The organism is Streptomyces sp. NBC_00286, assembly GCF_036173125.1.
In the GTDB taxonomy this organism is placed as follows: domain Bacteria; phylum Actinomycetota; class Actinomycetes; order Streptomycetales; family Streptomycetaceae; genus Streptomyces.
This window is the reverse complement of sequence record NZ_CP108054.1, coordinates 1772002-1827105: the sequence shown is the minus strand read 5'-3', so window position 1 is coordinate 1827105 and position 55104 is coordinate 1772002. Positions and strand designations below refer to the sequence as shown.

Below are 55104 nucleotides of genomic sequence, written 5' to 3'. Positions count from 1 at the left end.
CGCCCGCCGCGCGTCCCGCTTCTGCCGGAGCAGGAGGCAGTCGTGCGCGCGGCCACCGAGAAGGCCGTCGCGGCAGGGCTCGCGTAACGGAGGATCGACACATGCGCAGCAAACTCGTCCTGCACGCCGTCGACTCGCACACCGAGGGCATGCCGACCCGGGTGATCACCGGCGGCATCGGCACCATCCCGGGCGCGACCATGAACGAGCGGCGCCTGTACTTCCGTGAACACCGCGACGACATCAAGCAGTTGCTGATGAACGAGCCGCGCGGGCACTCGGCGATGAGCGGCGCGATCCTTCAGCCGCCCACCCGCCCCGACTGCGACTACGGCGTCGTCTACATCGAGGTCTCCGGCTATCTGCCCATGTGCGGACACGGCACGATCGGCGTGGCGACCGTGCTCGTCGAGACCGGCATGGTGGAGGTCGTCGAACCGGTCACCACGATCCGCCTCGACACCCCGGCCGGACTCGTCGTCGCCGAGGTCGCCGTGGAGGACGGGGCCGCGAAGGCCGTCACCCTCCAGAACGTGCCGTCGTACGCCGTCGGCCTCGACCGCAAGGTCACCCTCGCCGACGGGCGGACGGTGACCTACGACCTGGCGTACGGCGGGAACTTCTACGCGATCCTGCCGATCGACCAGCTCGGGCTGCCCTTCGACCGGGCCCGCAAGGACGACATCCTCGCCGCGGGTCTCGCTCTGATGGACGCCATCAACGCGGCGGAGGAGCCCTTCCACCCCGAGGATCCCTCCATCCACGGCTGCCACCACGTCCACTTCGTCGCCCCGGGCTCCGACGCCCGGCACTCGCGGCACGCGATGGCGATCCACCCCGGCTGGTTCGACCGCTCGCCCTGCGGTACGGGGACCAGCGCGCGTATGGCGCAGTTGCACGCGCGTGGTGAACTCCCGCTCCACACCGAGTTCGTGAACGAGTCCTTCATCGGGACACGGTTCACCGGGCGGCTCCTCGGAACCACCGAGGTCGCCGGGATCCCGGCCGTGCTGCCCAGCTTCACCGGGCGTGCCTGGGTGACCGGCACCGCCCAGTACCTGCTCGACCCGTCCGACCCGTTCCCGGCCGGCTTCGTCCTCTGAGCCCAGCCCTGCTATCAAGCCTGCACCTCGCAAGGAGACCCCGATGCCCGCCCAGCGCACCAGCGCCCCCGCCTTGCCGACCCTGGGGGGACAGAAGCGCAACTACCGCGAGCGCGTCGCCGACGCCCTGCGCGCCGCGCTGATCGCCGGGGAACTGCGGCCCGGTGAGGTCTACTCCGCGCCGACCCTCGCCGCCCGCTTCGGCGTCTCGGCGACACCCGTACGGGAGGCCATGCTCGACCTGGTCAGGGAGGGCCTGGTCGACACCGTGCCGAACAAGGGCTTCCGGGTCACCGCCGTCTCCGAGAAACAGCTGGACGAATACACCCACATCCGCTCCCTCATCGAGATCCCCACAACAGCAGGTCTCGCCACCACCGCCGACCCCATCGCCCTGGAGGCCCTGCGCCCCACCGCCCAGGAGATCGTCACAGCCGCCACCGCGGGCGACCTCATCGCATACGTAGAGGCAGACATCCGCTTCCACCTCGGCCTGCTCGCACTAGCCGGCAACGACCACCTGGTCGAGGTGGTGCGCGACCTCCGCAAGCGCTCCCGCCTCTACGGCCTGCAGGCGCTGGTCGAGGCGGGCCGCCTGGAGGACTCTGCGCAGGAGCACCTGGAGATCCTGGACGCGCTCGCGGCCCGCGATGAGGATGCGGTACGCGCGGTCATGACGCGGCATCTCGGGCACGTACGGGGCCTGTGGGCAGCCGGATGACCGCGGGATGAGACCGCACCGGGCAAAGGCCTCCGCGGAGCCTGCCCGAGTCACCGCTCTGGCCTGCGCTTACACTGAGTCACAAGGGACATTCGTGATATATCGGAACCGCCGTGCGCTATCAGCGGATGCTCGTACCGGCCCTCGCCCTGCTCTTCGTATTGGTGCCCGCGATCTCCGCGCGGGCCCGGGGTGAGGCAGTCCCGCGCGGCCCCACGTTCGGTGCACGCGCTCTGCAGGCGCTGATCGACGGGATCCAGTTCGGGGTCATCATCGCGATCACGTCGGTCGGACTCTCGCTGATCTTCGGCACCATCCACTTGATCAACTTCGCGCACGGCGAGTTCGTCACGATGGGAGCCACCTTCGCGTTCTTCCTCAACGTCTCCGCGGCCGGGCCGGGCTGGCACCTGATTCCCGCCGCCCTTGCCGCGGTGGTCTTCGGCGCTCTGCTTGGCGGGGCCGTCGATCGCGGCATCTGGCGCCCGCTGCGGGCCCGGGGCACCGGGCTGATCAACATGTTCATCGTCACCATCGGGCTCTCACTGGTGCTGCGGCATGTCGTGCTCGTGCTGTACGGAACCCGGCCCGCCTCCTACGCGCAGTACGACATCCAGAGCACGATCGACCTGGGGCCGGCCGGCATCACCCCACGGGACCTCACGGTCACCCTGCTCGCCGTGCTGGTGCTGCTCGGCATTGCCGCGCTCCTGCAGAAGACCCGGATCGGTACCGCTGTCCGAGCCGTCTCCGCCAACAGGGACCTCGCGGAGGCGTCGGGCATCGACGTGCAGCGGGTGGTGCTGTTCGTGTGGATGCTCGCCGGCGGACTGGCCGCACTCGGCGGGGTCTTCTTCGGCCTGGTCGAGATCGTCACCTGGGACATGGGCTTCAAGCTTCTGCTGCTCATGTTCGCCGGGGTCATCCTGGGAGGGCTCGGCTCCGCCTACGGCGCGATGGTCGGCAGCCTCGTCATCGGCGTCGTCGCCCAGATGTCCACCCTGTGGTTCCCGGTCGACCTGCAGTACGCCTGGGCGCTGCTCGTCCTCATCCTCGTCCTCCTCGTCCGGCCGCAGGGCATCCTCGGCCGGGCCGAACGTGTCGGGTGAGGGGGCGCGCCATGGACTTCTCGGCCATCGTCTCCGACGCCCTGCGCTCGGGAATCGGCCCCATCGCGGCCATCTACGCGCTCGCCGCGATGGGACTGAACCTTCACTTCGGTTACACGGGGCTCCTCAACTTCGGCCAGGTCGGATTCATGCTGGTCGGCGGCTACGGGCTCGCCATCACGGTGGCGACGTACAACGGCCCCATGTGGCTCGGTGTCCTGGGCGGCATCGCCTGCGCGATCGTGCTGGCCCTGCTGCTCGGCCTGCCCACCCTGCGGCTGCGCGCCGACTACCTCGCGATCACCACGATCGCGGCGGGTGAGACGCTACGGCTGTTCTACCGGTCCAGCTGGGCCGAGCCCGTCACCGGTGGGGTGTTCGGGCTGCAGAGGTTCGCGAACGACTTCTACGCGCTCAACCCGATAGAGCCCGGCACCTACGGCCCGTGGCTGGTCAGGTTCAGCTCCCGCGACCTCTGGGTGATGATCGTCGCATGGGCGCTGGTGCTCGTGGTCGGACTGTTGCTCGCCCTGCTGATCCACAGCCCGTGGGGCCGTGTCATCCGGTCGATCCGTGAGGACGAGGTCGCCGCGCGCAGCCTCGGCAAGAACGTCTACGCGTACAAGATGCAGAGCCTCGTGCTGGGCGGCGTCATCGGGGCGGTCGCGGGCATGATGCAGGCGATCCAGGTGCAGTCCGTGAATCCGGACAACTACGATCCGGGCGTCACGTTCTTCCTGTACACGCTGCTCGTCCTCGGAGGTGCCGGGCGGATCCTCGGGCCGGTCGTCGGCTCGATCCTGTTCTGGTTCGTCCTCAGCTTCCTCGACAGCGCGCTCCGCCAGGCCATCAGCGCCGAGTACATCTCGCCGGACCTCATCAGCACGTCGGAGGTCGGCGCGGTGCGCTTCGCGCTGGTCGGCATCGCCCTGATCCTGCTGGTCGCGTTCCGGCCGCAGGGCATTCTCGGCAGCCGGAAGGAGATGCTGCTCAGTGGCCGCTGACACAGGCGTGTCCAACGCCGACCGGCTCTCCGCGACCGTTCCCGAGCCGGGGGTACGCAAGCCCGACCCTCTGCTGGTCATGGACCAGGTGACCCGTACCTTCGGCGGCCTCGTCGCCGTGCGGGTGGAGCACCTGGAGGTGCAGCGGGGGGCCATCACAGCGCTCATAGGGCCCAACGGCGCCGGCAAGACCACGTTGTTCAACGTGGTGAGCGGGTTCGACCGGGCCGACGGCGGCCGGTGGTCGTTCGACGGACAGCGGCTCACCGGCGCCCCGGCGCACCGGGTGGCGCGGCGAGGACTGGTCCGTACGTTCCAGCTCACCAGGACGCTCGCCCGGCTCACCGTGCTGGAGAACATGCTGCTCGCGGCGCCCGGGCAACGCGGCGAGCGGGCGCTGCCCGCGCTGCTGCGACCGCTGTGGCACGGGCAGGAGCGGGAGCTCGAGCGCCGGGCCGACGAACTGCTGGACCGGTTCCGGCTCGGGCCCCTGCGCGACGACCATGCCGGCACGCTCTCCGGCGGTCAGCGCAAGCTGCTGGAACTGGCCCGCGCGCTGATGACCCGGCCGGTCATGCTCCTGCTCGACGAGCCGATGGCCGGGGTGAATCCCGCGCTGACCCAGTCGCTGCTCGGACACATCACCCAGCTGCGCGACGAGGGGCTGACGGTGTGCTTCGTCGAGCACGACATGGACGTGGTGATGGGCATCAGCGACTGGGTGGCCGTCATGGCCGACGGCCACCTCGTGGCCGAAGGCCCACCGCACACGATCAGCCGGAACGCCGCCGTCGTGGACGCCTACCTGGGCAAACGGCACGACGAACCGCAGGCGACCGGGCAGAAGGGGAACGGGGAGGAAATGGGGAACGGGAAGGGTAAGGAGGAGTAGCGATGTCCGCCGAAGAGCAGGCAGCGGTGCTGGCGGCCGACGACATCGTCGCCGGCTATGTCCCCGGTGTCGACGTGCTGCGCGGATGCAGCCTCGAGGTGCGGCCGGGCGAGGTGGTCGGAGTGATCGGCCCGAACGGCGCCGGCAAGTCGACGCTCATCAAGGCCGTCTTCGGGCTGCTGCGGGCGCGAGGCGGGAGTGTGCGACTGCGCGGCGAGGACGTCACCAACCGGCCCGCGCACGAACTGGTCCGGCGGGGCGTGGGCTACGTACCGCAGCTGCAGAACGTGTTCCCCACGCTGACCGTCGAGGAGAATCTGCGGATGGGCGTCTATCTGCGGCCCAGGAACTACGCGCGCCGGACCGCGGCAGTGGAGGAGCTCTTCCCCGTGCTGGCCGACCGCCGGAAGCAGAAGGCCGACGCGATGTCCGGCGGCGAACGCCAGATGCTGGCGATGGCGCGCGCGCTGATGATGGAGCCCCAGTTGCTCCTGCTCGACGAGCCGTCGGCCGGCCTGTCACCGCTCCATCAGGACCACGTCTTCGACCGGTGCAGAATGATCAACAACGCGGGCGTCGCCGTCCTCATGGTCGAGCAGAACGCCCGCAGGTGCCTGCAGTTCTGCGACCGCGGCTACGTCCTGGACCAGGGCCGCAACGCGTACACCGGTGCCGGCGCAGCCCTGCTGCACGACGAGAAGGTGATCGAGCTCTACCTCGGCACGCTCGCCCGCGCCCGTTGACTCCTGTCCCTGTGGCTCCTGCTGTCGTTCCTCCCGGTCACTCCTGTGCCTCGCTGGTCTCGGTGCGCAGGGTCTGCAACCGTCCTTCGTCGTCGTAGCCGTACACCTCGATCGTCGCCTGGCCGGGCTCGCCCTTGTCGGTGAAGTTGAGCGGACCGCTCACACCCTCGTAGTCGATGTCCCTGTCGTCGGCGATCAGCTCCTTGCAGGCGGCGAACGAGTTGCACTTCTCGCCGCCCCTGGTGATCCCGTTCATCTCCTTCACGTATTCGCCCGGGTCGTCGGACCCCGCCTTCTCGGCAGCGAGCGCGATCGTGTTCACGCAGTCGAACACCTGCGGTGCGAACTGCAACTCCTTCAGCTCCGGAGCGAACTCCTGCAGATCCTTCACGTACTGCTCGTTCGACTCCGATGCCGGCGCGGTCCCCTTCATCCCGGCGAGCCGCTCCGGCTGGCCCGGGGCGACCAGCGAGGGCAGCTCCTCGCTGCGCAGTCCGTCGGCGCCGTAGACACCGATCTGGTCGGGCCCGAGTCCGGACTCGATCATGCCCTGCAGGATCTGGGTGCCTTCCTCGAACGCGATCACCACGGCGGCGTCCGGCCTGGAGTTCTCTATCTGCTGGACGACCTGGTCGAAGTTGGTCGCCTTCGGGTCGTACGTCTCGGCGAGCGTCACCGTCACACCGCGGTCCTCGAGTGTCTCCCGTGTGGCCTCCATGAGGCCGCGCCCGTAGTCGTCCGCCCGTGCGACCACGGCCACCCGGTCGTGGCCGTCCTCGCGGACGACGTCCGCCAGGATGGGTCCCTGCAGGGCGTCGCTCGGGGCGGTACGGAAGTAGAACCCGTCGTCCTCGTAGTCGGTGAAGGTGGGGGCGGTGTTCGACCCCGAACACTGCACGACGCCCGCTCCGGTCACCCGGTCGATGAACGCCAGCGACATGCCGGAAGCCGCGGCGCCGACGATCGCGTCCACGCCCGCCGCGAGGACCCGGTCGGCCGACTGCGCGGCAACGGCCTCCTGGCCCGCCTCGTCACTGGAAACCACAGCCGGCACGGGCTTGTCCAGCACCCCGCCGGCGTCGTTGATCTTCTGTATCGCGAACTTCAACGACTCGATCTGGGGTGGGCCGAGGTAGGCCAGCTGTCCCGTCTCCGGCAGGACGTAGCCGAACTGGAGCTCACCATCGCCCGGGTCGGCCTGGGCGGTACCCGTCGTGCCGCAGACGGCTATCACCAGAGCAGCTGCGCTTGTGAAGATCGCGGACCGCCGTATCGACGCTTTCATCTCCGCCTCCGCTCGTTACAGGCGGCGGTGGTCGACAGGCCGGCCATCGCCCGCCATCTGTACATGAGGGTAGAACTCATTGCAGAGGTCTGAGAAGTGTGAATTGTCAGGGTTTGCGAGTGGGGTGGGAACTGGAGCTGAGCTCCTCCTCATTCCTGGCCGGTTCCGGGTCCGGCGCGTAACGTGACGCACCATGAAGATCCTCATCAGCGCCGACATGGAGGGTGCCACCGGCGTGACCTGGCCGGCCGATGTGCTGCCAGGGAGGCCCGAGTGGGAGCGTTGCCGGGGGATGTTCACTTCGGATGTGAACGCCGCTGTGCTCGGGTTCTTCGACGGGGGTGCCGACGACGTTCTCATCAATGAGGCGCACTGGACCATGCGCAATCTGCTGCTCGAGCGGCTGGACGAGCGGGCGCAGATGCTGACCGGGCGGCACAAGGCGCTGTCGATGGTGGAGGGCGTGCAGCACGAGGACGTCGACGGCGTCGCGTTCGTCGGGTATCACGCGGGGGCGGGCATGGAGGGGGTGCTCGCCCACACCTATCTCGCGAACTCGATCACCGGCGTGTGGATCAATGACGTACGCGCCAGTGAGGGTCTGCTCAACGCGCACGTCGTCGCGGAGTACGGCGTGCCCGTCGTCCTCGTCACCGGCGATGACGTGGCCTGCGAGGACGCGCTCGGGTATGCGCCCGAGGCGTTGAAGGTCGCCGTGAAGGACCATGTCTCGCGGTATGCCGCGGTGTGCCGGACGCCCGCGCGGACCGCGGCCGATATCCGGGCGGCGGCCAAGGAGGCGGTTGGGCTCGCCGTGCGGTACGAGCCCGTGCGGGGCGATCCGTTCACGGTGGCGGTGGAATTCGACGCCGAGCATCTGGCCTCGGCGGCCACCGTCGTGCCGGGTGTTGCTCAGATCGGGGAGCGGAAAGTCGCGTACACCAGCGAGACGATGTACCGGTGCATCCGTACCTTCAAGGCGGTCACCACGATCGTCTCGGCCGCCGTGGAGGAGCAGTATGGCTGACCAGCAGGCACTGGACGAGGTCGTGGAGTTCACCTCCGACCTCATCCGTATCGACACGACCAATCGCGGGGGCGGCGACTGCCAGGAGCGGCCCGCCGCCGAGTACGCCGCCGCGCGGCTCGCCGAGGCGGGCCTGGAGCCGACGCTGCTGGAGCGCACGAAGGGGCGTACGAACGTCGTCGCACGCCTCGAGGGCAGCGACCCGTCCGCCGAAGCGCTGCTCGTCCACGGTCATCTGGACGTGGTTCCCGCGCAGGCCGAGGACTGGAACGTGCACCCGTTCTCCGGGGAGGTCCGGGACGGGGTCGTCTGGGGGCGGGGCGCGGTCGACATGAAGAACATGGACGCGATGATCCTCGCCGTTGTACGGCAGTGGGCGCGTGACGGCGTACGCCCCCGCCGGGACCTCGTCATCGCCTTCACCGCCGACGAGGAGGCGAGCGCCGAGGACGGCTCGGGCTTTCTCGCGGACCAGCACCGGGAGCTTTTCGACGGGTGCACCGAGGGCATCAGCGAGTCGGGGGCGTTCACCTTCCATGACGGTGCCGGGCGGGAGCTGTATCCCCTCGCGGCCGGGGAGCGCGGTACCGGCTGGCTGAAGCTCACCGCACGCGGCAGGGCCGGGCACGGCTCCAAGGTCAACCGGGAGAACGCGGTCACCCGTCTCGCCGCCGCCATCACACGGATCGGCGCGCACGAGTGGCCGCTGCGGCTGACGCCGACCGTCCGCGCGGCCCTCGTCGAACTCGCCGCGCTGTACGGCATCGAGCCCGACCTGGAGGACGTGGACGGGCTGCTGGACAAGCTCGGCCCGGCGGCGAAGCTCGTCGAGGCCACCGTCCGCAACAGCGCCAACCCGACCATGCTGAACGCCGGTTACAAGGTCAACGTGATCCCGGGGGAGGCCGTCGCGTACGTCGACGGACGCTATCTCCCCGGCCACGAGGACGAGTTCCGCGCAACGCTCGACGAACTCACCGGGCCGGACGTGGAATGGGAGTTCCACCACCACGAAGTGGCCCTCCAGGCGCCGCTGGACTCACCGACGTACGCCAGGATGCGCGCCGCCGTCGAGGAGTTCGCGCCCGAGGGGCATGTCGTGCCGTACTGCATGTCGGGCGGCACGGACGCCAAGCAGTTCTCGCGTCTCGGCATCACCGGATACGGGTTCACGCCGCTGAAGCTCCCCGAGGGTTACGACTACCAGGCCATGTTCCACGGCGTCGACGAACGCGTACCGATCGAGGCGTTGCACTTCGGCGTCCGGGTACTCGACCGCTTCCTACGCGTGGCGTAAGCGCTCCGCTGGGAATGCGGTTCGACGCTGCGGGTACGTCGTGGCTGGTCGCTCCCCCACTCTCGAATTCTCCCCCAGTGCCTTAAGGGCCTGGGGGGACCCCAGAGCGGGGGGACCCCCATCGCGGCGGAGCCGCAAATTGACACGGCCCCGCGCTCCTAAGAGACCTGCGGCCTCTTAGGAGCGCGGACTTCACCAAGGCTGGTTAGACAGGGAAGATGGGGGACATTGTGCAGACCCTGGCCTACGGTTCCTGGCCCTCGCCCATCGACGCGTCGCTTGCCGCCGCGCACGACGGGCATCCCGAGTACGTCGGCTTCGTCGGTGACGAGGCCTGGTGGACCGAGCCACGGCCCAACGAGGGCGGTCGCCGCACGCTGGTGCGCCGGCGTGCCGACGGCAGCGAGGAGTCGGTGCTGCCCGCGCCGTGGAACGTGCGCAGCCGCGTCATCGAGTACGGCGGACAGCCCTGGACCGGCACGATGCTCGACACCGGCCCGCTGATCGTCTTCGTCAACTTCGTCGACCAGCGGCTGTACGTGTACGAGCCCGCCGCCCCCGACGGTGAACCGCGCCCCCTCACGCCCGTGTCGCTCGTGGGCGGCGGACTGCGCTGGGTGGACCCGCAGTTGCACCTTGAGCGGGGCGAAGTCTGGTGCGTACTGGAGGAGTTCACCGGGGACGGGCCCACCGACGTACGCCGCGTCGTGGCCGCCGTGCCGCTGGACGGCTCGGCGGAGCAGGACCTGGACGCCGTACGCGAACTCACCGACGACCGGCACCAGTTCGTCACCGGCCCCCGGGTCTCGCCCGACGGACGGCGGGCCGCCTGGCTCGCCTGGGACCACCCGCGGATGCCGTGGGACGGTACGGAACTGATGCTCGCCGACGTGGCCGCCGACGGGACCCTCCACGATGCCCGGCGGGCCGCGGGCGGTCCCGACGAGTCGATCGCCCAGGTCGACTGGGCCGCCGACGGCGCCCTTCTCTACTCCAGCGACCGCACCGGCTGGTGGAACCTCTATCGCGACGGCGAGCCCCTGTGCCCGCGCGAGGAGGAGTTCGGCGGACCGCTGTGGAAGATCGGCCGGCGCTGGTTCGCCCCCCTGGCGGACGGACTGATCGCCGTCGTGCACGGGCGCGGCGCCACCGCGCTCGGCATCCTCGACCCGGAGACCGGCGAGGTCGTCGACACGGCCGGACCGTGGACCGAGTTCGCGTCCAACCTCGCCGCGAACGGCAGCCGCGTCCTCGGCATCGCCGCCAGCCCGCGCAGCGCGTACGAGGTCGTCGAACTCGACGCCGGCACCCGCCGGGCCCGCGTCATCGGAGACGCCCACGACGATCCCGTGGACCCCACGTACTACCCCGAGCCACAGATCCGCACCTTCAACGGCCCCGCCGGACGCGAGATCCACGCCCACATCTACCCGCCGCACCACCCCGCCTGCGTCGCCCCCGGCGACGAACTCCCGCCCTACGTCGTCTGGGCCCACGGCGGCCCCACCGACCGCGCCCCGCTCGTACTCGACCTGCAGATCGCCTACTTCACCTCCCGCGGCATCGGCGTCGCCGAGGTCAACTACGGCGGATCCACCGGCCACGGCCGCGCATACCGGAACCGCCTGCGCGAGCAGTGGGGCGTCGTCGACGTCGAGGACTGCGCGGCCGTCGCGCTCGCGCTCGCCGACGAGGGCACCGCCGACCGCGACCGGCTCGCCATCCGGGGCGGCAGCGCGGGCGGCTGGACCGCCGCCGCGTCCCTGACGACCACCGACGTCTACGCCTGCGGAACCATCCTCTACCCGATCCTCGACCTCGCCGGCTGGAGCGCCGAAGGGACGCACGACTTCGAGTCCCAGTACCTGGAAACCCTCGTCGGCCCCTTCGCCGAGGTACCCGGCCGGTACGCCGAACGCTCACCCACCGAGCACGCCGACCGCATCACCGCACCCTTCCTGCTCCTCCAGGGCCTCGACGACGTCATCTGCCCTCCCGCCCAGTGCGAACGGTTCCTGGCCCGAATGGAGGCGGAGGGGCGGCGGGTGCCGCACGCGTACATCGCCTTCGAGGGCGAGGGACACGGCTTCAGGCGCGCGGACACGATGGTGCGGGTCCTGGAGTCCGAACTCTCCCTGTACGCCCAGGTCTTCGGCCTCAATCCAGCGGGCATCCCCACACTGGAGCTGACCAAGTGAAGACCCTCGTACGCCCCCGGAGACTGGCCCCCGGCGCCCGTGTCGCCGTCGTCGCGCCCAGCGGTCCGGTCCCCGAGGAACGGCTCGAGGCAGGGCTCGACATCCTGCGCGGCTGGGACCTCGACCCGGTCGTGGGGTCTCATGTCCTCGACCGGCAGACGGAGTTCGGGTACCTGGCGGGCACGGACGCCGACCGGGCCGCCGATCTGCAGAGCGCCTGGTGCGATCCGTCCGTCGACGCCGTACTGTGCGCCCGCGGCGGATACGGAGTTCAGCGCATGATCGGCCTGCTCGACTGGGACGCGATGCGCGCGGCCGGACCCAAGGTGTTCGTGGGCTTCAGCGACATCACCGCCCTGCACGAGGCGTTCGCGAGGCGGATGGGGCTCGTGACGCTGCACGGGCCGATGGTCGCGGGCGTCGACTTCCTGAAGAACGCGCGGGCACAGGAGCATCTGCGGGCGACGCTCTTCGAGCCGGAGTCGGTGCGGACCATCGCCTCGGGCGGCAGGGCGCTGGTGCCGGGCCGCGCACGAGGCGTCCTCCTGGGCGGCTGCCTCTGCCTGCTCGCGGCCGAACTGGGGACCCCTTGGGCCCGCCCCTCGGCACGCGGCGGCCTGCTCTGCCTGGAGGACGTCGGCGAGGAGACGTACCGCCTCGACCGCTACCTCACCCAACTCCTGCGCGCAGGCTGGTTCGAGGGGGCCACCGGGATCCTACTCGGCTCCTGGGAGGAGTGCGCCCCGTACGCCGAGGTACGAGCCCTGCTGATGGACCGCCTCGGCGGCCTGGGCATCCCGATCACCGAGGAATTCGGCTTCGGCCACGGCGAGGGCGCGCTGACGATCCCGTTCGGGGTACGGGCGGAGCTGGACGCGGAGGAGGCAACCCTGACACTGGAAGTACCTGCGTTGCTGTAGCGCTGGACGTTAGGTGCACTTCTATAGCGCGCGCTCAGCCCAAGTAGGGGCGCGGGGAACTGCGCGACAAGCCACATACAACCCGCAGCCGCCAAAACACAGAACCAACAGAGCTCTCCGAACCGAACAACCAGCGGAGGGTTACCGTGGATACGTGCCAGAACCGAACCGCTACCTCGCCGAAGGCACCCACGTAGGCATACGCCATTACCGCTACGACGACGCCGTCGAGTTCACATCCCGCGCGCGCGAAAGCAAAGCCCTGCACCACCCGTGGCTCTTCCCACCCACCGGCACGGCCGCCTACACCGCGTACGCGAAACGTCTCCTCGAGGACCCCACGAAGACCGGTTTCCTGGTCTGCGAGACGGACGGTGGTGGCATCTCCGGGTTCATCAACATCAACAACATCGTCGAGGGCGCCTTCCTCAACGGCGCCCTGGGCTACGGCGCCTTCGCCCACGCCGCAGGCCGCGGCTTGATGACCGAGGGCCTCGACCTGGTCGTACGGTACGCGTTCGGCAGACTCGGCCTGCACAGGCTGGAGATCAACGTCCAGCCGGACAACGCCGCTTCGATCGCCCTCGCCCGCCGCTGTGGCTTCCGCCTCGAGGGCTTCTCGCCGGACTTCCTCTTCATAGACGGCGACTGGCGGGATCACGAACGCTGGGCCCTCACCGCGGATATGGTGCCAAGGTGAGCCCGATACACAGCCTCGTCGTCCTGGACGCCCCTTCCAACCTGGGCCTGCGCCCACCGGCCCCGGGAACGGTACCCGGCTGCTACAAGCTCGCCGGCGCCCTGCGCGAGCAGCGGATCGTGCAGCGGCTGGGCGCGCTGGAGGGCGGGGTCGTCGTACCGCCGCGTTACGACCGGGGCGACTGGCGGGAGGGCGACGGCGTCTTCAACGCCGCCGCGATCGCCACGTACACCCGCAAGCTCGCCGACCGCATCGAGCACCACGTACGCGCCGGGGACCTGCCGGTCGTCCTCGGCGGTGACTGCTCCATCCAACTCGGGGCCTCGCTCGCACTGCGCCGCATCGGACGGTTCGGGCTGGCGGCCGTGGACGGCTCCGCCGACTTCCGGCATCCGGGGAACTCCGAACGGATCGGCGCGGCCGGGGGAGAGGAACTCGCGCTCGCCACCGGGCGCGGGCAGGAGGACCTGACCAATCTGGAGGGCCTCAAGCCCTACCTCAAGGACGAGGACGTACGGCTCTTCGGCATTCGGGACTACGACGAGGAGCGTGCCGAACTCGCCGCGCTGAAGATCCCCACGGTGACCGTCGGTGATCTGCGCGAGTGGGGCGCCGATGCCCTGGCGCGGGCGACGGTCCAGTCGTTCGAAGCGCCGCATGTGGGCGGGTTCTGGGTGCACCTCGACGCCGACGTACTCGATCCGTCCGTCATGCCCGCCGTCGACAGTCCCGACCCCGACGGACTGCTGCCCGATGAACTCATCGCGCTGCTGCGCCCGTTGGTGAACTCCCCGCACTGCGTCGGCTTCAACGTCACCATCTACGACCCCGACCTGGACCCCGAGGGCACGGCGGGCGCGCTGCTCGCCGACATCGTGACCGCCGCCTTCACGGACGCCCCGCTCTGACGCCTGACTCCTGTGTGAACCGGGCGGCCCTTGGGAACCCGGTGATCCCGCACGTCGGGAAGGAGGCGGATCCCATGAACACCAGGCCGCACGATCCCGGGGCCGACCCCGAGGACGAGGGCATGCCGGATATGCAGGACGGTACGCCCGAGCAGCAGGAGTCCAGTGATCCGCAGCAGCTGCCCGTGGCCGGTGACGAGCCGACGATCGCCGAGGAGCGGGACACCACCGTGAACGAGGTGATCGAACGCGAAACGCTCGACGAGCGGCTCGCGGACGAGGAACCCGAGGTCGATGCCGAGGGCGAAGCGGGGTTGCCCGAGGAGCCGGCCGGGCTGCTCTACGACGAGCCGGACCCCGATCTGCCGCGCAACCAGGACGTCTACGCCCAAGAGGGCGCGACCCGAGGGCTCTCGGCCGAGGAGGACGCGATGCGGATCAGGGACGAGGAGGACTTTGGGGAGGACGAGCTGACCTGAGAGCCGACCGCTACGCGGGTGCGTTCCGGTCCGCGTACTCGTACACCGTGCCGTCCGGGTGCAGCGCGATCAGGTTGCGGCCCGCCGGAGTGGCCACCGGCCCCGCGAGGACCTGTGCGCCCGAGTCGGTGAGGACCTGACGGGCTTCGTCGACGTCCTTCACGGCAATGGTCGCCGCGACTTTCCTCAGGACCTCCAGTTCGGCCTCCGGTCCGCTCATCAGCAGGAAGCAGCCGACCGCGGCGACCGAGACACCGCCGCGCTCGAAGCGCATCGCTCTGCCGCCCGCGAGCTTCTCGTAGAAGGGGACCGTAGCGTCCAGGTCTTCGACGCAGATGCGCAGCGTGGCTCCCAGAATCTCCATGCCGACGAGCCTAGTTGGGGCAGGCCGGGAACGAGATCGTTTCGGCCGGATCGCGGGTCGCGCGCCGGAGACCGAGCGGCGTTACGGGCGCGGGGGCGCGGGTACCCGGCCGCCATGAACCGCATCGATCACCTGGAACACCTGGACAAGCACCTGGTCGACGAACTGGCGCAGGTGGCCCGGGACGCCGTACGCGACGAACTGCGTGAGCAGACCCGCAAACAGCGCCGCGCCGCCGCCCTGTACGCCGCGTCCGGCGCCGTCGCCCTCTACGCGGGCGCCGCGCTGGCCCTGACCCTCGGGCTGCTGCTCGCGCTCGGCCTGCCCGACTGGGCGGCCGCACTGATCACCGCCGCCGTGCTCGGAGCGGTGGCGTACGTGCTGCGGGGCGCGGCCCGGCCCTCGGCCGGCCAGCCCTCGGCCGCCCAGCCCTCGGGCACTCAGCCCATCCCGGAGCAGGCCGCCGCGGGCCACGGTGAGCGTGGGTTCGTCGGCCCTGCGACGCCCGCCGCGCCCGGCTCGTCCGCGTACCCGCCGGTGCCGCCCGTAGCGCCCGGCGGCGTGGGCGGAGCGACCGGCGCACCCGGTGCGGGGGCGCCGCCGCCCACGCCCACGCAGGGCGGGCCCGCGGATCCCGAAGCACCGCACCACCGGGGCCGGTGAGCCGTGGCGCGCCGCAGAGCAGTCGTGGTGACCGGAGCCAGCGGCGGCGTCGGCCGGGCCACGGCCCGGGCCTTCGCCGCCCGTGGCGACCGGGTGGCCCTGCTCGCCCGGGGCCGCGACGGTCTTGCCGCCGCGGCGGACGAGGTGACACAGGCCGGTGGTGAGGCGCTCGTCGTCTCCGTCGACATGGCCGACGCCAAGGCCGTGGAGGACGCCGCCCAGCGGGTCGTCGACGCCTTCGGGAAGATCGACATCTGGGTCAACAACGCCTTCGCCGGGGTCTACGCGCCGTTCACCGAGATCACGCCCGACGAGTTCCGCCGGGTCACCGAAGTGACGTACCTGGGCTATGTGTTCGGCACCCGCGCCGCGCTGCGGCACATGCTGCCGCGCGACCGGGGCACGATCGTGCAGGTCGGTTCGGCGCTCGCGTACCGGGGGATTCCGCTGCAGTCCGCGTACTGCGGGGCCAAGCACGCCATCCAGGGCTTCAACGAGTCCGTGCGCTGCGAGCTGCTGCACGAGGGCTCGCGGGTGCGTACGACCATGGTGCAGCTGCCCGCGGTCAACACCCCCCAGTTCGACTGGGTGTTGAGCCGTATGCCGAGCCGGGTCCGCCCGGTCGCGCCCATCTACCAGCCGGAGGTCGCCGCCCGCGCCATCGTGCACGCGGCCGGGCATCCGCGGCGACGCGAGTACTGGGTCGGCGGCTCGACGGTCGCCACGCTGGTGGCCAACGCCGTGGCCCCCGGTCTCCTCGACCGCTATCTGGCCCGTACGGGCTTCGACGCCCAGCAGGAAGCCGGACGAGAACGAGAAGAGGCGGCCCGTTACGCCCGTTACGACGGCCACGGCAACCTGTGGACTCCGGCCGATGGGCCGCATGGTCACGACTACGGGGCGCATGGGCGCTTCGACGGCGAGTCGTTGCCGGGGAGTTCGCAGGAGTGGGTTTCGCGGAATCGGGGGCGGATGGGGGCCGGGTTGGCCGTGGGCGGGGCACTGGCGGTCGCCGTACGGCTCAGGCGCAAACCGCTTGCCGCTGGGCTTAGCAGGGCGGTGCGAAGGCGGTAAAGGCCGTCTGTACCTGGCAGGCCGTCTTTGGCTGGTCGCGCAGTTCCCCGCGCCCCTAAGGGGCGCATCCCCCCTTGCGCGTAACTGGGCGCCGTAGCCACACCACGAGTACGCGATCAAGCAACCCGGTACTCCTCCACATCCTCCGTCCGCAGCGTCAGCCCGTGGCCGGGGCCCCCGTCCGGGCGGACCTCGCCGCCCGTGGGATCCAGGACGCCGTCGAAGAACATCGACTCGATGCGTACGTGGTCGTGGAACCACTCGATGTGGCGGAGGTTGGGGATGGCGGCGGCGACCGCGGCGTGGGCGTGCGGGGCGCAGTGCGCGGAGACCTCCAGGCCGTGGGACTGGGCGAGGGCGGCGGCGCGTAGGAACTCCGTGAGGCCGCCGCTGGGGGTACCCCCACGCCGTTTTAGGCAGTGGGGGAGGGTGGCGTCGACCTGGAGGCAGTCGACCGCGCCGGCCGCGATCATGCGCGCGAAGTAGGGGAGGTCGTAGCCGTACTCGCCCGCCGCGACGTCGCACAGCAGCGCGTCCCGGACGAGTCGCAGCCCCGTCAGGTCGTCCGAGGACACCGGTTCCTCGAACCAGCCCACGCCGTGCTCGGCGAGCGCGCCCCCGATGCGTACGGCCTGCTTGCGCGTATAGGCGCCGTTCGCGTCGACGTACAACTCGGTCTCCGGACCGACGACTTGATGCGCGGCGCGCACCCGGTGCAGATCCCGGGCGACCTCCCGCCCCCAGCTCTCACCGATCTTGATCTTGACGCGCGGGATGTGCTGACCATGCACCCAGTGGTTCAACTGCGCCGCCAGCCGCGTGTCGTGGTACGTCGTGAAGCCACCGCTGCCGTAAACGGGCACGGTCTCGTGGGCGGCGCCGAGGAGCCGGGTGAGCGGGAGCTCGAGAAGGCGGGCCTTGAGATCCCACAGGGCGATATCGACCGCGGAGATCGCACAGGCCGTGACACCGGGCCGGCCGGCGTTACGCACGGCGCGGCACAGAGCGTCGTGGACGGTGGGGATGTCGAACGCGTCAGATCCGGTAACGACCGGCGCAAGCTGCTCGCGCAACAGCTCCCCGACGGCGGCCGGGCCATAGGTCCACCCGATGCCGGTCGCGTCACCCGCGGCCACCTCGACGACCACCATGGTCGTGCTGTCCCAGGCGAACGTCCCATCCGCCTCCGGCACGTCGGTGGGAACGGTGTACGTGGACACGACGGGAGCCCGAAGCTCCAAGTGGACGTTCACCGCAAACCGCGCCCCTTCAGGGGCGCGGGGCTGTGTCGATATGCGGCTCCGCCGCGGGGCGCGACCAGCCACAACGCACCCGCAGCGGCCAACCGACAGAACCCCCCGAGCTCTATGCCTGACTCGATCCGGACGGCCGGGAGAGGAGACGCCGTCCGGACCGAGAGCTCGCGGGGTCGCCGCAGCGACATCAGCGAACCCCCTGCTGCAGCTGCGGCAGCACCTTCGTGCGGTAGAAGTCGAAGAACGCCCGCTGATCGGGCCCGATCTGGTTGACGTAGACGCGGTCAAAGCCCGCGTCCGCGAACGCGGCCAACGCCCCGACGTGCTCGTCCACGTCATCCCCGCACACCACGTTCCGGCTCACCATGTCCTCGGTGATCAGCGGCTCGAGCTGCTCGAAGTGGCGGGGCGAGGGCAGCACCTGCCCCATCTCGCCCGGCAGCAACTGGTTGGCCCAGAGCCGACGCACGGTGCGGACGCACTCGTCGCGGTCATGGCCGTAACAGACCTTCGTGCCACCGCTCACCGGCTTGCCGCCACCGCCGCCCTTGCGGAACTGCTCCACCATCGACTCGTCCGGCATCATCGTGATGTAGCCGTCGCCGACGCGCGCCGCGAGGGCGGTCGCCTGGGGGCCGAAGCCGGAGATGTCGATCGGGGGCGGCTCTTCGGGGACGGTGTAGAGGCGGGCGTTCTGGACCGTGTAGTGCGGTCCGGAGTGGTTGATCTCCTTGCCGGTGAAGAGCTGGCGCATCACCTGGATCGATTCCTCCAGCATCTCCAGGCGGACATGCGCGGGCGGCCAGGCGTCACCGAAGATGTGCTCGTTCAGGGCCTCTCCGCTGCCGACGCCGAGCCGGAAGCGGCCGTTCGTCATCACCGCGCTGGTCGCGGCGGCCTGTGCCACCACGGCCGGGTGCATCCGTACGGTCGGGCAGGTGACCGCCGTACCGATCGGCAGGGACACGGCCTCGGAGAGGGCGCCGATCACGGACCACACGAAGGGGCTCTGGCCCTGTTCGTCGTTCCAGGGGTGGAAGTGGTCCGAGATCCACAGCGACTGGAAGCCAGCCTGCTCGGCCATCCGCGCCTGCTCGACCAGATCGGCGGGACCGAATTCCTCGGTCGCCAGGAAACAGCCGTACTCGACCATGGGGCACCTCCGCGGCGGGGCGGGTCGGGGTCCTCGTCCGGGTATCCCCGGGGTGCGGTGCGAAACGCCGCTGCTCCAGGGCAGACGACGTTTGGGTGCCCGGGCCGGGGGGACGCGGAAAGCCCGTACGAGCGACCTCTATGAGCCACCCCTACGAGCCACCCCTATGAGCCACCCCTTACGAGCCACCCCTATGAGCGACCGCCGGAGGCGAACATGAGTCGACCCCGCGTCGTGATCGTCGGTGCCGGCTTCGCCGGGTACCAGACGGCACGCACCCTGTCCCGGATCACCCGGGGCCGGGCCGAGATCACTCTCCTCAACCCGACGGACTACTTTCTGTATCTGCCCCTGCTGCCCCAAGTCGCCGCCGGGGTGCTCGAACCGCGCCGGGTCACCGTCTCGCTCGCCGGCACCCTGCCGCGCGTACGGCTGGTGCTCGGTGAGGCCGACGGGATCGACCTCGAAGAGCACACCGTGCACTACACGGATCCCGAGGGAGACGGCGGCACACTCGCGTACGACCGTCTTGTGCTGGCCGTCGGCAGCGTCAACAAGCTGCTGCCCGTGCCGGGCGTCGCCGAGCACGCGCACGGGTTCCGGGGGCTGCCGGAGGCGTTGTATCTGCGCGATCACGTGACGCGGCAGGTGGAGCTCGCGGCGGCCTCCGACGATCCCAAGAGCTGTGCGTCGCGGTGCACCTTCGTGGTGGTCGGCGCCGGCTACACGGGGACCGAAGTCGCCGCGCAAGGGCAGCTGTTCACCGACGCGCTGGTACGCAAGCAGCCGCTCAGGCAGGGCATACGGCCGCGCTGGCTGCTGCTCGACATCGCTCCGCGTGTGCTGCCGGAGCTCGACGAACGCCTCTCGCGTACGGCGGACCGCGTACTGCGGGGGCGTGGCGTCGAGGTCCGTACGGGGACCTCGGTGGAGGAGGCGACGCCGACCGGGGTGCGGCTCAGCGACGGGGAGTACATCGACACGCGCACCCTTGTGTGGTGTGTTGGGGTACGGCCCGATCCGCTGGTCGAGGGGCTCGGGCGACCGCTGGAGCGCGGGCGGCTGCTGGTCGACCCGTATCTCCAAGTGCCGGGCCACCCCGAGGTGTTCGCGTGCGGGGACGCTGCCGCTGTGCCGGATCTGGAGAGGCCGGGCCAGTACACGCCGATGACCGCCCAGCACGCCTGGCGGCACGGCAAGGTCGCAGGCCGTAACGTCGCCGCCTCCCTCGGTATCGTCGGCGAGCGCCGCGTCTACCGCCACCGCGATCTGGGCTTCACCGTCGACCTCGGCGGCGCGAAGGCCGCCGCGAATCCGCTGGGCGTGCCGCTGTCCGGCCCGCTCGCCGGGGCCGTCACCCGCGGCTACCACCTGGCCGCCATGCCCGGCAACCGCATCCGGGTCGCCGCCGACTGGCTCCTGGACGCCGTACTCCCGCGCCAGGCCGTCCAGTTGGGCCTGGTCCGCTCCTGGTCGGTCCCCCTGGAATCGGCCTCGCCAGAACTGGCCCGGGTGGCGGGCGGCCCACCACCCCAGAGCCGCCCGGCTACGGTCACGCGCGGGGCGCCCGCCGCAACGCAGGACGCCGACACCCACGCGGTACCGGACCCCGGCAGGCCGGGGGCGGCGCCGGGTCCGAGGAAGTCGGCGGTGCTGGATCCGGGGAGGCCGGGGGCGCCGGGTGACGATCAGCCTGGTCATGCCGACGGGGCGGGCTCGAGTGCCGGCGGGTCGGGTGCGGACGGTTCCGGTCCTGCCGGCTCCGGCCGCGGCGGGCACACGACGCCCGGCGCCGAGGAGCCTGCCTCCGGCAGGTCTGCGGCGTCTGGTCCGGGTGGGTCAACCGCGTACAAGCCCATGGCGTCCGGTCACGGCGGACCCGAGTCCGGACGACCGGAAACGTCGGGTCCCGGCGGGGCCGCCCCCGCCGCGCCGGAGGCATCCGGCACCGATGAGTCTGCCTCCGGCAGGTCTGCGGGGTCGGGTCCGGCTGAGTCCACCGCGTACACACCTATGGCGTCCGGTTCCGACGGGCCCGCCCCGGCCGAGCCGGCAGCGTCCGGCTCCGACGAAACCAGCTCCCGTCGGCCGGAGGCGTCAGGTCCCGACAAGGCCGCACCACCGGAGGCCCCCGGCTCCCACAAGCCCCGCCCCGCCCGGCCGGCAGACCCCCGCCCCGACAACCCCCGAAGGGAGCGTCATGAAGAGCCGTCAACTGACTGAGCTTGCACAGCAGTTGCGGGTGGACAGTGTGCGGGCTGCGGCTGCTGCCGGGTCCGGGCATCCGACGTCCTCGATGTCCGCCGCCGATCTGATGGCCGTGCTGCTTGCCCGGCATCTGCGTTACGACTTCGAGCGGCCTGCTCATCCCGCGAACGACCGGTTCGTCCTGTCCAAGGGGCATGCCTCGCCGCTGCTGTACGCCGCGTACAAGGCTGTCGGAGCCATCAACGAGACCGAGTTGATGACCTTCCGGCGGCTCGGGAGCCGGCTCGAGGGGCATCCGACGCCGCGGCGGCTGCCGTGGGTGGAGACGGCCACCGGGTCGCTCGGGCAGGGACTGCCCGTCGGCGTCGGGATCGCGCTGGCCGGGAAGCGGCTCGACCGGGTCGGCTACCGGGTTTGGGTGCTGTGCGGCGACAGCGAGCTGGCCGAGGGCTCCATCTGGGAGGCCGCCGAGCACGCCGCGTACGAGCATCTCGACAACCTCACCGCCATCGTCGACGTCAACCGGCTCGGCCAGCGCGGCCCGACCCGGCACGGCCACGACCTGGACGCGTACGCCCGCCGCTTCCATGCCTTCGGCTGGCACACGATCGAGGTCGACGGCCACGACGTGGACGCCGTCGACCGCGCGTACGGCGAGGCCCTCTCCACCGTCGGCCAGCCGACCGTGATCCTCGCCCGCACCCTCAAGGGCAAGGGCGTCGCGGCCGCCCAGGACCGCGAAGGACTGCACGGCAAGCCGCTCAAGGACGCCGACGAGGCGATCGCAGAACTCGGCGGCGTGCACGACGTCCGCGTAGAGGTCCAGCCCCCGCCCGCCGCCCGGATGCTGCACGCCGTACGGACCGGACACCTGGACCTGCCGCGTTACGAACTCGGCGAGCAGGTCGCCACCCGCGACGCCTTCGGCCAGGCGCTCGCCGCGCTCGGCACGGCCCGCGGCGACATCGTCGCCCTCGACGGCGAGGTGAGCGACTCGACGCGCTCCGAGTTCTTCGCGAAGGAACACCCGGACCGGTTCTTCGAGTGCTACATCGCCGAGCAGCAGCTCGTCGCCGCCGCCGTGGGACTCGCCGCACGCGGCTGGGTGCCGTACGCCTCGACCTTCGCGGCGTTTCTCACCCGCGCCCACGATTTCCTGCGCATGGCGTCGATCAGCGGCAGCGGTATCAATCTCGTCGGCTCGCACGCCGGTGTCGCCATCGGCCAGGACGGGCCCTCGCAGATGGGCCTGGAGGACCTGGCGATGTTCCGCGCGCTGCACGACTCGACCGTCCTCTACCCGTGCGACGCCAACCAGACGGCCCATCTCGTCGCCTCGATGGCGGGCTGCGAGGGCATCCGCTATCTGCGGACCTCACGCGGCGCCTCGCCCGTCCTCTACGGACCCAACGAGGAGTTCCCGATCGGCGGCAGCAAGGTGCTGCGCGTCTCCGCCCAGGACCGGCTGACCCTCGTCGCCGCCGGAGTGACGGTGCACGAGGCCCTGACCGCCGCGGACCGGCTCGCGGCGGACGGCATCCCCGTCCAGGTCATCGACCTCTACTCCGTCAAGCCCGTCGACCGCCGCACCCTGCGCGAGGCCGCCGAGCACACCGGCTGCCTGATCACCGTCGAGGACCACCGCGAGGAGGGCGGCCTCGGCGACGCGGTCCTCGACGCCTTCCTGGACGGCCGCCCGATGCCCCGCCTGGTCCGCCTCGCCGTGCGCACCATGCCCGGCTCGGCCTCGCCCGCCGAGCAGCTGCACGCCGCGGGCATCGACGCCGAGTCGATCGCGGCCGCGGCAAAGCTGCTGGTCGAGCACGCGGTCGTGCGATGAGGACCGGATGAGGACCGGATGAGGACCGGATGAGAGCCACCGATACACGCGTACGGACCGCTCTACGCGTACGGAGGAGATGACCATGGGCGGCACACGATGGGGGTCCCCCCGCTCGAGCGAAGCCGAGAGTGGGGGAGTACGGGCCGGTCGACGCACCGTGGAGGTGCACCGGCCCGACAAGGTGCTGTTCCCCGGCGAGGGGCGGGCCAAGGAGTACACGAAGGACGACCTCGTCTCGTACTACCGGGAGGTCGCGCCCTTCATGCTGCCGCATCTGCGCGGCCGGCCCCTGATGCTGGAGCGGCACCCGGACGGTCTCGACGGCCCGAGGTTCATGCAGAAGAACCTCCAGGCCCACGATCCGGACTGGATCAACCGCATTGAGGTGCCCAAGGAGGGCGGCACCGTCTGCCACCCCGTGTGCGACGACACCGCAACCCTCCTCTACCTCGCCGACCAGGCCAGCCTGACCCTGCACCGCTGGCTGGCCCGCGTCGACGCGATCGACCGGCCCGACCTGCTGGTCTTCGACCTCGACCCGGCCGGCGACTCCGCCGACGCCTTCGACTCCGTACGCCGGGCGGCCCGGCAGCTCGGCGAGCTCCTCGACCGGATCGAGCTGCCGTCCGCGCTGATGACCACCGGCTCACGCGGCCTGCACGTCGTCGTGCCGATCAACGGACAGCACGACTTCGACGAGGCACGCGAGTTCGCCAGGACCGTCGCCGACACGCTCGCCGACGCGCATCCCGACGAGCTCACCACGGCTGCCCGTAAGAAGGACCGCGGGAACCGGCTGTACGTCGACGTACAGCGCAATGCGTACGCCCAGACCGCGGTCGCCCCCTTCACCGTGCGCGCCCGGCCCGGCGCCCCGGTGGCCACCCCCATCAGCTGGGACCAGCTGGACGAACCGGACCTGGGCCCCCGCCGCTGGACCATCGACAACGCCGTCGACCAGGCCCGTACCGACCCCTGGTCCGCCCTGCCGCGCCGCGGACGGGCGCTGGGGCCCGCACGGCGCAAGCTCGACGCCCTGCAGTAGGCGCCCCGCAGTAGACGCCCTGCACCAGAGCCCTGCTCCAGAGGTTTGGCCAAGAGCCCAGGGGCACTCGGAGGGCGAGGTGGCCATGTCGAACACATCGAACACATCGAAGACATCCAGAAAACCAAGTGCCCGGGACTCCGCGGAATCACGTTCCACGGAATCCGGGAAAGACCGGCAGAACGGTCCGGCGGACGAGGCGCCGAGCCCGATGGAGGTGCTGCGCCACGCGCGCACCCAGCTCGCGGAGCTCACCGGCATGGCGGCCGAGTCCGTGTCGTCCTTCGAACGTACGGAGGACGGCTGGGCGCTGGAGATCGAGGTCCTGGAACTCGCCAGGGTCCCCGACACGATGAGCCTGCTCGCGAGCTACGAGGTGACCCTCGACCCGCATGGCGAGCTCACCGGCTACCGGCGCGTTCGCCGTTACGAACGCGGGCGGGCCGAGCCACATAGGCCCGGCGGCCGGTAGGCCGCCCACCCGCGCGAACGGACACACTCGCAACCCACAAGGAGGATCGGTCGGTATGACCGTCGTCCCAGCCCAGCAGACCGGCGGCGGAGGCGGCTCCAGTGGCCTCTACGACGTGCTCGAGCTCGTCCTGGACCGAGGGCTCGTCATCGACGCCTTCGTCCGGGTGTCCCTCGTCGGTATCGAGATTCTGAAGATTGACGTCCGTGTCGTCGTCGCCAGTGTCGACACGTATCTGCGCTTCGCGGAGGCGTGCAACCGGCTCGACCTGGAGGCAGGACCGCGCAAGAGCCCCGGTCTGCCCGACGTGGTCGGTGAGATCACCGAGTCCGGCTCGCGCGGCAAGTCCAAGGGGGCGCTGTCCGGCGCCGCCGAGACCATCTCCGACGCCTTCAAGCAGGCCCGTGAGGAGGGACAAGGCGAACGCAAGGGCGAGAAGGCTGAACGCCAGGCCGAGTCCAGGCCGCGGGCCCGCAAGGCCACGGCCACGCGCAGGAAGGAGGAGCAGGAGTGAGCACGTACGTCTACGGCATCACCGCCGGCTCGCACCCTTCGCTTCCCGAGGGCATGGACGGCGTCGGTGACCCGCCGTGCCCCGTGCGCGTCATCCAGGAGAGCGGCCTCGCCGCCGTCGTCAGCGACGCCCCCGAAGGACTGCGGCCCAAGCGCAAGGACCTCCTCGCCCACCAGAACGTGCTGGCGGAGGTCGGCGCGGCCGGCCCGGTGCTGCCCATGCGGTTCGGCAGCATCGCGACGGACGACGCGACCGTCGCCGGCGTGCTGGCCGAACGCGCGAACCACTACAAGGAACGCCTGGACGCGCTGGCCGGCAAGGTCGAGTACAACGTCAAGGCCAGCCACGAGGAAGAGGCGGTATTGCACCGCGTGATGGCCGAGAACCCGGAGCTCCGCGCGCTCACCGAGGCCAACCGGCAGGCAGGCGGTGGCAGTTACCAGCAGAAGCTGAAGCTCGGCGAGATGGTGGTGGCCGCGGTGAAGTCCCGCGAGGCGGAGGACGCCGCCGAGCTCCAGCACGTACTGGAGCCGGTCGCCGACGCCGTGAGCGCGGGCCCCGAGTCGAGTGGATGGCTGGCCAACCTGTCGTTCCTGGTGGTCCGGGAGTCGGCGGAGATGTTCCTCACCGCCGTCGAGCAGGTCCGCAAGAGCCATCCGCACCTCGATGTGCGGGTCAACGGTCCGCTGCCGCCGTACAGCTTCGTCGACCCGGGCCCCTCCGAGCCGGCGGACAACACGATCGGTTCGGACGCCGGAACGGACGCCGAGGTGGATCGCATCCAGGACCGGATGCAGGAGCCGGTCCAGGAATGAACCGGGGAGTGAACCATGGGACTGATCGGTGAGGTGCTGCTGCTGCCGTTCGCTCCGGTGCGCGGCAGCGCCTGGGTCATCAGACAGGTACTGAGCGAGGCGGAACGGATCTACTACGACCCGGCCACCGTCCGGGCCGAACTCGCGCAGCTCGAGGAACGGCTCGAGTCGGGCGAGATCGATGAGGCGGAGTTCGACCGACTGGAGGACGAGCTTCTCGACAGGCTGGAGATCGGTACGCGCGGCAGCGTGGGAACGGACGAGTGGACGACATCATGAACCGAGTGGGACTGGGCCTCGCGGTAGGGGCCGGATACGTCCTCGGACGTACGAAGAAGATGAAGATGGCGTTCGCCGTCGGCACCCTGGTGGCGGGCAAGCGGATGCAGCTGAGCCCGCGGGCGCTCATGAACCTGGCGAACCAGCAGCTGCAGAACAACCCGCAGTTCAAGGAGATCGGCGACCAGTTGCGCGAGGACCTGCGCGGAGTCGGCCAGGCTGCCTCCGGTGCGCTGGTCGAGCGCCAGGTCGAGGCGCTGGCGGACCGGCTGCACGGGCGGACCGAGCAGGTACGCGGGCAGCTGGCGGGGGTGGCCCCCGACCTGCCCGGGCTCCGGGACGACGAGGAGCCCGAGAACGAACGCGAGGAGCGCGACGAGTACGAGGACGAGGAATCCGAAGAGCCGGACGAGGCTGCTGAGGCTGAGGCGGAAGGTGAGCCGGAGGACGAGGCCGAAGGCCGCGACGAGTCCGAAGAATCGGAGGAGCCACAGAAGGGCGCGGCCAAGAAGACCGCGAAGAAGGCGGCCAAGAAGGCACCGAGTAAGAGGTCCGCCTCGAAGGGGCCGGCGAAGAAGGCCGCCGCCAAGAAGACTGCGGGGAAGAAGACGGCGGCGACGTCCGCCAAGAAGGCTCCCGCGAAGAAGACGGCCGCACGCGGCCGGTCCGCCGAGGGGAGGCGGGGACGATGACGGAGACCCTCGGAACGGCGACGAGCCGGGCCAAGAACGGCGTCGGCAGGGCGAAGGATCAGACGGAGCAGACGGCGCAGCAGGCGGGTGGCGGCTCCGGCGTGCTCGGAGGCGTCACCGGCGTCGCGCAGAGCGAGGCCGCCGACCGGCTCAAGGCGGAACTCCAGGAGTACCTCGCGGCCCAGGCCCTGCGCCTGCTGACCGGCTTCGGCCGCAAGCTCGGCGAGACGACCGGCAAGCTCAACGACATCGCCGAGGGCAACAGCCCCGGCTTCGCCAAACTCGCTCTCGACGGCGGCCGCAAGATCGCCGAGGGCAAGGGGCCGTTGCGCAGCGCCATCGAAGTCGGAACCTCCCGCGCCAAGGAGAACGTGCTCGGCGCGCTCAAAAACCTGGGCGGTGGCAAGGGCAAGGGCAAGGGTAAGAGCAAGGGCCGAGCGGGGCAGAAGCCCACCGTCATCATGGAGTACGTCGACGTCGGGGTGCCGCTGCGCACCGCGTACGACCAGTGGACCCAGTACCAGGAGTTCAGCAACTTCACGAAGGGCGTGCAGAGCGCGAGCCGCGACGACGACACGACCTCCAGCTGGAATGCCAAGATCTTCTGGTCCAGCCGCAGTTGGAAGGCCCACACCACCGAACAGCGGCCCGACGACCGGATCTCCTGGACATCGGAGGGCGCGAAGGGCACCACGAAGGGCGTCGTCTCCTTCCACTCGCTCGGTGAGAACCTCACCCGGGTCCTGCTGGTCATGGAGTACTACCCCTCGGGCCTGTTCGAGCGCACGGGCAACATCTGGCGCGCCCAGGGCCGCAGGGCACGCCTCGACCTCAAGCACTTTGCCCGCTACATCACTCTGCGCGGCGAGGTCACCGACGCCTGGCGCGGCGAGATCAGCGACGGCGAGGTGGTCCGCAGCCATGAGGACGCGCTCGCTGAGGAGGGTGAGGAAGCCGAGGAGGAAGAGGGCGCGTACGAGGAGGAGGGGCCGTACGCCGAAGAGGAAGAGGAAGAAGAGGAGGAGCCTGAGGGCGAGTACGAGGAGGACGCGGAGGCAGAGGAAGAAGAGGAGCCCGAGGGCGAGTACGAGGAAGAGGAAGAGCCCGCCGCGGCCGGGAGCCGTCGATGACCACTCCCGGCCGGCTCCCCGAACCGTACGGGCGCGACACCAGCGCCAATCTCGCCGACATCCTGGAGCGTGTGCTCGACAAGGGCATCGTGATCGCGGGCGATATCCGGATCAATCTGCTCGACATCGAACTGCTCACGATCAAGCTGCGGCTGATTGTCGCCTCGGTGGACAAGGCGAAGGAGATGGGGATCGACTGGTGGGAGGACGACCCGGCGCTGTCCACCCGCGCGCGCCGCGACGAACTGGCCCGTGAGAACGCGGAGTTGCGGGCCCACGTCGCCGAACTGGAGCGCGGGGCGGGGGTGGAGCGCGGGGAAGTCGCGCGCGGGCATGTCCGTACGGAAGAGGAGACCCCATGAGCGGTCTGCGTTATGTCTATGCCATCTGCCGCCCCTTCGGCTCCACCCTTCCCTCCCAGCTCGCGGGCGTCGCGGGCGTGCCCCCCAAGCAGTTGACGCATCACGGGCTGGTCGCCATCGTCAGTGCCGTACCGGAGGAAGACTTCTCCGAGGAGCCGCTGAAGGCCCACCTGGAGGACCTGGACTGGCTCAGCGCGACCGCACGGGCCCACCAGAGCGTGATCGACGCGCTCACGGTGGTCACGTCGCCGCTGCCGCTGCGGCTCGCCACCGTCTTCCGGGACGACAGCGGCGTACGCACGATGATGGAGGCGGAGGAGGAGACCTTCCGCCGTACGCTCGACCGGATCGAGGGGCGGGTGGAATGGGGCGTGAAGGTGTACGCGGAATTCGCGGAGGCCTCACAGCCCTCTCAGTCCACCGAGGTTTCTGAGGAGCCTGCAGCGAAGATTCCGAAAACCGGCTCGGGGCGCGACTATCTCCGGCAGCGGCGACAGCAGCGAAGAGCGCACGAGGAGAAATGGGAGCAAGCCGAGGAATTCGCCCGCCAACTGCACGAAACTCTTTCTCACTTCGCGGAGGACGCCCGTGTCCACGCGCCGCAGAACCCGGCGCTGTCCCGCGCCTCCGGCCGTAATGTGCTCAACGCCGCCTATCTCGTACCTCGTGCGCAGTCGGAGGAATTCGTGGAACTGGTGGACCGTACGAAAGGCGAGGAACAGCCGGGCCTCAGGGTGGAACTCACCGGCCCCTGGGCCGCGTACTCCTTCAGCGGACCGGCGGGACAGGAGGGCGCATGACCGTCGTCGAACGCCGGGAGATCGCCCTCGTCGACCTGCTCGACCGGCTGCTCGCGGGCGGCGTCGTCATCACCGGTGACCTGACTCTGCGGATCGCGGACGTCGATCTCGTACGCATCGACCTGAACGCGCTCATCAGCTCGGTGAACGAACAGGTCCCCTCGCCCTGGCAGGAGCCGCTGTGACCGACCGTGTGACCGACCGGAGGAACAACCGTCTCGACCTCGATCCGGACACCGTGGAACGAGACCTGGTCAAGCTTGTGCTGACCGTCGTCGAACTGCTGCGGCAGCTGATGGAGCGGCAGGCGATCCGGCGGTTCGACACCGGGGAGCTGACGGAGGATCAGGAGGAGCGGATCGGGCTGACGCTGATGCTCCTCGAGGACCGGATGGCCGAACTCCGCGATCGCTACGGACTGCGGCCCGAGGACCTCAATCTGGACCTCGGGCCGCTTGGACCACTGCTCCCGAAGGAGTAGCTACGGAATAGCTGCTGAACAGCTACCAGCGATACCAACGGGACCTGGTACCGGTCGGGGTGGTGCTGCGCATCGCGAATCCCAGCAGCCACACGACAAGAACCGCCACAGCGATCCACCAGAGCAGTTCCACTGCGAATCCGGCACCGAAGAGAATCAGCGCCAGAAGCAGTACCAGCAGGATGGGAACCATGTCTGCTACCTCCTCCTGCTGTCCGGGTTTCCCGGATCGGAGGAATCAGACCGGCTCGGACCGGATTTTCATGCCGACCCTTCAGGCGGGCTCTCCAGACCGGCTCTACAGACCCATTCTTCAGGCCGGCTTTCGGCAGAGAATCTCTCCGTGCAGGCACGAGAACCACGCGTCCTCCTGCCGCCCCCATTCCCGCCAAGCCTCGGACACCGCTCGCAGTTGATCCTCCGTCGCATGGCGGCCCTGGGTGGCTCGCTCCGCGTACGCCGAGGCGAGCGTGCGGTCCGCCCACAGGCCGCTCCACCAGGCGCGCTCCTCGGCGGTGGCGAAACACCAGGTGCTGGAGGAGGCGGTGATGTCGGTGCAACCGGCTTGCAGCGACCAGGACTTGAGGCGCCGCCCGGCATCCGGCTCACCGCCGTTGGCGCGGGCCACCCGCAGATACAGGTCCAGCCAGTCGTCCATGCCGGGCGTCCGCGGATGCCAGACCATCCCCGAGTAGTCCCCGTCCCGCGCGGCGACGAACCCGCCGGGCTTGGTGACCCGGTACATCTCGCGCAACGCCCGCACCGGGTCCCCCACGTGTTGCAGCACCTGATGCGCGTGGACGACATCGAAGGTGTCGTCCGGGTAGTCCAGCGCGTGGACGTCCGCGACCGCGAACTCGACGTTCTCCAGGCCCCGTTCGGCGGCTGTGACCCGGGCCTGGTCCAGGATGCCCGGAGCGTGGTCGACGCCGGTGACCCGGCCGTCGGGGACCAGCCCTGCCAGGTCGGCGGTGATGGTGCCGGGGCCGCAGCCGATGTCCAGGATCGTCATATGGGGCTTCAGTGAACTGATGAGGTACGCGGCCGAGTTGGCGGCCGTGCGCCAGGTGTGCGAGCGCAGCACGGACTCGTGGTGTCCGTGGGTGTAGACGGCGGTCTCCTTCGACATGGCGTCCCCTTCTCTGGCGGTACCTGTGAGATCACCGTACGCCGCCATGTCGAATAATGAGATACGCGTCTTGCGATACGGACAACGTCTTTCCGGCCGGGATGTCGCCGACCGCATGCTCAGCGATGCGCGAGCGGCCGGTACACCGTCAGCGCCTCCGGCAGCTTCTCCAGCGTCAATTCGCCCTCCACCGAGGTCACTTCGCCGTCGTACGCCAGAAGCGTGCCGGGTGCCACGCCGTCCACCCGGAGCCCTCCGACCCGTACCGCCGCATGGACGGGGGAGCGGGTCAGCGGTCCCGCGGCGGCCGCGGCGAGCAGCCGGACGGCGGGTTTGCGGCCCCCGTGCACGACCCGTACGTCGAGGCGGCCGTCCGCGAGGTCGTAGCGGCGGCCGGGGATCGGGCCCATGCGGTGGTACATGCCGTTGCCGGCGAACAGCAGCCACAACGGCCTCTCCGTGCCGCCGATCTCGGTCCGTAGCGGATGCCGGTCGGCGCGCAGCACGCGCAGCGCCGCGAGCACCCCGGCGGGCCAGCCGCCGATCCGCCGCGACCAGCGGTCCCGTTCCCGCACCAGCTCGGGATAGACGCCCAGGCTGCAGGTGTTGAGGAAGCAGCCGTCGACGTCGCCGGCCTTGAAGTAGCCCACGTCCACGCGTACCGCGTCGCCGTGCCGGACGGCCTGGCTCAGATCGCGTACGTCCTCCACGCCCAGGTCGTGCGCGAAGTGATTGAGCGTTCCGCCGGGCAGCACCGCGAGCGGCAGGCTGTGGCGTACGGCCACCTCCGCTGCCGCGTTTACGGAGCCGTCGCCGCCGCACACGCCCAGCACCACGGCCCGCTTCGCCGCCCTCTCCAGCTCGGCCCGCAACTCGGCCGCTTCACACTCGATGACCTCGGCACCGGGCAGTACGTCACGCAGCAGACGTACGCGGTCCGGGGCGCCCGCCTCCTTGTTGGCGACGAGCACCAGCCCCTCGCCCTCGGGGAGCGCGGGCGCGTCCACCCGCGGGCGGCCGGGCGGCGGCAGTTGATCACGGGTCGGCACCAGGCCGCGTACGGCGTAGGCGGCGCCGGCGCCGAGAGCCGCGCCCGCGAGGACGTCGCTCGGGAAGTGGACGCCCGTGTAGACCCGGGAGAGGGCCACCGCGGCGGCAGCCGGGGCGACGGCCGTGCCCAGCGTCCGGGACTCCAGGGCGACGCCCGTCGCGAAGGCCGCCGCCGACGCCGAGTGCCCCGAGGGGAAGGACGTGGTGATCGGCTGCCGTTCCAGTTGACGTATCAGCGGAACCGCGTGCAGCAGCGGGCGCGGCCGGCGCACCGTGCGCTTGCCGAGCGTGTTGATGGTCGCCGAGGCCACGGCCAGCGAGGCGACACCACGGGCGGCGGCGCGACGGGCCTTCGGTGAGCGCGTCGCGGCGAGGGCGGTCGCCGTGGCGAACCACAGCACCCCGTGGTTGGCGCTACGGCTCAGCCTCGGCAGAACGCGGTCGGCGCCCGGCCAGTGCCGGGCCGCCACGGCGTCGAAGAGCCGGCAGTCCAGGGCCAGCAGCCGGTCGCGAAGGCCGTGGCCGGGTTCCGGAACGGTGAGGTCTACATCTGGGCTCATGTGCTGCGGGTACCCCGCAGGCGCCGGACCGCGCATAACCGTTTGCCGCCCGCTCCCGCCGCCCGGAGAATGCGCAACCATGGGACATCTAGAAGTGGCGCACCTGGAGTACTACCTGCCCGACGGGAGGGCGCTCCTCGGCGATGTGTCCTTCCGGGTGGGCGAAGGGGCCGCGGTCGCGCTGGTGGGGCCCAACGGAGCAGGAAAGACAACCCTGTTGCGGCTGATCTCGGGGGAACTGAAGCCGCACGGCGGCACCGTCACCGTCAGCGGCGGGCTCGGGGTGATGCGCCAGTTCGTGGGCTCCGTACGCGACGAGACCACCGTGCGCGACCTGCTCGTCTCCGTCGCGCCGCCCCGGATCCGCGAGGCGGCCAAGGCCGTCGACGTCGCCGAGCACGCCATCATGACCGTCGACGACGAGGCCGCCCAGCTCCAGTACGCGCAGGCGCTCGCCGACTGGGCGGAGGTCCAGGGGTACGAGGCCGAGACGCTGTGGGACATCTGCACGATGGCCGCGCTCGGAGTGCCGTACGAGAAGGCGCAGTTCCGCGAGGTGCGCACGCTGTCCGGCGGCGAGCAGAAGCGGCTCGTACTGGAGGCGCTGCTGCGCGGCGGTGACGAGGTGCTGCTGCTCGACGAGCCGGACAACTACCTTGACGTGCCCGGGAAGCGCTGGCTGGAAGAGCGGCTGAAGGAGACGCGCAAGACCGTCCTGTTCGTCTCCCACGACCGGGAACTCCTCGCCCGCGTCGCGGAGAAGATCGTGAGCGTGGAGCCGGGACCGGCGGGCGCGGACGCGTGGGTACACGGTGGCGGTTTCGCGACGTACCACGAGGCGCGGCGTGAACGCTTCGCGCGCTTCGAGGAGTTGCGCAGGCGCTGGGACGAGAAGCACGCGCAGCTGAAGAAGCTGGTGCTGAACCTGCGGCAGGCGGCCACGATCAGCCATGAGCTGGCCTCGCGCTACCAAGCCGCCCAGACCAGGCTGCGCAAGTTCGAGGAGGCGGGCCCACCGCCGGAGCCGCCCCGCGAGCAGGACATCACCATGCGCCTGCACGGGGGCCGTACCGGCGTAAGGGCCGTCACCTGCAAGGGACTTGAGCTTTCTGGCCTGATGAAACCCTTCGACCTGGAGGTCTTCTACGGCGAGCGGGTCGCCGTGCTCGGCTCCAACGGCTCCGGCAAATCGCACTTCCTGCGGCTGCTCGCGGGCGGCGAGGTCGCGCACACGGGGGAGTGGAAGCTGGGCGCGCGCGTCGTCCCCGGACACTTCGCGCAGACGCATGCCCACCCCGAACTGGAGGGCCGTACGCTCCTCGACATCCTGTGGACCGAGCACGCGCAGGACCGCGGCGCCGCGATGTCCCGGCTGCGGCGTTACGAGCTGACCGGCCAGGCCGAGCAGCGCTTCGACCGGCTCTCCGGCGGTCAGCAGGCACGCTTCCAGATCCTCCTGCTGGAACTGGAGGGGTCCACGGCCCTGCTCCTCGACGAGCCCACCGACAACCTCGACCTCGAATCGGCCGAGGCCCTGCAGGAGGGTTTGGAGGCATACCAGGGCACGGTTCTCGCCGTGACCCACGACCGCTGGTTCGCCCGCTCCTTCGACCGCTACCTGGTGTTCGGCAGCGACGGCAAGGTGCGCGAGACGACGGAGCCGGTGTGGGACGAGCGGCGGGTGGAGCGGGCACGGTAGCCGACAGGGGCGTACCCGCTGGGCCATCTCTACGGGACGTACAGGCCGTATCCGCCGAGGCTACGACCTGGTCACCTGTTCACCTGCTCTGCGGGGGTTCAGTCCAGCGCAGCAGTGCTCCGATGCCGCCCGCCGGAGGCGTCTGAGGGCTGGGCTCGGGAACGGCGGGCGTCAGCGACAGCGCCGCGCCGCCCGACGCGATCACGGACCGCAGCAGCGCGTCGTCCGCCCGTGCCGCCCATGGGCGCGGCTCGCCCAGCGTCTTCGAGTCCGTGCGCCGCACCGCCAACTGGTCGGGGGCCTCGCCGACCCACACCTCGCGGTGCGTGTCGGGCCCCTCCGGGATGATCAGCAACTCGTCGATCCGATGCTCCCGTGCCGCCTCGATCACCGCCGGTACGCCCTCGACGGCGCCGACGTTCCCGTCCGCGTCAGGCGCCCGGGCCGCCAGGAACCGCTCCAGGTCCTCCGCCGCCCTGCGCCGCACATGCTCCGCGCGGATCCGCTCCACGTCCTCGTCGAGCAGTCGGCTGCCGGCTCCGTGCGGCGCCTCCATCGTGCGGTCGTGCAGCCGCTGCGGCAGCCGCTCGTGCACGGCCCGCCGCTCGCGGTCGTCGCCGACGAGGATCAGCAGGTCGGCCCGGGTCTCCTCCTGGCACACGGCGAGCGCGTCGGCGATCTCCGCGGCGTTGTGCTCCCAGGTGTTCTCCACCCTGAGCTGGAAGTGCCGCTCCGACCAGTCGACGGTGCTCGTACGGTGCAGGGGCCACTGCCTCCCGGTCACCGAGCCCGCGTCCCGGCTGCCCAGCGCGGAGCGCAGCTCGAAGTCGGCGCCCCGCCGGTCGACGTACGCCACCACACAGACCGGGTCCTCACCGAGCAGATCGAGCAGCGGCGCGGTGTGCGGGAGCGCCGACCAGGTGACGGACAGTCCGCCCGGCGGGGGCGTGGCCAGCGCGGGGTCGAGGACGACCTCGCCGCCGCTGGCGAAGAGGGCCCGGCCGTGCGGTTCCGTGGAATGCCGCAGCTCCTCGAGCGCGGACCGCACGGCCTGGCAGGTGGGCTCGTCGGCGCCTTGGTCCGCGAGCTGCCGGGCTGCCTCCTGTGCTGTCAGCGACCGTTCGTGCGGGGTGTTCTCCGTGTGCTGGGAAGTGCCGACATACACGGAAGCCCAGGGTCCCGGATGTTCGTACAGTGGACGCAGAAAGGCGAGATCCATGGCTTCCTCCCGGATGCCGTTCGGGATATTGCTTGCCGGGCGGGTACCCGGACGCTCCGAAGGAACACGACGATCGGGGTACCACCATGACCGGAGTCGACCCGGGTCTTTTGGACGACCAGCAGCTGATGAAAGAGCTGGAGACGATCCACCGCACACGCCACGACACGCTGCTGCACGGCTCGAACGACGCACTGCGCATCCACAACGAGCGGATGGCACAGCTGGAGGGCGAGTATCTGCGCCGCAACCCGCGCCGCCCCGTGGCCCCGGGCCGGACACGGGAAGGCGCGCGGGAACGGCAGCCGGGCGGGGCGTGACCTAGCGCCCCGCGCTCGGCTTCCCAAGTCCTCGCCCTACCCGGCCGGCAGTCAGTGGACCGGCCGGCAGTCAGTGGACCGTAGGTCAGTAGGTAGCTCAGCGGCGCTTGGCGAACTCCTCCAGGAACGCCTCGCAGAACACCTTCAGGTCGTCCGGCTTGCGGCTGGTGACCAGCGTCGACGGCGCAGCCTCACAGACCTGGAGCTGCTCGTCGACCCAGGTGCCGCCCGCGTTGCGGATGTCCGTACGGAGACTCGGCCACGAGGTCAGGGTGCGACCGCGGACCACGTCCGCCTCGACGAGCGTCCACGGCGCGTGGCAGATCGCGGCGACCGGACGGCCCTGCTCGAAGAAGTCCCGTACGAACGACACGGCCCGCTCGTCCATGCGCAGCGCGTCCGGGTTGGCCACGCCGCCCGGCAGCACCAGGCCGTCGAAGGAACCCGCGGACGTCTCGGACACGACCTCCTGCACGGGGAACACATCGGCCTTGTCGAGATGGTGGAACGCCTGGATCTGACCGGGCTTCGTGGATACGAGCACGGGTTCGTGACCCGAGTCGATCACGGCCTGCCAGGGATCGGTGAGTTCGATCTGCTCGACGCCCTCCGGCGCCATCAGAAACGCGATACGCATCAGTTCTCCACGTCCTCTCCGGACAGGTCCCAAATCGGCTATCGACCCGTCCGCTCGGCACGTCCTTGCTTTCCGGCTCGCCGCTTCCCGCCACGAGCCGCCGTTCCTCCCGCCGCTGGTTCAGCGGATCATGGTGCCCGGTGAGTCGTCCGGAGCCGCGCGGCTGATCTCCGCGAGGGCCGAGCCGGGGTCCTCGGCGACGGCGACGTCGCCCAGGCTGACCACGCCGACCGGGTGGCCGTCCTCGACGACCGGCAGCCGGCGGATGGCGTGCTCGCGCATCAGCTCGACCGCGGCCGAGACCGCGTCGTCCGGGCCGATCACCACAGGGTTCGGCGTGCACACGGCCTGGGCGCTCACCGTCAGCGGATCGACGCCCTCCGCGACCGCGCGCAGCGCGATGTCACGGTCCGTCAGGACGCCGAGGAGACTGCGGTCCCCGGCCACCAGGACATCGCCGATGTCCTGGGCGCGCATCAGTTGCGCCGCTTCGACGAGCGAGGCGTCCGGACGGACCGTGACAACGCCTGGCGTCATGACTTCCCTGACGAACTGGGCCATGGCTGTGGGCCTTCCTGCATTCCCCGGCACCGGGGTGGGGTACTGCTCTGCTACTGGTTCAACGGCGTGATGTCGCCCGCAGTACCCCTGCGCGGGCTGCCTATGCCTCGGCGTCTGCCTCCGTCGCAGATTCGGCGCGATTTCCTCAGGGGGCGCTCACCTCTCACCGGTTCTCACCGGTTCTCACCGGTTCTCACCGGTTCTCACCGGTTCTCACCGGTTTCGCCGCTCGCGGCCCGTACGACCGCTTCGGCCAGCTCCTGAGCGGTGTGGTAGACCGCCTTCCTCGGCAGCCGCTCCAGCGGTTCGATGAGCCCGTCGGGCGCGTGCCTGCTGCGCAGCAGGCGGATCAGTTCACGAGGTGCCGCGGGGAAGGCCGTACGGCCCAGATGCCGCGCCAGTTCGTAACGCACGGCCTCCTCGGAACCCGGGCCGGCGTCCGGCCTGACCGGTCCGCCCGCGAGCCACGGGTCGTCGTCGGCGGTCGGCTCCGGGTCGTGCCACTCCTCGGTCCTGGTCGGGTGGCCCGACCGGAGCAGGCCCTGCAGTTCATGCTTCATCTCGTCGTCCTTGTGGACGTTGAGCCGGTCGCTGCCTCGCTGCATGTCTCCCTCCAGACACTCGGGGGTGGAACCTCGTGTACCCGCACCCCCGATATCGACACGAAGGGTTTGTCCGTTCGTGGCCTGGAGACCCGATTTGCGCCCCCCAATCGCACATCTCCTGGGGAAGGACAAGGCCATGGCGATATTCGCTGTGATGCTGCCGGTCCTGATGCTCGGCGTCATCCTGGCGCTCGGCCGCTACGAGGAGTGGCTCCTCCCGCCGGCCCGGCACCCCGACGAGTCCGAAACGCCCGCACTGCCTCACTGATCGGCGACCGAGCCGACGGCCTCGGCCCCCGTCCGGGCCGGCGGCAGAGCCGATGTCGTGCGCCCGCGGGTACGACGTGCTCCCTGGAGGACCCGGACCGCGTCACGCCGACCCCCGACAAGCGCCCCCATCGCTTCTGGACGGATGGTTGATGTGACATACCGAAAGATGATGCGTCAACTTCCCATGCTCGCCCTCCACGCGGCCGCCGACGGCTTCGACGTCTACGCCGTCACCGACGCCTCCGGAGGCACCTCGCGCGGTGCGGTGACCGCCTGGGAGTTCCGGCTCCTCAACATCCCCGTCGCCAACGAGACCACCGGAGCATAAGAGCCGATGAGCCTGCGGGGCGGCACCGGCTCCAGGATGCCGCCCCGCCCCCCTACGCGGTCACGAGCGGTCGCGCCCCGGCAGGAACTCCTGGACCTTGGCCTTGAACCCCTGCCGGACCATGGATCCGCGGTCGAAGTCGCCCTTCAGGATGGCGGCGGCGGTGGCCTCCATCTGCTCCCAGGTGGCGTGCGGCGGGACCGGCGGTACGGCGGGGTCGGTCAGGAACTCGATCACCGCGGGACCGTCCGCCTCCAGGCCCGCACGCCAGCCCGCCTCGACGTCCTCCGGCTTCTCCACGCGGATACCGGTGAGCCCCAGGGAACGGGCGAAGGCGGCGTACTGCACGTCCGGGATCTCCTGCGAGGGCAGGAACGACGGGGCGCCCTCCATCGCGCGCATCTCCCAGGTCACCTGGTTGAGGTCGTGGTTGTTCCAGACGCCCACGACGAGCCGCGGGTCCTCCCAGCGATCGCGGTACTTGGCGGCCGTGATCAGCTCCGCGAGCCCGTTCATCTGCATCGCCCCGTCCCCGACGAGCGCGATCGCGGGCCGGTCCGGATGCGCGAACTTAGCACCGATCGCGTACGGCACCCCGCAGCCCATCGTGGCGAGGGTCCCCGACAGCGAGGAGCGCATCCCGGCCCGGTGCGTCAGATGACGTGCGTACCAGTTCGCGGGCGAGCCCGAGTCGGACGTGACGATCGCGTTGCCGGGCAGCAGCGGATCGAGTGCCCGGGCCACGTACTCCGGGTTGATCGGATCGGCGGACAGCTGGGCCCGGCGCTCCATCACCTCGCGCCAGCGCGTCACGTTCGCGCACACCGTGTCGTACCACTCGCGCCCGCGTTCCTCCCCGCGCAGCAGCGGGATCAGCCGCTCCAGGGTCGCCTTCGCGTCTCCGACGAGATTCACCTCGTACGGATAGCGCATCCCGACCATGTGCGGATCGATGTCGATCTGCACGCCCCGAGCCTGGCCGAACTCCGGCATGAACTGCGTGTACGGGAAGGAGGAGCCGATGGTCAGCAGGGTGTCGCAGTCGCGCATCAGCTCGTACGAGGGCCGGGTGCCCAGGAGGCCGATCGCGCCCGTGACGTAAGGGAGTTCGTCGCTCAGCGCGTCCTTGCCGAGCAGCGCCTTGGCGACGCCCGCGCCGAGCAACTCGGCGATCCGTTCCACCTCGGCCTGGGCCCCGGCGGCGCCCTGGCCGATCAGAATGGCCACCTTGTCGCCGGAGTTGAGCACCTCGGCCGCCCGCTCCACCGACTCCTGTGACGGAATCGCGGTCCACGCGCTGCGGCCCAGGCTGGAGGGGACCATCTTGAACTCGTGGGTGGGGGCGGAGTAGTCGAGGTCCTGGACGTCGCCGGGGATGATCACGGCGGTGGGGGCGCGGCGCGCGTAGGCGGTGCGGATCGCCCGGTCCAGGACGTTCGGCAGCTGCTCGGGAACCATCACGGTCTCGACGAAGTCGGAGGCCACGTCCTTGAACAGGGTGTGCAGATCGACTTCCTGCTGGTACGAGCCGCCCATCGCGCTGCGGTGCGTCTGGCCGACGATCGCGAGCACCGGCACATGGTCGAGCTTGGCGTCGTACAGGCCGTTCAGCAGATGGATCGCGCCGGGCCCCGAGGTCGCCGTGCACACCCCGAGCCGGCCCCCGAACTTCGCGTAGCCGACCGCCTCGAAGGCGGACATCTCCTCGTGCCGCGACTGAATGAACTTGGGCTGGTCCTCCGCCCGGCCCCAGGCGGCGAGGAGACCGTTGATGCCATCCCCTGGATAGCCGAACACGTGTTCCACACCCCATTCGCGCAGGCGCTGCAGGACATGGTCGGCGACCTTGGTGCTCATACGGGACCTCCCGGGGGTGACGGCTGTACCGCCCGAGTCACCCGCGCGCGCCCGGAAAAACCTTCGAGTGTTTGACGCACGGACAGACGGGCAGGCGAATGTCAGTGCTTCGGACAGGAGGCACGTCCGTGGGAGGCGGCGAAAACTCGCCACGGGTGTGCCTGTCGGCTCTAGGCGCGCTCCCACGGTGACTGTCCAAACCAAGGCACCACTCAAGGGAGTTGCGACGCACTATGCAGACTCACGCGAGCGCCAAGAACCACCCGCACGACGACGCCCCCGACACCGCGGAGGCGTTCCGCACCCTCGCCAAGCTCCCTCCGGGGCAGCAGCGCGACACACTCCGTGCGGAGATCGTCGAGGCTTGGCTGCCCATGGCCGAGCGGCTGGCGGGACGGTTCCGCAGCCGTGGCGAGAGCTTCGAGGACCTGCGCCAGGTCGCGGCGCTCGGCCTCGTCAAGGCCGTCGACCGGTACGACCCCGAGCGCGGCAACGCCTTCGAGAGCTACGCCGTGCCGACCGTCACCGGTGAGATCAAGCGGCACTTCCGCGACCATATGTGGACGCTGCACGTGCCGCGTCGGGTCCAGGATCTGCGCAACCGGGTCCGGTTCGCCACCCAGGACCTGTCCCAGACGATCTCCGGCCGGCAGCCCACGGTCGCGGAGATCGCCGAGCACGCGCAGATGAGCGAGGAGGACGTACGCGTCGGGCTGGAGGCGCTGGAGAGTTTCACCGCGCTGTCGCTCGACGCCGAGCTGCCGGGGAGCGAGGACGGGTACTCCCTGAGCGATGCGCTCGGCACGTCCGACCCGTCGCTGGATGTCGTCGTCGACCGCGAGGCGGTCAAGCCGCGGTTGCAGGCGTTGCCTGAACGGGAGCGGGCGATTCTGTACATGCGGTTCTTCGGCGATATGACGCAGAGCCGGATTGCGGAGCAGCTCGGGATCTCGCAGATGCATGTGTCTCGGCTGATCAGTCGGTGCTGTGGGCGGTTGCGGGACCAGGTCATGCAGGACGCGGCGTAGCTCCGCTGGTTGTGCGGTTGGTTCGTTGTCGGCTGACGGTCCGTTGTGGCTGGTCGCTCCCCCACTCTCGAATTCGCTCGAGCGGGGGACCCCCATCGCGGCGGAGCCGCAAATTGACACAGCCCCGCGCCCCTGAAAGGAAGGCCTGCGGCCTCCTTTCAGGGGCGCGGGACCGCAACGGGCTTTGCCAGGCTCGCCCTGCCGGGTCCTAGCGGCGGTCCAAGTTCCTTAGCGCCAGGGCTATGTGACGGGACATCATATCCAGGATCTGGGCCTCGGCCATGGAGAAGGCGAGTCTTGCGCCGCAGCGGAACAGGGTGAGGACGCCCTGTACGGTGCCGTTCACGGTCAGGGGGACGCACAGGAGCGATGTGACGTTCGCGCTGATCAGGACGGGGGCGCCCGAGGCGTCCTTGCCGAAGGCGTCGGGGTCCTCTGGGCGTACCTGAAGGGCCGTGGAACCGCCGCGTGCCGCCTCGACGACGAGCGGGCAGCCGGCGGGGTCCTGCGCCTGGAGGTCCTCGATCTGCGTGCCGGGCCGGTCCGTCGGTCCGAGGACGGTCATACGGCACAGCCGCGCGGCCCCCTCGTCGGTGATCACCCAGTCCGCGAACCGTCCGTGCAGCACTCGGGCCGCCCGCTCAAGCACGGCGGCCCGGGTCGTCGCGGGCTCGGTCAGTAAGGCCGTGGACATGGCGTCCACCAGGTCCAGCTGCGCCTGATGCCGGGTCGTCTCGGCGAGGTCGGGCAGCGGGCTCTGGGCGCCGTCGCCCGACGGCATCCGTGCGTCCGCGGGCTGCAGCACCACGAGTACGGAGGTACGCGGCTCACCGCTCGTCCGCACCGCGGTGAGCGTCGCGCGCACGGAAATGGAGGGGCGTTGCTGAAGGTGGACGGTGAGACTGCGGTCGCCCTCGCCGCGGGCCACCGCCGCGACCTGGGAACGGAACGCGGCCCGGTCGGCGTGCGCGAGGAAACCGGTCAGCGCCCGGCCCGTCGCGTAGCCCGGCCGTATCCCGGTGAACTGGGCCGCCGCGTGGTTGAGTCTGCGGACCACCGTCTCGCGGTCCATGAGTGCGACGGGCAGGGGAAGGCGCTGGAAGATCGCCCGCAACAGCTGCTGCTCCTGGCGGTCGGTGGAGGGTCCATTGGATGTGCCGCCCGAGGTGAGGCGCTCGTACCACGGCCACAACTGGTCGGCCACATGATCTAGTTCAAAGAGTGCCGCGTCGAGCACCGTCTGAAGGTCACCGCTCGGTACGGACCGCGCCGCCTTCAACTCCGCGACACGGCGCACGAAATCCTCGAGCTCTTCCCCGAATTGATCCGTCTGCGCCATGCACCGAACCTAACCTGTCTCCCGCCGTTGCGGGGAGGCCGGAGTGGAACCGTTCATTTTCGTTTTCCCCGAGGGTGGCTGGGCAGGCGCAGAGTAAGGAGGTACACACATGCCGGACGCCGAGCACATCGGCCACCTGGGCACGGAGTCACCGGAGTCCGCGCTTCCCGCTCGTCGGCTGTCGGAACTCGCGGAGAAGTCCGCGCGCTGCACCACCGACTGCTGTGGCGCGAGCACCACGGTTTCCAACGGCGAGGCGGAGCAGCCTGCCGCCGTGACCCATCCGGATCTGGCGGGTCTCGTCTCGGTCCAGCTGCACTCCGGCGAGGGGCCGATCCCCGTCGCCGTGGACGGCGGCGAAACCGTTGAGACGGGCGATCTGCTGCGCGTGGAGCGCTGGCCGCAGTACCGGGCCGTGGCGCTCGACGTGGGTGTACGGTCCTGCATCACGATGCCCTTCCGGCGCCCCGGACTGACGGTGACCCTCAGCCTGTACAGCTTCCGCCCCGACGCCCTCGAGGGCGCCTCGCACGGTCCCGCCCGCGCCCTCGGTGACCTCGCCGCGAGCAGTCTCGTACGCGACCGCTCCTACCGCGCCGCGCTCACCGAACTCGACCAACTGGGCACCGCGTTGCGCACCCGGCCGGTCGTCGACCAGGCCTGCGGCATCATCATGCACGTCCTGGCCTGCGACGCGGACGCGGCCTTCGCGGTCCTGCGCCGCGTGTCCCAGGGCACGAACCGCAAGCTGTCCGACGTCGCGTCGTCGATTGTTGAGACACGGGGGCGGGGGTTGGAGCAGGAACTGGTTTCGCTGTCGTAGGCGGGTTGCCTCCGGCGGTTGGGCGGGTTGGGTTCGTTGTCGGCTGACGGTTCGTTGTGGCTGGTCGCTCCCCCACTCTCGAATTCGCTCGAGCGGGGGGACCCCCATCGCGGCGGAGCCGCAAATTGACCCAGCCCCGCGGGGTGCCTCCGGCGGTGGCGCGGTTGGGTTCGTTGGCGGGTGCGGCGCCGTCGCGGCTGGTCGCGCCAGCCCCGCGGGGTGCCTCCGGCGGTTGGGCGGCTGCGGGTGCGTGGTGGTTGCTCGCGCAGTTCCCCGCGGGGTGCCTCCGGCGGTTGGGCGGGTGCGGGTGCGTTGTGGTTGCTCGCGCAGTTCCCCGCGCCCCTGGGGTGCGTGGTGGGTGCGGGGCCGCGGGCCGGTGCGTCAGCCCGTCGCCAACAGGGCATACGACCCCGTGCTGACACAGGGTGCTGGTGTGCCCAGACCGAAGCTAAGCGACGGGCATACGACGCACCGGCCCACGTCCCCTCCCGCCGGAGGGAGGGTGCCGGTTTCGTCGGGGTGCGGGCTTTTCGGTTCGCTTGCTCTTCGGGGGTGCGGGCAGCCGCAGGTTTTTTAGGGGCGCGGGGAACTGCGCGACCAGCCACGACGCACCCGCAGCCGCGACACGACTGTCACCCCCCACCCCGGCAGGCACCCCACCCACCCGCCGTAGGCGCCCCACCCAGCCGGAGGCAGCGGGGCCTGGGGCGCAGCCCCCCACGCGGCGGAGCCGCACATTGATACAGCCGGGAAGGGGCCGGGCTGGGGAAAGGGAAACCCGCACTTGCCCACGGCCAGGAACCGTCACCCGCTCGGCCCCCAACGTGGCACGAATGGTGCCCGGCCGCGCGCGCCCCGGCGAGGGGCGGGCTCTGATGGGCTACGGGGCACGAAGGCTGTGCCCCTCCTCCGCGGCCCCCGGGGGCGCGGAAGGCCCCGCCTCAGGCCGAAGGAGCCCAGCCCATGCGCCCCACAGCCCGCGCCCTCTCCACCGCAGTCACCGCCACCGCCGTAATGGCCGTAGGCCTGGGCACCGCCGCATCGGCCGCAGCCTCGATCGAGGAACGGGCCAGGGTCCCGGCCCAGGAACGGGCCACAGTCCCGGCCGACGAGTCGGCAGACGTCCCCGCCGACGAGTCGGCCAGAGGCCCCGCCTGGGTCCCGGAAGAGGAGCCGACGGACGCGCCTCCGATCCCGGACGAAGAGCCGTCCGACGAGTTGGCGGAGAAGTCCACCGACCCGTGGGCCGAGGAATCGGCCGGGACGTCGGCGGAGGACTCGGCCGGTGCGTCGCCCGGGACGCCGGCCGACGACTGGTCCGGGACGTCGCCCGGGACGAAAACCGACGACTGGTCCGGGACGTCCACCGAGAAGGCGCCCGGCGCCTCACCGAGCGCCTCGGCAACGGCCCCGGTCGCCGAGGTAACCCCCCGTACAGTCGCCCCCGGCGACACCGTCACCATCTCCGTCTCCTGCGGAGCACTCGGCGGACCCGCACCCAAGAGCATCGACGCCCACTCCCAGGCCTTCGAGCACGGCACCGCCAAGCTCCACCTGGTCGAGGGCAAGGACAAGGCGGCAGCCCCCGCCTACACCGGCACCGCCCGTATCGCGTCCGCCGCGAACTTCGAGAAGGGCGGAGGCGGCAAAGAAGGCCGGACCGACGAGTGGAGCGTCGACGGCGCCTGCCCGGCGCCCCCCGGCGGCAAGGAGGCCGAGTGGAGCGCGACGTTCACGGTGACACGAGACGGCTCCCACCACCCGCACGGCGTCCGCGCGGGCAAGGGCGGCGCATTCACCGACTCCCCGGCCGCCCTCGCCGCCGGCGGGCTCCTCATCGCGGGCGCACTCGGCGCCGCCGTACACAGGCTGCTGCGCAGGGAGCCATCCGCCAACCGCTGAGTTGACGACGCGTGACGGTGGGTACTCACTGCTCAGAGCCACAACTGAGCACCGTAGGAACCACGAACCCCTGCGCGGAGGCGACCATGCGGCGGACGGATCCGGAAGGGCACGGCCCCGTCCGTTACGGCCCACCGCTACCCGGCCAGGGGCTGCCGGTCCCGCCCGGCCTCGCCGCCGCCGCGGCCGGTGCGCACACCGAACCCACCGGCGGCGGCCCCCGGCTCCTGGACGCGGCCTGCGCGTACTGGGCCCGGCGTGGACTGCCCGCCGAGCGTCACCGGACGGCCGCGGCCCCCGGCGCCCCGGCCCTGCTCCTCGCCCTGACCGCCGCACTCGGCGGCGATGTCCTGGTGCCGCGCCCCTGCGCCGCCTGGTGGCGGCCCACGGCCCGGCTGCTCGGCACCTCCGTGTTCCATGTGGCGACATCCGCCGAGTGCGGAGGCGTCCCCGACCCGTACGCCCTCCTGGAAACCGTCCGCCGAGTGCGCGCCGAGGGCGGCGACCCGCGGCTGCTGGTGCTCTCCGTCGCCGACGACCCCACCGCCACCGTCGCCCCACCCGAAGTGGTCCACGAGACCATCGAGGCCGCCGCGGGCGAGGGACTGCACCTGATCAGCGACGAGACCTGGCGCGACACCCTGCACGAGCCGCACGACACGGTTCTGCTGAGCCCCGCCGAGATGCTCCCCGACCGGGTCACCGTGATGACCGACTTGGCGGGCCCGTTCCTGCCGCCCGGCTGGCCTGCCGCCCTGGCCCGTTTCCCCGACACCGACACCGGCGCCCACCTGCGCGACCGCGTCCTCGACGTGCTGACCGCGCTCGGCGCCCGCCTGGCGACGCCGGTCGCCGAAGCAGCCACGTACGCGCTCCGCGAACCCGAGGAGATCAGCCTGCGGCTCACCGCGGCCGTACGGCTGCACGCGCGCGTGGCCGCCGCCGCGCACCATGCCGTGGTGACGGGGGGTGCCCTCGCCCGGCCCCCGCAGGCGGGGCGCCATCTGTACGCGGATCTGGGCCCGCTGCGGCCCGCCCTCACCGAGTACGGCGTGGGAGACGCACAGGAACTGGAGGACTTCCTCACCGCCCGCCTCGGCATGCCCGCCCCCGGCGGCCACCGCTTCGGCGACGACCTCGGCGCCCTGCGCGTCCGCCTGGCCACCGGCCCGCTCCTCGGATCAACTGATGAGGAGCGCACGGCGTCCCTCATGTCACCGGAACCTCTGGAATTGCCGCATGTGGAAAGTGCGTTGACTCTGCTGGGATCGGTATTCGACGATCTCCGCGACGACGCCCGGCGATGGGAGTCCCCTCGATGACGCAACAGTCCGAGACGCAGCAGTCAGAGACGCAGCAGTACGAGTCGACCTCGACGACCATCACGTCCGTATCCCCGTCATCCCCGTCATCCCCGTCTACGGACGCCGATGAGCCGGTGTCCTCCTCCATGCCCGTCGGCAGTACGGGAACGCCGCTCGCCGCGCCCCGCCCGCTCGGCGAGCGGCGCGTCTGGCCGCGGTCCTTCCTCGACCGGCTGACCGATCCGCTGCCGGGCCTCAGGGGCTTCGCCCGTTTCGCCCGCGAGGGCGCGCTGCGGCCGGGACCCGAAGGTCTCGTCGACATACCCCGGCTGCCGTACGAGCCTGTCCCGCTGCCGCGCGTGGACGCGGACACCGTCGCCGTCTCCTGGGCCGGGCACGCGAGCTGGGTGATCCAGATCGGCGGGCTCACCGTTCTCACCGACCCGGTCTGGTCGCGCAAGATCCTCGGAACTCCCGCCCGGGTCACGCCCGTTGGCGTGCCCTGGAGCGAATTGCCGCGTATCGACGCGGTCGTCATCAGCCACAACCACTACGACCACCTTGACGCCCCGACCCTGCGCAGGCTCCCGCGGGACACCCCCGTGTTCGTTCCCGCCGCGCTCGGCGGCTGGTTCCGGCGCCGCCGCTTCACCTGTGTCACCGAGCTCGACTGGTGGGAGGCGGCCGAACTGCATCCGAGGGGCGGCGCCGCAGGCGCCTCGGTTGAGGGCGGTGGTGGGAGACGGGCGGGCGGGGTCCGCTTCGACTTCGTCCCCGCCCACCACTGGTCCAAGCGCAGCCTCCACGACACCTGCCGCACCCTGTGGGGAGGCTGGCTCCTCACCGCACCGGACGGTCGACGTGTCTACTTCGCGGGCGACACCGGCTACGGCCACTGGTTCGAGCGGATCGGCGACCGCTACCCCGGTATCGACCTGGCCCTCCTCCCGATCGGCGCGTACGAGCCTCGCTGGTGGCTCAGCGATGTTCACTGCGACCCGGAGGAGGCGGTCCGCGCGGCTCAGGACGTCGGGGCCAGGCGGATGGCGCCGATGCACTGGGCGACGTTCGTACTGTCGGCGGAGCCGGTGCTCGAGCCGCTGACGCGGGTCCGGGCGGCTTGGGAGGGGGCGGGTCTGGCGCGCGAGGACCTGTGGGATCTGCCGGTGGGGGGCTCCCGGATTCTGGCCTGAACGCACCGCTCAGGCCACGGACTTACGCCGCGGACTTGCGCACCCTGCGCCACACGCTCGGCGCCCCACTGATCACCAGCGTCAGCACCACCGCCGCAACGACACCCTCCCAGGGCTCCTTGAACAGCGAACCCCCCAGGATGCCGATGAGTTGATATGTCACCGCCCACGCGAGGCAGGCCGGCATATCCCCCCGTATGAACTGCCGCATCGGCATCCGGGCCATCAGGCATGCCAGCATCACCGGAATCCGCCCCGCCGGGACCAGCCGCGACACCACCAGCACGGTCACGCCGTGCGTGTCGAGCCGCTCCTGCGCTTGCTTGAGGCGGTCTTCCGGGGCGCGTTCACGCAGCGCCTGCAACCAGCGTGAGCCGTTCTTCGACCCCATCCCGCGCTTCCCGAGCCAGTACAGCGCCACGTCACCGAGGAAGGCCGCGAACGACGCCACCACGAACACGATCAGCAGCGAGAACGGCGCCGTCTGATGGAAGGCCACCACCGCGGCCGAACTCACCAGAGCGCCCGTGGGCACCACGGGCACCAGCGCCCCGATCAGCACCAGCAGGAACAACGACGGGTAGCCGACCGCCTGTTGGGTCGTCTCCGGCGGCACCGTGGCCGCCGTGGACAGGATCACCGCGCGACCTCCGGCCGTACGCTCTCGCCGTGCTTCAGGAGATGCACCGCCACCTCGGGCGCCCTCTCGCGCGCCAGGCGCATGAACTCCGGGCCCGGCGCATGGAATTCATGGGGGCGCACGGCGTCCATGCCGATCGGCCAGTACGTGCCGTAGTGCACCGGCACCGCGCTGCCCGGCAGCAGCCGGGCCAGCGCCTCGGCGGCCCGTCCGGCGTCCAGATGCCCCTCCCCGAGATACGGCCCCCAGCCGCCGACCGGCAGCAGTGCCACGTCAACGGGCCCGACCTCCTTGGCCATCTCCTCGAACAGGCCGGTGTCCCCGGCGAAGTACGTCCGCCCCTCGCCCTCGACGACATAGCCGAGGGCGGGCGCACGGTGCGGCCCGAGTGGCAGCCGCCGTCCGTCGTGGCGTGCGGGGACAGCCCGTACGACCAGGTCACCGACCCGTGTCTCGTCGCCGGGGGCGACCTCCGTGAGCCGTAGATGGCCGAGCCTGCGCAGCCCGGGCACGGCGCGTGTGGCGCCCCTCGGCAGCAGCACCCGGGTGCCCGCGGCGAGCCGCGCCAGTGAGGGAACGTGCAGATGATCGGCGTGCAGATGCGAGACCAGGGCCGCGTCCGCGAGCGCCGCCTCGGGTGGGGGCGTACCCCCACGGCGCCGGCGCAGATGAGCCAGCCGACGTGCGAACAACGGGTCGGTCAGCAGGCGCACGCCCGAGTCCTGGACCGTGCAGGTCGCGTGACCCCACCAGGTGATCTCCACCGGCACCCCCTTTGCTCCCTTCGCGCGACTCCCCAGAGCCTACGGGCAGAGGTAGGGTCAGCGGCGAAACCGGAGGTGAGGGGGACACCATGGGAGACACGCGCAGCGCCTCCGGCCTGCTTCGCGTCACGGCCATCGCCAGTCTGACGCCGCTCGAGGAACTGGACGCCGATCCCTTCCTGGTGGACTCACGCAGCCAGCACGCCATGTGCGCGCGCTGGGCCGCCGAGCGCGGATACGTCATCACCCGGGAACTCCTCGTACGCGGACTGCGCCCCGACCACTGCGCGCTCTGGGAGGACGTCGAGGCGGGACGCGTCGATCTGTTCGTCGCGCCCAGCCGCCGGGTGCTGGAGCGGGCGCTCGCCTCGGTCGACGAGTTCACCGCGGAGTGCGCCCGGAGAGGCGTACGCATCGAGACGGTCGGGCACGCGGAACCGGCGTACGACGCGCAGATGAAGGCGTCGGTCCATCGTCGGCTGTCGATGCCGACGGCGGGGTACGACGGGCGCTGATCCGCGGGCGTTCACCCTCTGTCTGCGAACGTCCGTGTGCCCTCACCCGTTGTGACAATCTGGGGAGCGAACTTCGGCAAGGGGAGGTGGGCGTGGGCGACAGGCGATGGCGGCGGCTGGGCAGCGCCGTCCTGCGGAGTATCGCGGTGTGGGCCGTCTCCACCGTCACCATGCTGGTGCTCGCCGGGATCCTGCCGGACTTCCGCATTCAGTCGGCCGACGGAGAGAGCGCCACCCGGATCACCGTCGCCGCCGCGGTCGGCGCCGGAGGCTTCGGTCTGCTCTCGGCCCTGGTGTGGCCTATCCTCGTCCGGGCCTTCCTCCTGGTGCCCGCCCTCGTCCTCGGACTGCTGGTCTTCTTCCTCAACGGTTCGCTGCTCCTCGTCGTCCTGCGCTTCAATCCGTCAGGACGGGGTGAGGTCGCCCCGGAGACCGCCGTCGTGGTCGCCGCGGTGATGTCCGCGGTTGCCTCGGCCACCGGTGCGGCTCTCGCGGTCCGGGACGACGACGCGTACCGGAGGAGGCTGTACCGCCTGGCGGACCGGCGTCGCACGGGGGAGTTGGGAGAGGGCGGGTCGTCGACTCCCGGCACGGTTTTTCTTCAGCTCGACGGCGTAGGACATGACGTACTGCTGGACGCGGTCGGGCGGGGTCTGATGCCCACGGTCGCCGCCTGGCTCGGCAGCGGCGAAACCGAGGGCGAGCGCGGGCGTGACAGCGGGCGCGGGCGTGACGGCGAGCGCGAGGCCGAGCGGGCCGGGCGCCCCACTCACCGCCTCACCCTCTGGCGCACCGACTGGTCCAGCCAGACCGGTGCCAGCCAGCTCGGCATCCTGCACGGTTCCAACCACGACATCCCCGCCTTCCGCTGGTACGAGAAGGAGAGCCGGGAGGTGATGGTCTGCAACCGGCCCACCAGTGCCGCCGAACTCCAGCGCCGGGCCATCGAGCGCACCGGCGACGGCGGCTTGCTCACCCTGGACGGCGCCAGCCGCGGCAACCTCTTCAGCGGCGGCGCCGACCAGCTCGCCCTGGTGCTGTCCGTGGCGGCGCGGCGGGGGAAGGAGAACCGTTCGCGGGCGGGCTACTTCGCGTATTTCTCCGACCCCGCCAACGCCGTCCGTACCGCCATGTCGTTCGTCGCCGACGTCGGCCGCGAGATCGGCGAGTCCACCCGCGCCCGCCTCAGGAAGCAGCGTCCCCGCGTCAAACGCGGCGGCCTGTACCCCTTCATCCGCGCCTTCGCGACCGTCGTCGAGCGGGACGTCGTCGTCGCCGCCGTGATCGGCGACATGCTCGCCGGACGCGCCGCCGTCTACGCGGACCTGGTCGCGTACGACGAAGTGGCCCACCACTCGGGCCCGTACAGCCGCGACGCCGAGAAGGTCCTGGGCCGCCTGGACCGCTCCCTTGCCCTGATCGCGAAGGTCGCCGAGCACGCCCCGCGCGCGTACCGCATCGTCGTCCTGTCCGACCACGGCCAGAGCCCCGGCGAGACCTTCCGCGCCCGCTACGGACTCGCCCTCGGCGAACTCGTCAGGGCCGGCTGCGGACTGCCCGTGCCCCGCAAGGCGCGGCGCACGCACAGCGGCGCCGAGGCCCGGGCCACCGTACGGGCCGCGCTGCACCGGCCCGTCGAGGAGGGCGGCGAACAGCACCGCCCGTCCCGTCGCCGCTCGGAGCCCATCGTGCTGGCGTCCGGCAACCTGGGCCTGGTGTCCTTCCCGGACGTACCGCACCGGATGAGCCGCGAGGAGATCGACGAGCGCCACCCGGCGCTGCTGTCCACGCTCGCCAACCACCCCGGCATCGGCTTCGTCCTCGTCAGGAGCGAGCGGCACGGCGGCCTCGTCCTCGGCGCGCACGGCGTGGAGATCCCCGTGGACGAACTGGAGGAGAACCCGGGCCCGCTCGCCGACTTCGGCCCCGCCGCGGCAGCCGCCGTACGCCGCACGCACTCCTTCCCGCACGCCGCCGACATCATGGTCAACTCCGCATACGAGCCCCAGGACGGCGAAGTCCTCGCCTTCGAGGAGCAGATCGGCTCCCACGGCGGACTCGGCGGCGCGCAGGGCGAGGCGTTCCTGCTGTCGCCCCTCGACCTCTCGCCGCCCTGCGCGGAGGGGGCGGAACTCATCGGCGCCGAGCAGGTGCACCGTGTCCTGCGGCGCTGGCTGCGGGAGGCCGCGGGCCCGCAGATCCCGCTGCCGGCCCGTCGTGATCAGCGGGCGGCCTGACGGGAGTTGGAGGAGCTCCGGCCGTGTGCTTACCTGCCGTTCAACGGCTCTTGACCGGACCCTCCGACTGCACCGGGCATGGATGTGATCGGATGGGGCGTACGGACCGATCCAGGGACCCATCGAAAGGACACATCGTGGCAACCACGCGTACCGCCCACACCGTTTGGGAGGGCGAACTGCTCAAGGGCAGCGGCACCGTCACCTTCGACTCCTCCGGCATCGGTTCGCAGCCGGTGTCGTGGCCGTCGCGGGCCGAGGCCGCGAACGGCAAGACCAGCCCGGAGGAGCTCATCGCCGCCGCCCACTCCAGCTGCTTCTCCATGGCCCTGTCGCACGGCCTGACCGGCGCCGGCACCCCGCCCACCCGCCTCGAGACGAAGGCCGACGTGACCTTCCAGCCCGGCGAGGGCATCACCGGCATCCACATCACCGTCCAGGGCGAGGTGCCGGGCCTGGACGCGGACGGCTTCGCCGCGGCGGCCGAGGACGCCAAGAAGAACTGCCCGGTGAGCCAGGCCCTCACCGGCACCACGATCACGCTGACGGCCGAGCTGGCCTGACGGTCGTAAGGACTCCTGACGGTCGTAAGCACTCCTCGATGCCGCGCTCCTCCGGTAGGGCGCGGCATCGTCGTTTTCCGGGTGCCGCTCCAGGTGCGGGGTAGGCGTCTACGGGGTACCTGGTGTTGACAAGAGCGCACTCAAGTTTTGTGATGGTGGGCGGGAAGCGCCCGGGTGGAAGGGGACGAAGATGGCACGAGCGGTTGGGATCGATCTCGGTACCACGAACTCCGTGGTGGCCGTCCTGGAGGGCGGTGAGCCCACGGTCGTCGCCAACGCCGAGGGCGCGCGGACGACGCCGTCCGTCGTGGCCTTCGCCAAGAACGGTGAGGTCCTCGTCGGCGAGGTCGCCAAGCGGCAGGCCGTGACGAACGTCGAGCGCACCGCGCGCTCCGTGAAGCGGCACATGGGCGACGGGAGTTGGCGCTTCCCGGAGAAGGGCGACATCGACGGGACCCGCTACCGCGCGCAGGAGCTGTCGGCCCGTGTGCTGCAGAAGCTGAAGCGGGACGCCGAGGCCTATCTCGGCGAGGACGTCACGGACGCCGTGATCACCGTGCCCGCCTACTTCGACGACGCGCAGCGCCAGGCCACCAAGGAGGCCGGCGAGATCGCGGGCCTCAAGGTGCTGCGGATCATCAACGAGCCGACGGCCGCGGCCCTCGCGTACGGGCTCGACCGCGGCGAGGAGCAGACCGTCCTGGTCTTCGACCTGGGCGGCGGCACCTTCGACGTCTCGCTCCTGGAGATCGGCGACGGCGTCATCGAAGTCAAGGCCACCAACGGCGACACCCACCTCGGCGGCGACGACTGGGACCAGAGGATCGTCGAGCACCTGGTCAAACGGTTCAAGGGCTCGTACGGCATCGACCTCGGCAACGACAAGATGGCGCTCCAGCGGCTGCGCGAAGGTGCGGAAAAAGCCAAGATCGAGCTGTCCTCCTCCACCGAGACAACTATCAACCTGCCCTACATCACCGCTTCCGCCGAAGGCCCGCTGCACCTCGACGAGAAGCTGACGCGCGCCCAGTTCCAGGAAATGACAAGTGACCTGCTCGACCGCTGCAAGACCCCCTTCGACCAGGCGGTCAAGGACGCGGGCATCAAGCTCTCCGCCGTCGACCACGTCATCCTCGTCGGCGGCTCCACCCGGATGCCCGCGGTGACCGAACTCGTCAAGGAACTCACCGGCAAGGACCCGCACAAGGGAGTCAACCCCGATGAGGTCGTGGCCCTGGGTGCGGCCCTTCAGGCGGGCGTCATCCGCGGCGACGTGAAGGACGTACTGCTCCTCGATGTCACCCCGCTGTCCCTGGGCATCGAGACCAAGGGCGGCATCATGACGAAGCTGATCGAGCGCAACACGACCATTCCCACCCGGCGTTCGGAGATCTTCACCACCGCCACGGACAACCAGCCCTCGGTCGGCATCCAGGTCTTCCAGGGCGAGCGCGAGATCGCCGCCTACAACAAGAAACTCGGCGTCTTCGACCTCACGGGCCTGCCGCCCGCGCCGCGCGGGGTGCCGCAGATCGAGGTCGCCTTCGACATCGACGCCAACGGGATCATGCACGTCTCGGCGAAGGACCTCGCGACGGGCCGCGAGCAGAAGATGACGGTGACCGGCGGCTCGGCCCTCCCCAAGGAGGACATCGACCGCATGATGCGTGAGGCGGAACAGTACGCCGACGAGGACCGCAGGCGCCGCGAGGCCGCCGAGACCCGAAACCAGGCCGAGCAACTCGTCTACCAGACCGAGCGCTTCCTCCGCGACAACGAGGAACGGATCCCCGCCGACACCAAGTCGGAGGTGGAGTCCGCGATCACCGAACTCAAAACCCTCCTGGAGGACCGCGAGGGCGCCGACACCGCCGCCCTGCGCTCCGGCGTCGAAAAACTCGCCTCGGTCAGCCAGAAAATGGGCCAGGCCATGTACGCCCAAACCCAGCAGTCCCCTCCGGAGGACGAGCACCCCGGCACCGAACAGCCCACATCGACAGCCTCGGACGAGGAGGGCGTGGTCGACGCGGAGATCGTGGACGACGAGAGGGAGGGCGGGGACAAGAAGGGGGGCGCGGCGTAGCGCGTCTGGGTCCGGTACCACTCAGCCCGTGGTGGGGGCCCGAGCAGTCCCTCGACGAAGCGGTTGTAGCGGGGCACTCCGTGAGATGGCGATGGCGTGCCCCGACGCGGCGCTCCACTCCCCGGCCCCATCCGGAGCGGCCGGACCCCACGAACCCAAGAGCGATGAGTTTCGCCGTGGCTCCCGGTCTGTATCTCCGACATGCGATCAACCGCACTCGAGGAGAACATCATGACCGCCACCTACACCTTCGACGTCTTTTCCAGTCTCGACGGCTACGGCTCCGCCGGCGGCAACTGGACCGGCTACTGGGGCAAGCAAGGCCCCGAACTCCTCGACCACCGCCTCGCCCTGTACCGCGAGGAGCAGCGAATGGTCTTCGGAGCCAACACCTACCGGGCGTTCGCGGAGATGCTGGCTCGAGCACCGAGGAGTCCGAGGTACGTGACCCCTGGGTCACCCGGATGAGAAGCCTCCCGGCAACGGTGGTGTCGTCCACACTGACAGAACCCCTCGACTGGCCGGATGCGAACGTTATGAGCGGCGATGCCGTCGACGTCGTCGCCCGGCTCAAGGAGGAGTCCGAGGTGCCGTTGCGCTCGCACGGCAGCCTGGCGATGAACCGGGCGCTGATGGCCGCAGGTCTCGTCGACCGCGTCCAGGTGACACTCTTCCCCGTCATCACCGGTCAGACCGGGGCGGCCCCGATCTTCCAGGGCGCGGCCGACTTCGACCTCGAACTGCTCGAGCACCGGACACTCGACGGCCACATCCAAGAACTCATTTACCGGCCCACCCTGCATACCTGATCGCTCGGCGAGCCGGCCGTGATGGGCCAATGCCCGCAGTGCGGGGGAGCGCCGAGCATCACCGCGACGACCTGCGCCGCTGAGGCCGTAGAGGCCCGTCGCGTGCTGCACCTTGGCGCATGGCGGGAGCCG

At 70.6% G+C, this 55104-nt stretch carries 57 protein-coding genes and 1 pseudogene (1 of these 58 only partly in view); 43 read left to right on the top strand and 15 right to left on the bottom strand.

All coding sequences use genetic code 11. The features are described 5' to 3' along the window. From OHT21_RS08300 to OHT21_RS08270, 7 genes are all read left to right on the top strand, one after another. Positions 1-87 carry the 3' end of a dihydrodipicolinate synthase family protein gene (locus tag OHT21_RS08300; RefSeq protein ID WP_328767606.1) on the top strand. The gene continues 846 nt to the left of window position 1, outside the view, so the window shows 87 of its 933 coding nt (coding positions 847-933); its start codon lies off the left edge, out of view; it ends in the stop codon at positions 85-87. A 14-nt stretch (positions 88-101) separates the two neighbouring features. After that, on the top strand, positions 102-1103 hold the full coding sequence (locus OHT21_RS08295; RefSeq protein ID WP_328767605.1) for a proline racemase family protein: 1002 nt from the start codon (positions 102-104) through the stop codon (positions 1101-1103). Positions 1104-1146: 43 nt separating this feature from the next. Continuing rightward, entirely contained in the window at positions 1147-1824 is a 678-nt protein-coding gene (locus OHT21_RS08290; RefSeq protein WP_328767604.1) for a GntR family transcriptional regulator, read from the top strand. Between the two features lie 113 nt (positions 1825-1937). Continuing rightward, positions 1938-2933: a branched-chain amino acid ABC transporter permease gene (locus OHT21_RS08285; protein ID WP_328767603.1), complete on the top strand. Its 996-nt coding sequence runs from the start codon at positions 1938-1940 to the stop codon at positions 2931-2933. An 11-nt stretch (positions 2934-2944) separates the two neighbouring features. Then, positions 2945-3937: a branched-chain amino acid ABC transporter permease gene (locus OHT21_RS08280; RefSeq protein ID WP_328767602.1), complete on the top strand. Its 993-nt coding sequence runs from the start codon at positions 2945-2947 to the stop codon at positions 3935-3937. After that, positions 3927-4829 (top strand): ABC transporter ATP-binding protein, encoded by a 903-nt coding sequence (locus OHT21_RS08275; protein WP_328767601.1) that lies wholly within the window; start codon positions 3927-3929, stop codon positions 4827-4829. The genes OHT21_RS08280 and OHT21_RS08275 overlap by 11 nt, the downstream gene beginning before the upstream one ends. A gap of 2 nt (positions 4830-4831) precedes the next feature. Continuing rightward, complete coding sequence (locus OHT21_RS08270) at positions 4832-5572, top strand: ABC transporter ATP-binding protein (protein ID WP_328767600.1); 741 nt, start codon at positions 4832-4834, stop codon at positions 5570-5572. Positions 5573-5609: 37 nt separating this feature from the next. Here OHT21_RS08270 and OHT21_RS08265 read toward each other — a convergent pair whose 3' ends face one another. After that, positions 5610-6857, bottom strand: coding sequence for an ABC transporter substrate-binding protein (locus tag OHT21_RS08265; RefSeq protein WP_328767599.1), 1248 nt, complete (start codon positions 6855-6857; stop codon positions 5610-5612). Positions 6858-7050: 193 nt separating this feature from the next. Between OHT21_RS08265 and OHT21_RS08260 the strand changes: the two genes are divergently transcribed. The 7 genes from OHT21_RS08260 (at position 7051) to OHT21_RS08230 (ending at position 14386) form a co-directional block, all read left to right on the top strand. Beyond that, positions 7051-7884 (top strand): M55 family metallopeptidase, encoded by an 834-nt coding sequence (locus OHT21_RS08260; RefSeq protein WP_328767598.1) that lies wholly within the window; start codon positions 7051-7053, stop codon positions 7882-7884. Then, the gene (locus tag OHT21_RS08255) at positions 7877-9181 is read left to right on the top strand and encodes a M20/M25/M40 family metallo-hydrolase (protein ID WP_328767597.1); all 1305 of its coding nucleotides are present in this window, start codon (positions 7877-7879) and stop codon (positions 9179-9181) included. Before OHT21_RS08260 ends, OHT21_RS08255 begins: the two co-directional genes overlap by 8 nt. Positions 9182-9399: 218 nt before the next feature. Beyond that, entirely contained in the window at positions 9400-11379 is a 1980-nt protein-coding gene (locus OHT21_RS08250; RefSeq protein WP_328767596.1) for a prolyl oligopeptidase family serine peptidase, read from the top strand. Then, positions 11376-12299, top strand: coding sequence for a S66 peptidase family protein (locus OHT21_RS08245; protein ID WP_328767595.1), 924 nt, complete (start codon positions 11376-11378; stop codon positions 12297-12299). The genes OHT21_RS08250 and OHT21_RS08245 overlap by 4 nt, the downstream gene beginning before the upstream one ends. Positions 12300-12453: 154 nt before the next feature. Next, positions 12454-12999, top strand: a complete 546-nt coding sequence (locus OHT21_RS08240) for a GNAT family N-acetyltransferase (protein WP_328767594.1) — start codon at positions 12454-12456, stop codon at positions 12997-12999. A gap of 5 nt (positions 13000-13004) precedes the next feature. After that, on the top strand, positions 13005-13907 hold the full coding sequence (locus OHT21_RS08235; RefSeq protein WP_328773996.1) for an arginase family protein: 903 nt from the start codon (positions 13005-13007) through the stop codon (positions 13905-13907). Positions 13908-13981: 74 nt separating this feature from the next. Then, positions 13982-14386 (top strand): DUF5709 domain-containing protein, encoded by a 405-nt coding sequence (locus OHT21_RS08230; RefSeq protein WP_328767593.1) that lies wholly within the window; start codon positions 13982-13984, stop codon positions 14384-14386. A 10-nt stretch (positions 14387-14396) separates the two neighbouring features. Here OHT21_RS08230 and OHT21_RS08225 read toward each other — a convergent pair whose 3' ends face one another. Continuing rightward, positions 14397-14750, bottom strand: coding sequence for a VOC family protein (locus tag OHT21_RS08225; protein WP_165344395.1), 354 nt, complete (start codon positions 14748-14750; stop codon positions 14397-14399). A 114-nt stretch (positions 14751-14864) separates the two neighbouring features. On the opposite strand from OHT21_RS08225, the gene OHT21_RS08220 reads away from it, so the two are divergent. Both OHT21_RS08220 and OHT21_RS08215 read left to right on the top strand, forming a co-directional pair. Further along, positions 14865-15413, top strand: coding sequence for a phage holin family protein (locus OHT21_RS08220; protein ID WP_328767592.1), 549 nt, complete (start codon positions 14865-14867; stop codon positions 15411-15413). Between the two features lie 3 nt (positions 15414-15416). Next, the gene (locus OHT21_RS08215) at positions 15417-16487 is read left to right on the top strand and encodes an SDR family oxidoreductase (protein ID WP_328767591.1); all 1071 of its coding nucleotides are present in this window, start codon (positions 15417-15419) and stop codon (positions 16485-16487) included. A 116-nt stretch (positions 16488-16603) separates the two neighbouring features. On the opposite strand, the gene OHT21_RS08210 is transcribed toward OHT21_RS08215, so the two are convergent. Together OHT21_RS08210 and OHT21_RS08205 are read right to left on the bottom strand one after the other, a co-directional pair. Continuing rightward, a complete protein-coding gene (locus OHT21_RS08210) occupies positions 16604-17728 on the bottom strand; it encodes an enolase C-terminal domain-like protein (protein ID WP_328773995.1) in 1125 nt (374 codons plus the stop codon). Between the two features lie 202 nt (positions 17729-17930). Further along, positions 17931-18896 (bottom strand): TIGR03557 family F420-dependent LLM class oxidoreductase, encoded by a 966-nt coding sequence (locus tag OHT21_RS08205; RefSeq protein ID WP_328767590.1) that lies wholly within the window; start codon positions 18894-18896, stop codon positions 17931-17933. A 216-nt stretch (positions 18897-19112) separates the two neighbouring features. Here OHT21_RS08205 and OHT21_RS08200 point away from each other — a divergent pair, with 216 nt between their 5' ends. The 13 genes from OHT21_RS08200 (at position 19113) to OHT21_RS08140 (ending at position 29537) form a co-directional block, all read left to right on the top strand. Then, entirely contained in the window at positions 19113-21119 is a 2007-nt protein-coding gene (locus OHT21_RS08200) for an NAD(P)/FAD-dependent oxidoreductase (protein WP_328767589.1), read from the top strand. Continuing rightward, a complete protein-coding gene (locus OHT21_RS08195; RefSeq protein ID WP_328767588.1) occupies positions 21097-22944 on the top strand; it encodes a transketolase in 1848 nt (615 codons plus the stop codon). Before OHT21_RS08200 ends, OHT21_RS08195 begins: the two co-directional genes overlap by 23 nt. Before the next feature lie 85 nt (positions 22945-23029). Then, the gene (ligD, locus tag OHT21_RS08190; RefSeq protein ID WP_328767587.1) at positions 23030-23992 is read left to right on the top strand and encodes a non-homologous end-joining DNA ligase; all 963 of its coding nucleotides are present in this window, start codon (positions 23030-23032) and stop codon (positions 23990-23992) included. A gap of 85 nt (positions 23993-24077) precedes the next feature. Next, the gene (locus OHT21_RS08185) at positions 24078-24464 is read left to right on the top strand and encodes a gas vesicle protein GvpO (protein ID WP_328767586.1); all 387 of its coding nucleotides are present in this window, start codon (positions 24078-24080) and stop codon (positions 24462-24464) included. A 55-nt stretch (positions 24465-24519) separates the two neighbouring features. Continuing rightward, positions 24520-24978 carry a gas vesicle structural protein GvpA gene (locus tag OHT21_RS08180; protein ID WP_328767585.1) on the top strand — a complete coding sequence of 153 codons (459 nt, stop codon included), beginning with the start codon at positions 24520-24522 and terminating at the stop codon, positions 24976-24978. Continuing rightward, positions 24975-25793, top strand: a complete 819-nt coding sequence (locus tag OHT21_RS08175; protein ID WP_328767584.1) for a GvpL/GvpF family gas vesicle protein — start codon at positions 24975-24977, stop codon at positions 25791-25793. The genes OHT21_RS08180 and OHT21_RS08175 overlap by 4 nt, the downstream gene beginning before the upstream one ends. A gap of 15 nt (positions 25794-25808) precedes the next feature. Further along, entirely contained in the window at positions 25809-26072 is a 264-nt protein-coding gene (locus tag OHT21_RS08170) for a gas vesicle protein GvpG (protein WP_328767583.1), read from the top strand. Then, complete coding sequence (locus OHT21_RS08165; protein WP_328767582.1) at positions 26069-26764, top strand: DNA primase; 696 nt, start codon at positions 26069-26071, stop codon at positions 26762-26764. The genes OHT21_RS08170 and OHT21_RS08165 overlap by 4 nt, the downstream gene beginning before the upstream one ends. Further along, positions 26761-27894: an SRPBCC family protein gene (locus tag OHT21_RS08160; RefSeq protein ID WP_328767581.1), complete on the top strand. Its 1134-nt coding sequence runs from the start codon at positions 26761-26763 to the stop codon at positions 27892-27894. The genes OHT21_RS08165 and OHT21_RS08160 overlap by 4 nt, the downstream gene beginning before the upstream one ends. Next, complete coding sequence (locus OHT21_RS08155) at positions 27891-28256, top strand: gas vesicle protein (RefSeq protein WP_328767580.1); 366 nt, start codon at positions 27891-27893, stop codon at positions 28254-28256. The genes OHT21_RS08160 and OHT21_RS08155 overlap by 4 nt, the downstream gene beginning before the upstream one ends. Beyond that, a complete protein-coding gene (locus OHT21_RS08150; RefSeq protein WP_328767579.1) occupies positions 28253-29056 on the top strand; it encodes a GvpL/GvpF family gas vesicle protein in 804 nt (267 codons plus the stop codon). The genes OHT21_RS08155 and OHT21_RS08150 overlap by 4 nt, the downstream gene beginning before the upstream one ends. After that, complete coding sequence (locus OHT21_RS08145; protein WP_165343174.1) at positions 29053-29241, top strand: gas vesicle protein; 189 nt, start codon at positions 29053-29055, stop codon at positions 29239-29241. Before OHT21_RS08150 ends, OHT21_RS08145 begins: the two co-directional genes overlap by 4 nt. Positions 29242-29249: 8 nt before the next feature. Next, on the top strand, positions 29250-29537 hold the full coding sequence (locus OHT21_RS08140; RefSeq protein ID WP_328773994.1) for a gas vesicle protein K: 288 nt from the start codon (positions 29250-29252) through the stop codon (positions 29535-29537). Positions 29538-29559: 22 nt separating this feature from the next. On the opposite strand, the gene OHT21_RS08135 is transcribed toward OHT21_RS08140, so the two are convergent. From OHT21_RS08135 to OHT21_RS08125, 3 genes are all read right to left on the bottom strand, one after another. Then, entirely contained in the window at positions 29560-29730 is a 171-nt protein-coding gene (locus OHT21_RS08135; RefSeq protein WP_328767578.1) for a hydrophobic protein, read from the bottom strand. A gap of 120 nt (positions 29731-29850) precedes the next feature. Further along, positions 29851-30666: a methyltransferase domain-containing protein gene (locus tag OHT21_RS08130; protein WP_328767577.1), complete on the bottom strand. Its 816-nt coding sequence runs from the start codon at positions 30664-30666 to the stop codon at positions 29851-29853. A gap of 119 nt (positions 30667-30785) precedes the next feature. Then, the gene (locus OHT21_RS08125) at positions 30786-32276 is read right to left on the bottom strand and encodes a bifunctional phosphatase PAP2/diacylglycerol kinase family protein (RefSeq protein ID WP_328767576.1); all 1491 of its coding nucleotides are present in this window, start codon (positions 32274-32276) and stop codon (positions 30786-30788) included. A 79-nt stretch (positions 32277-32355) separates the two neighbouring features. On the opposite strand from OHT21_RS08125, the gene OHT21_RS08120 reads away from it, so the two are divergent. Next, positions 32356-33975, top strand: a complete 1620-nt coding sequence (locus OHT21_RS08120; protein WP_328767575.1) for an ABC-F family ATP-binding cassette domain-containing protein — start codon at positions 32356-32358, stop codon at positions 33973-33975. A gap of 79 nt (positions 33976-34054) precedes the next feature. On the opposite strand, the gene OHT21_RS08115 is transcribed toward OHT21_RS08120, so the two are convergent. Next, positions 34055-35194 (bottom strand): baeRF2 domain-containing protein, encoded by a 1140-nt coding sequence (locus tag OHT21_RS08115; protein ID WP_328767574.1) that lies wholly within the window; start codon positions 35192-35194, stop codon positions 34055-34057. Positions 35195-35280: 86 nt separating this feature from the next. Between OHT21_RS08115 and OHT21_RS08110 the strand changes: the two genes are divergently transcribed. Continuing rightward, the gene (locus OHT21_RS08110) at positions 35281-35514 is read left to right on the top strand and encodes a DUF6158 family protein (protein WP_165343168.1); all 234 of its coding nucleotides are present in this window, start codon (positions 35281-35283) and stop codon (positions 35512-35514) included. A 97-nt stretch (positions 35515-35611) separates the two neighbouring features. On the opposite strand, the gene OHT21_RS08105 is transcribed toward OHT21_RS08110, so the two are convergent. The 3 genes from OHT21_RS08105 to OHT21_RS08095 all read right to left on the bottom strand — a co-directional run bounded on the left by OHT21_RS08105 (position 35612) and on the right by OHT21_RS08095 (position 37317). Continuing rightward, complete coding sequence (locus tag OHT21_RS08105; protein ID WP_328767573.1) at positions 35612-36151, bottom strand: type 1 glutamine amidotransferase domain-containing protein; 540 nt, start codon at positions 36149-36151, stop codon at positions 35612-35614. A 120-nt stretch (positions 36152-36271) separates the two neighbouring features. Next, on the bottom strand, positions 36272-36712 hold the full coding sequence (locus tag OHT21_RS08100) for a CBS domain-containing protein (protein ID WP_328767572.1): 441 nt from the start codon (positions 36710-36712) through the stop codon (positions 36272-36274). Between the two features lie 203 nt (positions 36713-36915). Continuing rightward, entirely contained in the window at positions 36916-37317 is a 402-nt protein-coding gene (locus OHT21_RS08095) for a DUF2795 domain-containing protein (protein ID WP_328767571.1), read from the bottom strand. A gap of 136 nt (positions 37318-37453) precedes the next feature. On the opposite strand from OHT21_RS08095, the gene OHT21_RS08090 reads away from it, so the two are divergent. Both OHT21_RS08090 and OHT21_RS08085 read left to right on the top strand, forming a co-directional pair. Beyond that, the gene (locus tag OHT21_RS08090) at positions 37454-37585 is read left to right on the top strand and encodes a hypothetical protein (protein WP_328767570.1); all 132 of its coding nucleotides are present in this window, start codon (positions 37454-37456) and stop codon (positions 37583-37585) included. Between the two features lie 168 nt (positions 37586-37753). After that, complete coding sequence (locus OHT21_RS08085) at positions 37754-37915, top strand: hypothetical protein (RefSeq protein WP_328767569.1); 162 nt, start codon at positions 37754-37756, stop codon at positions 37913-37915. 60 nt (positions 37916-37975) lie between these two features. Here OHT21_RS08085 and OHT21_RS08080 read toward each other — a convergent pair whose 3' ends face one another. Beyond that, entirely contained in the window at positions 37976-39772 is a 1797-nt protein-coding gene (locus OHT21_RS08080; protein ID WP_328767568.1) for a thiamine pyrophosphate-requiring protein, read from the bottom strand. A gap of 233 nt (positions 39773-40005) precedes the next feature. Between OHT21_RS08080 and OHT21_RS08075 the strand changes: the two genes are divergently transcribed. Next, positions 40006-40800, top strand: a complete 795-nt coding sequence (locus tag OHT21_RS08075; protein ID WP_328767567.1) for an RNA polymerase sigma factor SigF — start codon at positions 40006-40008, stop codon at positions 40798-40800. 208 nt (positions 40801-41008) lie between these two features. On the opposite strand, the gene OHT21_RS08070 is transcribed toward OHT21_RS08075, so the two are convergent. Continuing rightward, positions 41009-42139 (bottom strand): GAF domain-containing protein, encoded by a 1131-nt coding sequence (locus OHT21_RS08070; protein ID WP_328767566.1) that lies wholly within the window; start codon positions 42137-42139, stop codon positions 41009-41011. Between the two features lie 109 nt (positions 42140-42248). On the opposite strand from OHT21_RS08070, the gene OHT21_RS08065 reads away from it, so the two are divergent. From OHT21_RS08065 to OHT21_RS08050, 4 genes are all read left to right on the top strand, one after another. Beyond that, positions 42249-42962 carry an ANTAR domain-containing response regulator gene (locus OHT21_RS08065; RefSeq protein WP_328767565.1) on the top strand — a complete coding sequence of 238 codons (714 nt, stop codon included), beginning with the start codon at positions 42249-42251 and terminating at the stop codon, positions 42960-42962. Between the two features lie 963 nt (positions 42963-43925). Further along, the gene (locus OHT21_RS08060) at positions 43926-44864 is read left to right on the top strand and encodes a hypothetical protein (protein WP_328767564.1); all 939 of its coding nucleotides are present in this window, start codon (positions 43926-43928) and stop codon (positions 44862-44864) included. 86 nt (positions 44865-44950) lie between these two features. Continuing rightward, complete coding sequence (locus tag OHT21_RS08055) at positions 44951-46186, top strand: aminotransferase class I/II-fold pyridoxal phosphate-dependent enzyme (protein WP_328767563.1); 1236 nt, start codon at positions 44951-44953, stop codon at positions 46184-46186. Continuing rightward, a complete protein-coding gene (locus OHT21_RS08050; protein ID WP_328767562.1) occupies positions 46183-47361 on the top strand; it encodes an MBL fold metallo-hydrolase in 1179 nt (392 codons plus the stop codon). Before OHT21_RS08055 ends, OHT21_RS08050 begins: the two co-directional genes overlap by 4 nt. 22 nt (positions 47362-47383) lie before the next feature. Here the strand turns inward: OHT21_RS08050 and OHT21_RS08045 are convergent, their stop codons facing one another. Then, the gene (locus tag OHT21_RS08045) at positions 47384-48001 is read right to left on the bottom strand and encodes a DedA family protein (protein ID WP_328767561.1); all 618 of its coding nucleotides are present in this window, start codon (positions 47999-48001) and stop codon (positions 47384-47386) included. Continuing rightward, positions 47998-48771 (bottom strand): MBL fold metallo-hydrolase, encoded by a 774-nt coding sequence (locus OHT21_RS08040; protein WP_328767560.1) that lies wholly within the window; start codon positions 48769-48771, stop codon positions 47998-48000. The genes OHT21_RS08045 and OHT21_RS08040 overlap by 4 nt, the downstream gene beginning before the upstream one ends. A gap of 83 nt (positions 48772-48854) precedes the next feature. Here OHT21_RS08040 and OHT21_RS08035 point away from each other — a divergent pair, with 83 nt between their 5' ends. The 5 genes and pseudogenes from OHT21_RS08035 (at position 48855) to OHT21_RS08015 (ending at position 54972) form a co-directional block, all read left to right on the top strand. Continuing rightward, entirely contained in the window at positions 48855-49280 is a 426-nt protein-coding gene (locus OHT21_RS08035) for a hypothetical protein (protein WP_328767559.1), read from the top strand. 146 nt (positions 49281-49426) lie between these two features. Then, positions 49427-51517, top strand: coding sequence for a phage holin family protein (locus OHT21_RS08030; protein ID WP_443050620.1), 2091 nt, complete (start codon positions 49427-49429; stop codon positions 51515-51517). Positions 51518-51654: 137 nt separating this feature from the next. Beyond that, positions 51655-52080 (top strand): OsmC family protein, encoded by a 426-nt coding sequence (locus OHT21_RS08025; RefSeq protein ID WP_033320259.1) that lies wholly within the window; start codon positions 51655-51657, stop codon positions 52078-52080. Between the two features lie 190 nt (positions 52081-52270). Further along, entirely contained in the window at positions 52271-54163 is a 1893-nt protein-coding gene (gene dnaK / locus OHT21_RS08020; RefSeq protein ID WP_328767557.1) for a molecular chaperone DnaK, read from the top strand. Positions 54164-54394: 231 nt separating this feature from the next. Continuing rightward, a pseudogene (locus OHT21_RS08015) lies at positions 54395-54972 on the top strand (dihydrofolate reductase family protein). Positions 54973-55104: the final 132 nt, after the last annotated feature.

Coding starts and splice junctions, on each gene's coding strand:
- OHT21_RS08255 (WP_328767597.1), top strand. CDS start 7,877: ATGGCTGACCAGCAGGCACTGGACGAGGTCGTGGAGTTCACCTCCGAC.
- OHT21_RS08200 (WP_328767589.1), top strand. CDS start 19,113: ATGAGTCGACCCCGCGTCGTGATCGTCGGTGCCGGCTTCGCCGGGTAC.
- OHT21_RS08070 (WP_328767566.1), bottom strand. CDS start 42,139: ATGGCGCAGACGGATCAATTCGGGGAAGAGCTCGAGGATTTCGTGCGC.
- OHT21_RS08265 (WP_328767599.1), bottom strand. CDS start 6,857: ATGAAAGCGTCGATACGGCGGTCCGCGATCTTCACAAGCGCAGCTGCT.
- OHT21_RS08110 (WP_165343168.1), top strand. CDS start 35,281: ATGACCGGAGTCGACCCGGGTCTTTTGGACGACCAGCAGCTGATGAAA.
- OHT21_RS08270 (WP_328767600.1), top strand. CDS start 4,832: ATGTCCGCCGAAGAGCAGGCAGCGGTGCTGGCGGCCGACGACATCGTC.
- OHT21_RS08280 (WP_328767602.1), top strand. CDS start 2,945: ATGGACTTCTCGGCCATCGTCTCCGACGCCCTGCGCTCGGGAATCGGC.
- OHT21_RS08160 (WP_328767581.1), top strand. CDS start 26,761: ATGACGGAGACCCTCGGAACGGCGACGAGCCGGGCCAAGAACGGCGTC.
- OHT21_RS08165 (WP_328767582.1), top strand. CDS start 26,069: ATGAACCGAGTGGGACTGGGCCTCGCGGTAGGGGCCGGATACGTCCTC.
- OHT21_RS08120 (WP_328767575.1), top strand. CDS start 32,356: ATGGGACATCTAGAAGTGGCGCACCTGGAGTACTACCTGCCCGACGGG.
- OHT21_RS08155 (WP_328767580.1), top strand. CDS start 27,891: ATGACCACTCCCGGCCGGCTCCCCGAACCGTACGGGCGCGACACCAGC.
- OHT21_RS08080 (WP_328767568.1), bottom strand. CDS start 39,772: ATGAGCACCAAGGTCGCCGACCATGTCCTGCAGCGCCTGCGCGAATGG.
- OHT21_RS08125 (WP_328767576.1), bottom strand. CDS start 32,276: ATGAGCCCAGATGTAGACCTCACCGTTCCGGAACCCGGCCACGGCCTT.
- OHT21_RS08170 (WP_328767583.1), top strand. CDS start 25,809: ATGGGACTGATCGGTGAGGTGCTGCTGCTGCCGTTCGCTCCGGTGCGC.
- OHT21_RS08095 (WP_328767571.1), bottom strand. CDS start 37,317: ATGCAGCGAGGCAGCGACCGGCTCAACGTCCACAAGGACGACGAGATG.
- OHT21_RS08100 (WP_328767572.1), bottom strand. CDS start 36,712: ATGGCCCAGTTCGTCAGGGAAGTCATGACGCCAGGCGTTGTCACGGTC.
- OHT21_RS08145 (WP_165343174.1), top strand. CDS start 29,053: ATGACCGTCGTCGAACGCCGGGAGATCGCCCTCGTCGACCTGCTCGAC.
- OHT21_RS08135 (WP_328767578.1), bottom strand. CDS start 29,730: ATGGTTCCCATCCTGCTGGTACTGCTTCTGGCGCTGATTCTCTTCGGT.
- OHT21_RS08180 (WP_328767585.1), top strand. CDS start 24,520: ATGACCGTCGTCCCAGCCCAGCAGACCGGCGGCGGAGGCGGCTCCAGT.
- OHT21_RS08195 (WP_328767588.1), top strand. CDS start 21,097: ATGAAGAGCCGTCAACTGACTGAGCTTGCACAGCAGTTGCGGGTGGAC.
- OHT21_RS08105 (WP_328767573.1), bottom strand. CDS start 36,151: ATGCGTATCGCGTTTCTGATGGCGCCGGAGGGCGTCGAGCAGATCGAA.
- ligD (WP_328767587.1), top strand. CDS start 23,030: ATGGGCGGCACACGATGGGGGTCCCCCCGCTCGAGCGAAGCCGAGAGT.
- OHT21_RS08295 (WP_328767605.1), top strand. CDS start 102: ATGCGCAGCAAACTCGTCCTGCACGCCGTCGACTCGCACACCGAGGGC.
- OHT21_RS08115 (WP_328767574.1), bottom strand. CDS start 35,194: ATGGATCTCGCCTTTCTGCGTCCACTGTACGAACATCCGGGACCCTGG.
- OHT21_RS08290 (WP_328767604.1), top strand. CDS start 1,147: ATGCCCGCCCAGCGCACCAGCGCCCCCGCCTTGCCGACCCTGGGGGGA.
- OHT21_RS08150 (WP_328767579.1), top strand. CDS start 28,253: ATGAGCGGTCTGCGTTATGTCTATGCCATCTGCCGCCCCTTCGGCTCC.
- dnaK (WP_328767557.1), top strand. CDS start 52,271: ATGGCACGAGCGGTTGGGATCGATCTCGGTACCACGAACTCCGTGGTG.
- OHT21_RS08250 (WP_328767596.1), top strand. CDS start 9,400: ATGGGGGACATTGTGCAGACCCTGGCCTACGGTTCCTGGCCCTCGCCC.
- OHT21_RS08035 (WP_328767559.1), top strand. CDS start 48,855: ATGGGAGACACGCGCAGCGCCTCCGGCCTGCTTCGCGTCACGGCCATC.
- OHT21_RS08230 (WP_328767593.1), top strand. CDS start 13,982: ATGAACACCAGGCCGCACGATCCCGGGGCCGACCCCGAGGACGAGGGC.
- OHT21_RS08085 (WP_328767569.1), top strand. CDS start 37,754: ATGATGCGTCAACTTCCCATGCTCGCCCTCCACGCGGCCGCCGACGGC.
- OHT21_RS08065 (WP_328767565.1), top strand. CDS start 42,249: ATGCCGGACGCCGAGCACATCGGCCACCTGGGCACGGAGTCACCGGAG.
- OHT21_RS08130 (WP_328767577.1), bottom strand. CDS start 30,666: ATGTCGAAGGAGACCGCCGTCTACACCCACGGACACCACGAGTCCGTG.
- OHT21_RS08090 (WP_328767570.1), top strand. CDS start 37,454: ATGGCGATATTCGCTGTGATGCTGCCGGTCCTGATGCTCGGCGTCATC.
- OHT21_RS08185 (WP_328767586.1), top strand. CDS start 24,078: ATGTCGAACACATCGAACACATCGAAGACATCCAGAAAACCAAGTGCC.
- OHT21_RS08260 (WP_328767598.1), top strand. CDS start 7,051: ATGAAGATCCTCATCAGCGCCGACATGGAGGGTGCCACCGGCGTGACC.
- OHT21_RS08050 (WP_328767562.1), top strand. CDS start 46,183: ATGACGCAACAGTCCGAGACGCAGCAGTCAGAGACGCAGCAGTACGAG.
- OHT21_RS08225 (WP_165344395.1), bottom strand. CDS start 14,750: ATGGAGATTCTGGGAGCCACGCTGCGCATCTGCGTCGAAGACCTGGAC.
- OHT21_RS08220 (WP_328767592.1), top strand. CDS start 14,865: ATGAACCGCATCGATCACCTGGAACACCTGGACAAGCACCTGGTCGAC.
- OHT21_RS08060 (WP_328767564.1), top strand. CDS start 43,926: ATGCGCCCCACAGCCCGCGCCCTCTCCACCGCAGTCACCGCCACCGCC.
- OHT21_RS08205 (WP_328767590.1), bottom strand. CDS start 18,896: ATGGTCGAGTACGGCTGTTTCCTGGCGACCGAGGAATTCGGTCCCGCC.
- OHT21_RS08075 (WP_328767567.1), top strand. CDS start 40,006: ATGCAGACTCACGCGAGCGCCAAGAACCACCCGCACGACGACGCCCCC.
- OHT21_RS08055 (WP_328767563.1), top strand. CDS start 44,951: ATGCGGCGGACGGATCCGGAAGGGCACGGCCCCGTCCGTTACGGCCCA.